Raw genomic sequence first — 57,671 nt, forward strand, 5'->3', positions numbered from 1 at the left:
ATGGCTCCTGCTCCTGCTCCGGCGATGGCAAAGGCTAAGGGAAGGGCGAAGGCGATAGCGAAGGCGAAGGTGATGGCGAAGGTTTCTGAACCATCTGTTAATCCTTTACGAATTGTGATGAAGTAGAAGGCAATCAAGACGATTAAACTAACCCAACCTTGAATCTTGTTTTCTATACCAGAACCGCTAAACATCAGCGACATCATGACACCATTAAAAGCCCAGAAAAATCCTGATAGTGCTGACAATAATAATGAGATAAGAACTAAACCAATTACCCAACGGCATTGCAGTCCAGCTTTGGCGTGACTGAAGTTTGCCCCTGTCAAGTTAGCACCGCTAAAATTTGCGCCTCGAATATCGGCATAGCTAAAGTTTGCACCTGCAAGGTTTTGTCCTTTGAAGTTGCGTCCTCGGAGATTTTGACCGGAGAAGTCTAAAGCCATTATGTAGTTTTACGCACTTAGGCAAATTTTACTACACGCTTAAGCCTATAAACTTAAGAGTGCTGAGTGTACACAAATCTTGGTTGAGCGTATCTGTCCCGCTTGGAAATAAATTCCGAGTCTCATAGCCGAGAGTCATTGCGATCGCGTCGTTCCAATGCGTTGCACTCGTAATGACATATCATAAGTAATCTGCCGGATATGATATGGCGCGATCGCACTTATCTTAAAATAAGGACTGGAAATTAAAGAAACATCTTTCTCATTTCCAATCCTCAAGTAACTATCGCCAATCTTCCCAGTTTTGATTAAATATTGAAGTGTCAGGGAAGGCGGTAGGATTGCCATTTTGCTCTAACAAGCGTTTCAATGCTTGCAGTTGTGGTTCTGGTTTTGGTAAGTCATCCACTATTTGGTAGGGTGCAATATTATTTTTTAAGGCGAAAGCTACTACAGTTCCCGCCGCTGCACCAGAAGACCATTCAAAGGAATGTACCCGATAAGCTGCTGAAGCAATATGACTAGTAGCGATACTTTTACCACCAACGATTAAATTATCAATTTTTTGGGGAATCATTGCCCGTAGCGCAATTTGGAATGGATAAGCTTGTCCCGCGCCGCGTCTTTCACCGGGACGTTCTTTGTTACCTGGGGTTTCTGGTGGACTTTGCACCATACAGGGATGAAAGTCTATGGCGTAATGACCAATACCTACTGCATCTGGGTAAATTGTCGAACGGCTGCGGCGTAATGCTTTATCTGGTGAGACTTGCCCAGTAATTACTGATGCGGCTTCTAAACCTGCCAGTGTCGCTTTTAACTGACGATAAGTATCCGCAGTTAAAGTTTTGCGGTAGTACTCATCGTTGTAGTTGCGGCGAGAAATATCAACTTCCCAAATAGTAAAGCCTTGGGGCTGTCCCCAACTAGGGCGACCAATTATCCGCCTAGCTTCTCGCATATAGGGATATTTTGATAAGCCGTGTACCGTTCCCATTGGTGAATTTAAGCCTGTCAGCAATCGATTTCGCGTTTGCGGTTCTTTTACACCCTTACCTAATTGAGAATCTGTAGTTCCGGCGACTAGCCAGTAATAATATGCCAGGGCGTTTTCTTCACCTTTGCGGAGGGTTTCTGTCCTGAGTCCACCCATCCAACCGCCTGGTTTTAACTGTCCAGCCGCTTGCAATTGTTGGCGAGTATAAACTAAGTTATCTTTAGCAGTACCTGGACGGTAGTCGTTCCCCCAAGTCCAGTTTTGCATAGAGATATCTCCTGGCTTGGGTGCAGTAAATTTCACGCCGTTAAATTGTGTGGGTTGTCCGGGTGTGGGGTTCCAGATGCGGCGGTAGGTAAAAACTAAACCAAAGTTAGCTAATCTTTTTAATTCATAGCTGAAATATGGTGAATACTGTAAATAAAATGGGGGCATTGTTTGGGGTTGTGGTTCCCTGGTAGCCTCCATTGCAAAGGTATAGGTAAAACCTTGAGTACAGTAAGGATCATTACTAGCGCTGGAAGCAGAGGGTTCGAGGAAAGAACGCCCATCAATACCCAAACGATAGGGAACATCTGCTAGGGCAATAATTTCGCCAGTTTCGCTTGCGTCAACAACATACCACTGAGGAGAATTGCTGGTGGTGGATTTTTTACCAACCTTGGGAACAAAGCGGATAATACTTTTGCTTAACCGTGATGAGTTTTGGTAGGTATAAGCATCTTTAATTGTTTGCGCTAGGGTAAACGTGTTGAGGGGTGGTGCGCCTTTAGCTGCTTGATGTTGAATAGCGATCGCACCATCAATGATTTTCCCACTAGAATTAATATTTACTTCCTTAATTACAGTATTAGGAAACCATTCCAATTTCCCTTTGCCCTTTTTTTCTGCATCCTTGAGCATCTGTATCAGAATTGTGTGGGCATCGCGGGGTAAAAAACAAGAGTCACTTACCCAACACTCACCAGGGTTAAGTTTGCCGTAATAGCGTTGAATCCGGTTGCGTAATTCAGTATACCCACGAGAATAGAATTGGCGATCGCGTTGGGTTGGTCGTTCATCTAACGCAGATGTCCCCTGAGAAGAAATTTGTCCCCCCAACCAATCAGTAATTTCTGTTAAACACACTGTTCGGCCTGCTAGTAATCCCTCGTAAGCTGTGGCTACCCCAGAAAGTCCACCACCGACTACTAACATCTCGCAATTTACTGTTTTATCTGGGGTTCTCGGCGGTGCAGCAACAATAGTAGAGTTAGGTAAAAAATATGTTGAGACTAAGCTAAGACTGAAGAGTGTTGCTTGAAAACCAGCTACTATGCGTCTGCGCTTCATGATTTGAGAACTCTTTCAACTCCTGTGCCAACTTGTAGACGGTACCATTTCCGAAATGTTCACCACAAGTCACTGTAGATAGTTGTGCAGAGGTTGGGCAAAAATTTGCTCACCCTACAGCATCAACAACCGATAACGAAATTCTGTTATAGATTGGAAAAAGGCACAAACTCATCGAGATGGTTGTGATGTACAGCAAGAATCAATTTGTTTTAGCATTAGTCTTGAAAAGCGCGATCGCATTTTCACCCTTGCTGCTGTCTGCTGGTTTGGCTAGTGGACAAACTCTACCACCCATCGCCAAAGCACAAACTGTAGCGCAGGTACTCTCAACTCCAGAACGGGAAGAATTAAACCAACTGCGGAAGCAAGTTCCATCTAATTTGAATCAGACAAATATTTTGCTCAATGTCTGGTTAGTTATACTCAGTCTATTTCCTGTCGCTGTAATTGCTTTATTTTGGTTGTTACGACGAGTCGCAATTCGGGAAATTGTTGACAGAGCAATGGGACAGCTACAAGGCATAGAAAATTTACAAAATCAGATAACTATTGTTAAGCAAGAAGCCGAAAATTTGATTCAAGAAGTCAAAAAAATCAATCGAGAATTAGAAAATGAATCGGCAAATTTGCAGCAGAATATACAACAAGAACAAGATAATTTATCTACTTTTTCTGCTGATTTAATGCAATCAAAAAATAGTATTTTATCCACCTTAGACACAGAAATCAAGCACCTGCAAAAGTATATAGAAAATATAGAATCTGAATTTAGTACTCAATTACAAGATTTGCAGTTAGCTGCTGCACAAAAACGCGATACAAGTTTAGAGAATATAGGGAATTTAGAATCTGATTTTGCTTCGCACATTTCCGAAATCAAATTAGGCACTGAAAAACATAAGCATTTAATATCGGACTATTTAGAAAAATCTAAAAATGATTTGAGCGCTAAAATTACAAATTTACAATCGGATATTCAACAGCAAAAAGATGCCTTAATGGAAGGTTTGTTAAAATCTCAAGCAGAATTTATCTCAGAGTTGGCAGGAATTAGGGTAGATGCTGAACAACAAAGAGATAAAACTAAAAACAATATTTCCGAATTAGAACAAAGCTTTAATTTACATATATCAGGATTACGTTCTCAAAGTCAGCAGCGCCAAGATAACTTAATTGAAGAATTGGTCAAAACTCAAACAGAGTTTATTTCCGAGTTGGCGGGAATTAGGGTAGATGCTGAACAACAAAAAGATAAAACTCTGAATAATATTAGAGAATTAGCAAATAGTCTGAAATCTCAACTTTCTATTTTGCCATCGGAGTATGAGCAACAAAAACAGGGTTTATGGGAAAATCTAGAAAAATTACAAGCAGAAGCACAATTAGATATCCAAAACCGTAAAGATTTAATTATCGAAAATTTAGAAAAATCCGGTTTAGAGTTTGCTGAACAATTTTCTGAATTACAGGTAAATGCTCAAAAACAAAAGTTATTTATCCTGGAAAAACTAGAAAAATTAGAAACAGAATTTGTAGCTCAACTTTCGGAGTTACAGTTAGATGCTCAACAACGTAAAGAGTTAATTCTGCAAGAAATTACAGAATCAAAAACAGCACAAATTCAGGAAACCCAGCCACAACCGCAAGTATCCGTAGAGGCTGATTTGCAACAGGGTGATGATTTATTTGCCCAAAAGCAATATGAAGAAGCGATCGCCTGCTACAATCAAGCAGTCAAAATCCAGCCGGAGAATGCAACTGCTTGGTTTAAACGTGGTCTAACTTTCGCCAGATTAAAGCGCTACAAAGATGCGATCGCCTCTTATGATCAAGCTATCAAGCTGCAACCAGATTACCATCAAGCGTGGTGCGATCGCGGCGTAGCTTTCGGTAATCTCCGCCAGCACAAGCAAGCCTTTGCTTGTTTTAATAAAGCAACCAAAATTAAACCCGATGATGCAACTGCTTGGTTAAATCGCGGTCTATCCCTCATAGAATTGGATGAATATGAAGAAGCATTAGCTTCATTTGAGCAAGCATTAACATTTCAACCAGAATCTCCGAAACTGTGGGATAAACGCGGTTATACCCTGGTAAGATTAGGGCTGGATGATGATGCGATCGCGGCATTTAATCAAGCCATAGAGATTAAACCAGATTATGCGATCGCTTATTACAACAAAGCAGCTTGTTATGCACTGCAAAAACAAGCCGAATTAGCAATTGAATGTCTGCAACAAGCAATTGAAATTAATCCCAGATGTAAAGAAGATGCAGCCGATGATATTGATTTTGATGAAATTGCCAATAATGAAAGATTTCAGCAGTTAATCACTAGCTAGTTAGAATAAATTTGTTGCCGCAACCAATTACAAAAACTAACATGATAAAGACTGTAATAAATTTCTCTAGCTATTGATTTTAAATGTAGAAACTCGCGCCACTGATCTAAAATCACCTTAATTTCATATTCATCTGCATCTAATCTTGCTGATATAATTTCTGTTGGTATTGATTGCTCTTGAACTAAGATATTTAACACCTGTAAAGCCATTGTTTGTTGGTTACGAGTTGCTAAATTCATCTTTTCTAAATGATTTTGATAATAGAGGTGCAAGTTTGGGGGATAAACATCTTTATTAGTTGCTACTAAGATTTCGCTAACATACATAAAATTTGTTTCATCATTGTTAAGTAAAATATCTTCAAAATTCTTATCTGCACTCAGACTATGATCAGAATGGCACAATTCATTTAAATAAGTTTTAATATATTCTTGGATATCAGCACGATTTTTTTCTAAGTACACTGATAAATCTAAAGATTGGGATGGGGTTTCAATTAATAAACCTGATTTATCTGTGAGAAAAGGACGACGAGTGAGGATAAAATAAACTTTTTCTGGTAAGTAGCGGGGTAAATAGAAAATATTTGAGCCGCGTGGTTGATTGTTGATATCAATTCTATCGCAGCCATCAATTGTAATAATTAATCTTTGTTGAAAATTTAATTTGTCGCTGATTTTTTGCAGTAACAACGATAAAAAACTACTATCTTTTGTGGTAGATTCAATCAAATCAGCAGGTATATTTTTAATCCCTTGATTTTGAGCAATTTCTATTAATTGATTGCAAACCATCGCCAGGAATTCTTCAGCGCGACTTTTACCCAAAATTTCGACATTATAATAGACAGTTCCGGGATTTTGGCTGACATAACGGGCAAGAATCGCACTCTTACCAATTCCCGGTTCACCAATAATAGTAAAATAGCCCCGGTCATATTGGTTGATAAAGTTGTTAATAGCAGTAAAGACAAATTCACGTCCGACAAAGTTGTGATTTTTGGTGTTAATAATTTGTTGAAATTCTGGGGGATATCTGGGAATATTACTTGTATTTTGGGTGATATTATTCATTTTTTAATCACCTTCTAACACCAGAAAATGAACACGTCCTGATTGTTCTCCTGCTACAATTGTCAAGCCATCTGGGGAAACAGCACAACACACAATAGATGTGTCACCAATAAAAGTAGAAATTTCTTTTCCTATCTCTAAATTCCACAATTTTATCGTCTTATCATCAGAACTTGAAATGGCTTTTTTGCTATCGGTGATGATAGCTACTGATCTGACCCAGTTTTGATGACCAGTCAAAGTAGAAATTTCCTTTCCTGTCTCTAAATCCCATAATTTTATTGTCTTGTCATCAGAACCAGAAAGGGCTTTTTTGCCATCTGGAGTAATTGCTACTGTTTTGACTCGGTAAGTATGACCAGTGAGAGTAAAAATTTCCTGACTTGTTTCTAAATTCCACAATTTCAGGGTGTTATCCCAAGAACCAGAGATAGCTTTGTTTCCATCAGGAGTAATAGCTACCGACCAGATTGCACCTCTATGACCTCTAAGGGTAGAGAGTTCTTTTCCTGTCTCTAAATCCCACAATTTTAAGGTATTATCTTCTGAACCAGAAAGGGCTTTTTTACCGTTTGCAGTAATAGCTACTGCCCATATTGAACCTTGATGACCAGTGAGGGTGAAAATTTCCTGACCTGTTTCTAAATTCCACAATTTTAAGGTGTTATCAGATGCACTAGAAAGGGCTTTTTTGCTATCTGGGGTAATCGCTACTGCTGTTACCCACCCTTTATGACCTGTATTTGCATAAGCTTCTAAAGGAAGAGTAAAGATTTCCTTTCCTGTTGGTAAATCCCAGAGTTTCAAAGTTTTATCATCAGAACCAGAAACAGCTTTTTTACCGTTTGGAGTAATAGCTACTGCATTTACCCAGTCGTTATGGCCTGTTTGGGTAGAGATTTCCTGGTCTGTTTCTAAATCCCACAGTTTCAGAGTTTTATCATCTAAACCAGAAAGGGCTTTTTTGCCATCTGGGGTAATGGCTACTGCATTTACCCATTCGTTATAACCAGTGAGGATAGAGATGGACTTTCCTATTGCTAAATCCCAAATTTTTACAGCTTTTTTGCCATCTGGGGTAATGTCTAATATATTTGTAGCCTCGTTATTATAACGTTTGCCAGGAAGAGTAGAAATTTCTTTTCCTATTTCTAAATCCCAGATTTTGAGGGTTTTATCATAAGAACCAGAAACGGCTTTTTTACCATCTGGGGTAATTGCTACTGTTCTTACCCAGTTGTGATGACCAGTTAAAGTAAATATTTCTTGACTTGTGTCTAAATCCCAGATTTTGAGGGTTTTATCATCAGAACCAGAAACGGCTTTTTTGCCATCTGGGGTAATTGCTACTGTTTTTACCCAATTGTTATGGCCTCTCAGAGTAAAGATTTCTAAGCCAGTTTCCAAATCCCAGAGTTTCAGGTTGTGGTCATCAGAACCGGAAACGGCTGTTTGTCCATCTGGTGTAATTGCTACTGCATTTACCCAATTGTCATGACCAATGAGAGTCAAAATTTCCTGACCAGTTTCCAAATCCCAGAGTTTCAGGGTATGGTCATCGGAACCAGAAACGGCTGTTTGACTATCTGGTGTAATTGCTACTGCATTGACGCAGCCATAATGACCAGTCAGGGTGGAGATTTCTTTTCCTGTCTCTAAATTCCAGAGTTTTAGGGTATGGTCATCGGAACCAGAAATGGCGGTTTTGCCATCTGGTGTAATTGCTACTGTATTTACATAGCTGTAATGACCAGTGAAAGTAAAAATTTCTTTTCCTGTCTCTAAATCCCACAGTTTTAGGGTACTGTCATCAGATGCAGAAATGGCTTTTTGACCATCTGGTGTAATTGCTACTGCACTTACCGAGTGATTATGTCCTGTGAGGGTACGCAGTAGTTTTCCGTCTGGAGTCGTTAAGCTGGCTGTAAGTGGACGGAATCGCGGAATTTGACTTTTACTTCGGACTGCATCTGCTAGTATTGTCTGGATTTCTGGCTGTGGGAAAGCTTGTAATCTTCCCCATAATTGTCCTACTAGTTGAGTTTGATCTTGATTCAAAATATGGGCGGATAACTGCAAAGCACGTTTAATTAACTTCAGAGTTTTGATTTTATCTGGATCTAGTTTTTCGTCTGCTGTTAAGTTGTCTAATATCTCTGGATCATCAATCAAATCATAATCCCTAATCAGGGCTTCTACTCCAAAGTTCGGATCTTGAATTTTGAGAGCAATAAAATCAAAATCTGTGAGAGTTTGATAATATATTTCCGAGTTTCCTGCTTTTAATTGTTTTTCAGGAAATTGACCCATAAACAAGTTTTTAAATTCTGGTGATTTTGCGGCTAATTTAGTAGAAATGTTACCCATTTATGCCATCTCTTTGAGCATATACTCAGCCATACTTTTATTAACTTCTCTAAACAGTTTTCGACCTTTACCTAATTTATCTTGTCCTTTGAGAAACTCTAGGAAACTCCGATGATAAATACTATAGTAAGTTTTTCCTTCTTCTACGTTGACTGTCGGTGTTACATATTCAACCCAATCATTTAACACCGATTTCACATTATATTCATCTTCATCAAGAATTTCTGCAATCATGCTGAGAGATATTGCTTCACCTCTTTCTACTAAGATATAAAGTATTTTCACTTTTTGTTCATTAGATTCATTATCCATCCCTATCCGCTGCCAATGAGTTGTATAATAATCTTGCAGACCTTGGGGTAATCCTTTTAAAGTTAAATCGTTATATTTACCTTCAGAAATTCCGGGTAATAGATAGCGTAAATATATGAAATTATTTTCACTCTTAACAGCTATTTCCTGAATAAAAGTCTCTTCTAAAATATGGCGATCGCTAATCCAAGTTTTTAGTTGAGGATCATTCTGTAAAAAAAGTTGAATATACTCTTTGATATCTTCTTGACTCGCAGCTATATAATCACTTTTTGTTAAATCTAATTCATCCACAGGTGTATCAGGAGATAACGTTAAACGTTTAGTTTCTTGATTATAAGGTCGTCTAGTCAGTAAAAAATAAACCCCATCAGGTAGATTTTGAGGTAAATCTAAAAGATTACTATTTCCTGCTTGTTCTACTTCATCTAGTGCATCAACAACAATCACAAGTTTTTGTCCTTTGAGTTCTTCACTAGCTTTTTGCAGTAAGGTTCTTAAATCAGCATTTTCTGCATTTTGCAAAGCATACCGCTTAATCAATTGTTGACGGATATTAGCTAAAAACTGTTCTGGTTTATTGCGTCCTTCTGCGAATACATTAAAATAACAAGGACATTTGATCATCGAAATATATTTAGCCGCGATCGCACTTTTTCCCATCCCTGCATCCCCAATCACAGTAAAATAACCTTTGGGTTGAGTGGCGAAAAATTTATTAATAGCTTTGAAGACAAAATCACGCCCACAGAATAGGCGCGTTTTTTCAAAAATTAAAGCTTTAAACTCTTTGGGATAAACATCTAAATTCCAATCTGGATAAGGCTGATATTTAGAGGATTTAGTTTGTTTGGCAACTGCAATAAAAGTTTCGCCAAATTCCTCTAATTCCGCCGAAAAATTAACTTTACTATGAATAATCTGTGTTTTGAGTTCGCTATTTTGATTCAGAAATTTTTTGGTATTTTCCACAAACCCAAAACCAGCATTATTACTATAAGCATCCCAAAAAAAATCTTTAATTACTTTCTCTCTCAACAAGTTTAAAATTGCTTCTGGTTTAAATACTCCATACTTTACCAGTGTGTAAGCATAAACAGTATCAACGTCATCAATAATTTGGGTAGGATTGAGTTTTAATTCTTGTAAAACTTTAATAACAGCTTCGTTTTTTTGAGCTTGTTTAATAATTATTTGACTAGCTTGAGGCGCATATTTCTTAATTACTGAAGTAATGACAGCAAACTCTATCATAGTTTATACTTAAAGACTACTGATAAAAATAAACTAAACTATACAATAACCCTTCTTGAACTAGAATTATACTTGTATAAGTTTTTTGTATATAATTTAACACAACTAATGTATATTTTCTTCTCTGGAAGTCCCTTAATTAGATAGTTGCTTTGTATGAGTGTCAAGTATGGGTCGAGGAACTGGTCGGTTTCAGTCGCACGCTTATACAGTAAGCTCTTTAACTCCCTTATCGTCCCTTGAACTCTTTAAGAATCCCACGGCTAAAAGCCGTGGGGAGTATCAAGTTAGGGCTACAGCTTCGTCTGTAGATAAAACGGTATTGGCAATACCCCCACAATTGATCAATGCTTAATTTCTAATGCTTTAAAACAATTCGATAACGAGCCTTGCCTGCTTCTAAATGAGCGATCGCTTCATTTACTTGGCTAAAATCAAAAGTTTCTGTCACAGGTTCAATGCCATGACGCGCAGCAAAGTCGAGCATTTTTGCGATTGTTATCGGGCTACCTGTAGGGCTACCCGATATGGATTTTTGACCAGCAATTAAAGGAAACGCATAAGCTTGAATTGGGTTTGGTACGACTCCCACAAAATGTAACCGTCCTTTGGGACGCAGTGCATTAATGTACGTTGCCCAATCTAAATCTGCATTTACTGTTGAGAGAATCAAATCAAACGAGTTGGTAACAGACTCGATCGCTTTGCCATCACGAGAGTTAACAAAATGATTAGCGCCTAACTCACGGGCTTCAGATTCTTTATTTGGATTGGTTGAAAATGCCGTGACATCACATCCCCAAGCTTTTAGAAATCGTAGCGCCATGTGTCCAAGCCCCCCAATCCCAATTACACCAACTCTATCGGTTGGCTTGACATCGAATTGAACAATGGGGTTGAACACGGTAACACCTCCACAGAACAGCGGCCCTACCTTAGCAGGATCAACTGCTTCTGGCAGAGGAATCACCCATTCTTCATGGGCGCGTACCTTATCAGCAAATCCGCCATAACGACCGATAATCGTTTGCTCTAGGGTTAGGCATAAGTTGTGATCGCCGGACATACAATATTCGCAGTGCATACAAGAATGGGAAGACCACCCCAATCCGACACGCTGACCGACTTTGAGCGTGGTAACGCGATCGCCAACAGCTGCGATCGTTCCCACAACTTCATGGCCAGGCACAAAGGGATATCGACTGATGCCCCAGTCATTTTTGAGCATACTTAGGTCGCTATGGCAAAGTCCGCAATATTCAACATTAATTTCCACTTCTTGGTCTTTCAGCACACCTGGATCGTATTCAAATTGTTCTAGTGCTGCACCTATTGTTTTGGCTGCATAAGCATGAATCATGTTTAATTTTTCCTGTTTAAATATCAATTGTTGCAAGAACTAATCTGTATTATTGTGCAAATCCGGTTCAAACTAACTTATCTATGCGTTCCGACAGATATCTGCCTTTAATTTCTTCATTGAAAAACTCACCAACAGAGTCAGCCTCATGTAAATCTTCCCAAGTTTCTGGCTCTACCTCAGCATACTGGTATACTGCGCCACTTTGAAACTCTACTTGTAAAATGCGATCGCTCTCACTATATCCCACCGCGATCGCCATTGATGAGCTAACTGGTAGCATCGCAATTGGTTCTTCCACAATCGGAAACGTTGCGGTTTCTGCCACAATCTCATTCAAGTGTTGCAAACCTTCGTAAGCTTCTATCGGTGCAGGAATTTCTAAAAATTCCAGTTCATCACCTCTATCAAGCAATAACTGCAAGTATCCTTCAGAATGAGCGATCGCTACTAAACTACTCAAGTCTACCTTCGATAGCTTCATTAACTTGGCTCTCCTGCTGTTTAGTGGTGGAGTGTAATGTATTTACACAATCAGCAAATTAAATTAGTGTATTTGTACTATAAAAAATATTTAGTCGTCAAGTTCTTTTACCGTGTCTTCATGAATATGAGGAAGCAGTGGTAACACCACGGTAAAGCAAATCTCTCTGGTGCGTGATTCAACAAAAATAGAGCCACTTAAAAGTGCTACTAGTTTTTTCACCAAAGCCAACCCCAAACCAGTACCTCCAGCAGTTAAATGTCCCATATTGGGGATGCGGTAGAATTTGTCAAAAATGCGAGATAGTTCAATTTCAGGAATTTCTACACCAGAATTAACCACGCAAAGATGCAGCTGCTCATCTTGTTGATGAGCAGTGACTGTAATATTTTCGCCTGGAGGCGTGTACTTACAGGCATTTTTGACTAACTCACGCACAATGCGGCTCAAGCTAGATATATCGGTAGTTAGTAATGGTAAATCAGGAGCCAGTTGAATTTGCAAATTTTTGTGCTGTTGTTGAGATTGAATTATAAATACTTCGATTGTGTAGGGAATCCAATCAGCCAAATTGATAGTTGTTAATTGTAAGGGATAAAACTCAGCATTTAAATATTGCAAATCCAGTAAATCTTGAATTAGCTGAAGTTCGCCTTCGGATTCTTCGTATAAAATTGTCAAGTATTGGGATACCTTGTGATTATGTTGTTTTATACTCGTTAATTCTGTTTCTAATAACTGGATAAATGATTGAATATTAGCGATGGGGTTGCGTAATTCATGAGAGATAGAACAGAGAAAATCATCTTTGAGTTGATTTAGTCTTTGTAACTCTTCAACTTGTGCTTGAGCAGCCTGATAAAGTCGAGCTTGGCGCAGTGCGATCGCACATTGATTTGCTAACTGTTTGACTAGCCTTACTTCCAGTTCATCAAAGGCTTTTGTTACTGATTTAAACAACCATAAACTACCTAAAATTTTTTGATCATCAAAAATTTGGCATAATAAAATAGCATATTTTCGCTCATATATATTATCACTATTGAGGAAGTACCAGCAAAATTGAGTGCAGTGTTCTGTCCGCAATTTTGTGGGAAATCCCACCCAGTTTTTTACTTGTTTAATACAATTAATACCCCAACCAATATCACTATTATTGCTATATTCATGAGCAACAACACAAGTTTTTAAATCATTATTACAAATAGTTGCATAGCAACAATCTAGTTCCAAGCCAACTACCAACTCTGCCACTGCTGCCTGCCAAATTTGTCCTTCATCCAAACTGTCACGAACTGTATCTGTAATTCGTTTTAATCTTGCCTCAAATTCTAGAGATTTTTGTAATTCTTCAGTACGTTCGATAATTTGTTTCTCAAAACTTTTATTGAGTGCTTGCAAAGCTGCTTGTGCTTGTTGACGCTCTTGAATTTCTTGCTGTAAATGTTGAGTTTGCGCTATTAGTAATTGCCGCTGCTGATAAATAATTAATTGATTTTGCACCCGCGCCAACACTTCCAACTCTTGAAAAGGTTTAGTAATATAGTCTACTCCTCCTAACTCAAAGGCTTTAATTTTATCTATAGTTTGATCTAATGCACTAATAAAAATTATCGGAATGTTAGCGGTTTTTTCTTGTAATTTTAATTGTTGACAAACTTCATACCCATTGAGTTCGGGCATATTAATATCTAGTAAAATCAAATCAGGTGGTTCTATTTGTGCAGCCTGAATTGCCATTTTACCGCTAACAGTTTTTTTTACTTTAAATCCCTTAGACTCAAGTATCTTGGCTAACAGACGTAGATTATCTGGGGTATCATCAATCAGCAAAATTAAAGCAGAATGTGTAGAAGATGAGTTAGATAAGTCCATATTTAAAAAATCAGATGTAACTGCATGATGAAGGGGAGCATCCACTTTTGGAAGAAACACCAGGCGATTGGAAATCGCGGCTACACAAACTAAGTCCGCCTACTCGGACTATCTCAAAACCCGCCCGCGCGGGTTTAGTTTGTATAGCCGTAGCGTGCGCCTTAGCGTAGTGCTATTTGCCGAAAGTGGATGCACCCTGATGAAGAGAAGAGTATCAGAAATTAATCTAAGATTGTTTTAGTCAAGTTAATAACAGTTTCTAAATGAAAGTTATCTACTAAATCTTTCAATGCAGCCGCAAGTTGAGCCTTGTTTGCCGGAATTTCTTGGAAAAGTTGATAAAGTTTTTCATCATCTATCATCAGTGCCGCTTCATGAACTTGAGCAATCCAATTTGCTGGCATATCTGCTAAATCAGATACAGTTAATTTTGGAGATTGGTGTTTTAATTCTGGTGGATTTTGTTGCTGATTTTCGGCATAAATGTAACGCACACCAAGATATTGCGCCATTTTGTCAAATAGAACCGTTTCTTCAAAAGGTTTGGCAACAAAATCATCACAGCCTACTTGCAAAATTTCTTGTCTGTCTTCTTCAAAAGCACTCGCCGTTAAAGCGATAATTGCTAAAACTTTACTTTGAGTATAAGCGCGAATTTGCTTAGTTGCTTCGTAACCATTCATCACAGGCATTTGTATATCCATCCAAATGAGATGCGGTTGCCAAGCTTTGCAGATATCAACAGCTGTTAAACCATTCTCTGCTGCACACACATCAAAGCCAACAAACTTCAGCAGTTTTACCATCAACTGACGATTTTCTAAAACATCCTCAACAATTAAAATACGGTATTTAGGTTGACCAGGTTCTAAACCAATGACTCGCCTGGTTAATTGTGTTGAAGGCAAAACATCCACTTTATCTACAACAGTCATTTGCACGCTGCAAGTAAAGGTTGAGCCTTGACCTAAAACACTGTGAGTGCGAATATCACCCCCCATTAATCTGGCAAACTGACGACTAATGGCTAATCCTAAGCCAGTACCCTGCATAAACTGTCGTCCACCTTTAGCCTTTGCAAATGCTTCAAAGATTAACTCTAAATCCTCATTGGCAATTCCTGGGCCAGTATCTTCAACAGCAAATTCTACAGTTATCTTGTCTGATTCTTCGGGAAATGAAGCATGATCAGCATAAGATACTCGCAGTGCCACATGACCAACAATTGTAAATTTGATAGCATTGCCTAGCAGGTTAATCAGTATTTGCCTGAGCTTACCTTCATCACCACAAACATATTGATTTACTTCTGAACTTAACTCAGTAATGATATTTAATCCCTTATCTGAGGCTTTCAGGGCAAACATTTCTTGAATTGAGTAAATCAAACGATACAAATCAAAACAACTTTCATTTAGGGTTATTTGACCAGCTTCAATTTTCGACATTTCTAAAACATCATTAATTAAAGCTAATAAATGCTCACCACTACGGCTAATAATATCTAAATGCTCTTTATCATCTTGAGATAAAGAACTATTCCGGGTCATAATTTGGGTGAAACCTAAAATAGCATTGAGTGGAGTACGCAATTCATGACTCATCTTCGCTAAAAATTGACTTTTAGCACGGTTAGCAATTTCTGCTTGTTCAGCTGCTTGTTGAAGCGCTACATGGGAAAATTCCAGTGCTGCCAACATCAGGTTATTTTTCATTTCCTGTGCAACTTCAATTTCAAAGTTTTGCCAGGGATAGGATTTATCTTGAACTGTTTGTTTCCATCGTTCAAATGACTTACGTGGAGTTAGACGTAAAGTCTGATCTGAAGTAACAGAAATTGATGTATGAGGATTACCAGCCCAATTAACTGTTTGCACTTGCTCAGGTCGTAACCAAATAATATGGTAAGACCTTTGATTAAGGAAAATTGAAATTGCGAGAATGCCACTAACTTTATCTTTGAATTTTTTAGCTGGTGGATAGAGTTGTGGTAAAGAATCAGTAGAAAAAATTTCTGGGGGTTTTTGCTCAGAAAGCCAATTTATTAGCTTTCTCATTTCGGGTTCGGCAGGAGTTTGACCAATTAGTGTTAGTTGTTCTTCTAATAATATGGCAACCCCTTGAGCTTGGACTAAATTTAATAAATTGGACTCGTTGCGTTGGAAAACATTGCCAATATATTCCAATTTATTAGATAATGCTTGCCTAAGTTGTTCTTGAATTACTTTAACTTGTTGGCGATAGGAATTCAATGCTCGTTCTTTCTGATTGAGTAATTCAACTGAGGCAAACTGTCCGATAAATTCACAAATTTTGCGTGTTTCATAATCAACTTTTTTAGGTGTGTAATTATGACAAGCAATTAAACCCCAAAGCCTGTTTTGATTGATTAGAGAGATACACATAGTTGCTGTAACCCCCATATTCTGCAAGTATTCTATATGCCAGGGTGAGACGCTTCTTAGTGTCGCTCCACTCAGATCTAAGGATATGTGGGGCGGAATTAATTGCACTGGTTGATAATTTATATCGGGAATTAGCCGCAACCATTTCTCGTAGTAAAGTTGTCTAGCTTGGGCTGGAATATCAGATGCTGGATAGTGTAGTTCTAAATAACTTTCTAGATGGCTTTGTTTATCTTCAGCAATCACAACTCCGCTGTAGTCTGCTTCTAATCTGTAAAGCATGACTCGATCAAATTGAGTAATTCTTCTAACTTCTTTGACAATAATTTGAAATAGTTCTGAAGAATTTTTAGCCCTAACTATCTGAGAAACTGTTGTTTCTAAAAGATGATAATATCCCAGGAATGGACTACTTTTTGGATAAGAATGTGGTTCTAATTCTAACATTAAAACATTGTGCGATCGCTGCATAGTTCCGAGAAACACTTTCGGAAAATTTTCTCCACCAATGTTATGCAGTTGAGATTTTAATTCAAACAGATGGACAAATGTTAAAATTTCTTGTTGGAGATAATCATTAATTAACTGGATCTGTTCTAATGCAAACAGGTAACTTAAATCTTGACCAATTAAATCTGCTGCGGGTATACCAAAAAATTGAGCAGTATTTTCACTAACTTGAATAATTTTTAGCTGTGTTTTTTCTAAAGCTAAAAGTAAACCATGTGGCTGAATATAACCAGGGATATGAATTGGCTCATGGGTACAGTCAATGATATCAATTGTGTCTGAATTCAACATTTTGAAATTTATTTTTTTGATATACTGCGATTATAAAAAAGTTGATAGCGTTTCTAACTCTGGTGCGGTACAAAATTACCCATCTCTAAACCTCCCCTTGCTAAGGGTAGCCACGGTGTTACTTTGATTCCCAAAGTTGTAGCAAGTGGCGTGAAGGTGCGCGACAAAGCGGGTGGCGTATTTGATGTGCTTGAAAACTGCTATGTTTGAGGCCTGTGATCTAAGCCTGTAGTTACCTAGAAAATGAAGTCAGCACTCTTACTTTGCTCACCGCCTAGGTTAGGAATTATATATATTTTCATATTGATGTAGGATTAATTTTTGTATTCAAATTTGATATTTTTGCATAGAATATTTCCTGGATAAAGATTTTAGTGACAAAAATTTGAACACTGCGATCGCTCCATCAATACCAATAAAAAAAGAGCGCATATACATATATGCGCTCTCAGAGGAAATAAATTCGAGTAATTAACAGAAATTTATGCGTAAATTACCAACCCAGCGGCGGGAACAGCAATTTTCACGGCTTTACCATTCCTAGCTTCAATTTTCACCTTTTGTCCTACTTGTTGTTTATCGGTGGAGTAAATGCAAGTGAAGAAATCACCTTCATTGTGTAATTCGTTATCAATAGTTACCCAAGCTTCACGAGCTTGGTTATAGTCGGTGTTAATAGCCGCAACTATTTCTTGATCACTGAGAATACGAGACCAAGGTACAACAGAACGAATTTCATTACCAATTATCTGCGGTAAACCGAAGTTTACACCATCACCAGAAATTGCGCGGAGATATTGGCGACCACGACTTAAAGCTTTTTTCTCTCTTCTGATTTTGAGAATTTTGGAGATTTCTTGATAGACGTAATTTTCTTCATTGAAGAAGTGAACACCTTTAGTCCCAAATGCGCCGAACTCCCCACCGAACATAGCCTCACGTAAATAGCGATCGCTATCTCCATGACCATCAAAGGCTTGTTCTGTCCCATAATAAATACAAGGGATTCCCAGGGTTAAAGCATTCAGCGCTAAAGCATTTAGGACTACTTTTGCAGCATCTTTATCTGCACAAAATCTGGCTTTGTTTTGTCCCTTACGCACTTGGTCATGATCGTCAAACATCGTCACGACCTTATCTCTAAACCAAATGTGAGATTCTTTCTGCACCAGCAAAGAATTGCGGAATAAACTAAAGTAATCTTTAGGGTTGCGATATCCTTTCACTAAATATTCGAGTTTGTCAGGAATGTCATCTACACCTAAAGCCGCATCTAAACCTGTTTCTTCTAAAGTTTCAAATGCTCTTTGTCTTCCGCCAGTAATCTCACCAACTAAAAAGAATTTCTCCTTACCAATACTTTGAGCAAACTCATGAATCATCGAAGCAAAAATTCGAGTTGCACCTTTATCCATGTGTTTGACAGTATCAATGCGGAAACCATCAATATCGGCGTAGGCTATCCAATATTTATACGCCTGAGCCAGATATTTCAAAGCCGGAGATGGCACATAATCATCTAGTCCGCCAAAACCATGACGAATATCTTTTAAATCCTCAAAATCGCCTTCTAAAAATTCGGGATAGCCATCCCAATTTCTAATGCGTCCTTTTTGGGTATATATAGATGGATCTTGAAATTCTACTGGCCAAATTGCGTCATTTTCTTGAGGCCAAGTTGCAGGATTATTGGGGTCGGTTTTGCGAAATGGAATACTAGGTTGACCTTTTTCGTCATTAAAACCCTTGACTGGATAAGGTGTGCCACGGTAATTTACATTACCTTCTTCGTAGCTAAAGATATTACCAGAATGGTTGAGAATAATATCAAGAATTACATAAATACCATTGGCATGAGCAGTTTGCACTAACTCTTGCAAGTCCTCACCGCTACCGAACTTAGGGTTAACTTCTAAGAAATCTTGAATACCGTAACCATGATATGTATCTTGAAAAGATACCTGTTTGAAAATCGGACTAATCCAAATGGCGGTAACACCTAAACGCTTTAAATAACCGACTTTACTAGTTAGTCCTTTAAGATTCCCACCAACGTATTTTACGCCTGCTTCTCGCCAACGCTCTGCACCTTCTGGTGTGCGTGTGGCATTATTTTGATCACCTGCGAATAAGGGAGTTACACCATTGGAAACAACATTTCCTGCATTATCTTTATATCCATTCTCCTTACCATCAGAAAATCGGTCGAGCATCATAAAATAAAACACCTGATCTTCCCAAGCATTAGGGGATGGATAAAATGTTTTGTTGGAGGTATAAGAAGCTAAATTTAGTTGTGATAGTTGCTTTACTGCCATTTCCGTATTTTCAGATTAATGACTGAAATAATTGCTGTGTGGATACGGAAAGCTACAAAGCTCAATTTTTCAATTCCGGATAAATGAGGAATTTTTTATGGTGGGGCGAACAGCGATTTACCCCTACTAAATCTTGAAAAACCAATGCCGACGATACATTCCATAAAGAATTGTCCACCAAAATAAAACCATAACTATGGCAAATATTAGCGAACCATTAAACGCCCCAGCCCACGGGCGAAATAAGTGTTCATAAATCCAGGTATAAGTTGTGCTGCTGCCAATCTTCGTTTTAAGTAAGATTCTGGTAAATATGCCAGAAGCAACAAACAAAAAGATGGCATTTAGTCCCATCACTTCTAATGGTAGTCCCCAGCGTCTAAAATGACGGACTTCTATGAGTTCATAACACAAAGCTAAAGTTAGTAATGCCCAACCCGCAGTAAATAAAACGTAAGAACTTGTCCATAGTTGTTTATTAATGGGAAATAAAAATCCCCATAATAATCCAATCACAAGAGCAATTAAACCAAAAATTACTAAATTGATACTAGTGCGGCTTTTAATTGGCTGAGTTCGCAACCAATCACCTGTAAAATAGCCTAAAAAGACTGTAACAACTGCTGGCAAAGTACTAAATAAACCTTCAGGGTCAAAAGAACCACTACGATAAATATGTTTGCCAAGAATTATCCGGTCGATGTAACCGCCAAGATTACCTTCAGGAGTGAGATTCCCTGCGCCAAAACCGGGAACAGGGATAAATTGCATTGCTAACCAGTACCCAATGAGGACAACGGCTGCTAGTATCCACAACCAACGGCGGGAAAGGTTGAGAACTGCTATTGCTGCGAATACATAAGCGAGGCTGATGCGCTGTAAGACTCCCATAATTCGCAGGGTGCTGAAATTGGGAGGTATACCTTTAATTAACCAATCAAGGGTTAAAGAAAACAACGCCAGGAACAAGCCAAGGGCAAATAATATCAGTCCCCGGCGGAGAATGCGCTGATAGACAGTAGCTGTCGGGCGATTTTCTGGGGTGTACTTGGCGAAAGAAAACGGCATTGCGACACCGACAATAAATAAAAAGAACGGGAAAACCAAGTCTGTCGGTGTGCAACCGTGCCATTCGGCATGGTCGAGAGGCGGATAAACATAATCCCAACTACCGGGATTATTCACTAAAATCATAGAGGCGATCGCCATTCCCCGAAACACATCGAGGGAAGCAAGGCGCGTAGAGGGTGTAGAGGAATTTTCCATAAGGTTATAGTTTAATCTGTTAAACGCTCCTCCAAAATTTTTGTGAACATCAAAGACATTTTTCTTAGTGGATTTTTACATCTAGCGCAGCATCGGAAAAATCATCCTAAATTGAGAAAGATCAAGTTTCTTGCCTACTTTCTCCTACCTGTTGCGTTATGTCTTCTCCCAGTCCAAATGGCTAACTCTTCCACTCAGCCAGTCGCTATTGTCCCCCCATCACCCAGCAGAGAATTTCGGGGTGTTTGGGTTGCTAGTGTCGCCAATATTGACTGGCCTTCTCAACCGAGTTTAACCACCAGCCAACAACAAGCAGAGCTAATTACAATACTCGATCGCGCGGCCAAATTAAAACTCAATGCCGTCATTTTACAAGTCCGTCCTGGTTGTGATGCCTTATACCAATCTGCATTAGAGCCTTGGTCGGAATTTTTAACTGGACAGATGGGTAAACCACCCGCCCCTTATTATGATCCATTAGCTTTCGCAGTAACAGAAGCCCATAAACGTGGACTAGAATTACACGCTTGGTTTAATCCTTATCGCGCTCGTCATCCCCAAGGAAAATCGATTGTTGCAGCAAATCATATCAGCAAAACCCATCCAGAATTAGTCAAACATTACGGCAAATATCTCTGGTTAGACCCAGGAGAACAAGCTGTGCAAGACTACACAGTTCAAGTAATTATGGATGTTGTGAATCGATATGATATCGATGGCGTTCACATTGATGATTACTTTTATCCCTATCCTGAAAAAGATAGGAGAAATAAAACTATTGATTTTCCTGATGAAATCAGTTGGCAAAAATATCAAAAATCAGGAGGTACAGAAAACCACAATGATTGGCGGCGAGAAAATGTCAACACATTAATTCAACGGCTTTACCAGAGCATTAAAAGTACTAAACCTTGGGTCAAATTTGGTATTAGTCCTTTTGGTATTTGGCAACCAGGATTTCCCAAACAAATAGGTAATGATAAAGCCTTTAATGCTTATCAAGAACTATATGCAGATTCTCGCAAATGGTTAATGAATGGCTGGTTAGATTATCTCTCACCCCAACTTTATTGGAAAATTGAACAGACACAACAAAGTTATCCTGTATTGTTGAACTGGTGGATAGAACAAAACACTCAATCTCGGCATATTTGGCCAGGAATTTTTACTAGCCGTATCGGTCAAAATAGTAGTACAGCTTGGCCAGCTAAAGAAATTGTCTATCAAATTAAAACCACTCAAGGACGTACTGGTTCAGATGGCAATATTCACTTTAGTATGAAACCTCTGCTGCAAAATCGCGGCGGAATAGCCGATTTATTACCACAAGATGTTTATCATCATTCGGCCTTAGTCCCTTCATCACCTTGGTTAGATAATACACCCCCAGAAAAACCCCAGGTGAGTTTAGAAAAAGATGTCACTGGCACTAAAACAGTTCTGCGATGGCAACCCACAGGTAAACAGCCTGTTTGGTTATGGGTTGTGCAAACCAAAACAGGCAATGAATGGAATACCAATATTTTACCGACTGGGCAGAATTCAACTTTGTTAAATAATAACCAAGTTGAAGATGTCGCTATTTCTGCGGTGACTCGTTATGGTATTCAAGGAACAAGCGCCGTTGTGGAAATGCCACAATATTAGGTAAGAAAATCGCAGAGGTTGTTTTAAGCGCAGTTGGCTGTGATTATTAGCACTTAATAGATAAATATTAACTAGCCATTAGCCATACTCACTCATAACAAACTCTCTGCGTTTAAACTTACGCTGTCCGAAAACGTGCCAACTCCTCGCCTGTCTTCGCATCGTGGGCGTGGACTGTACACACCAAACATGAATCAAAAGCACGCGCGACGTGTCCAACTTCCACAGGGTCGGTCGGATCTTTAATAGGTGTCCCTACTAAAGCTTCTTCAATTGGGCCGCGTTTACCTTCACCGTCACGGGGGCCGATGTTCCAAGTACCAGGGGCAATTACTTGGTAGTTCTTGATTTTACCGCCCTCTATTTCTACCCAGTGGCACAAAGCACCCCGTGCTGCTTCGGTTCCACCCCAGCCTTTACCGTCTTTTTCTGTGGGTTTGATATACCAAGGGTCGTTTAATACAAATTCACGTAGACAATGTTCGGCTTGGCGATATAGTTTAACTTGTTCGTGAAGCCTCGCTAACTGACGGACGTGAATGTTAGCACCGCCCATTTTCTTGAATACATCTAAGATAAACCCGTCATGATGTTGCCAAGATTCGCCGTGATTACCACCTGCTACTAACTGACGCGCTAAGGGGCCTGCTTCTAAGCGTCCGAAGTCTTTATGTAAGACTGCACTTGCCCAAGAATAGGCGTTGTCGAAGTCTTTTGTATTATTGGCAGTAGGTTTTGTAGTGCGATCGCCTGGATAAACATCTGCTGTCCCTTCATCGTACCAAGAATGGGTTAAATTCTCACGGGCGAAGGATTGATCCATCAAGGTGTGCGTGTCGGTAAAGCTATCATACACGCCACTCTTCATAATCATCGCCGCATTGCGCCCTTCAATGGTGGGCTTTTGGTATTTATCCTCGTGGGCTAAATATCCCCAAGTGACGTATTTACCAACACCTGCGCCATATCTATCTAAACCAATATCTAAACCCATGCGCCAATAAAAGCCTAAGTCTGACTCACGATGTTTGATGTCTTCATCTAACCAATTCATGAAGTCATCGTAAGTTTGAATTTCTTCGTAGCGTTCTAAAGAACAGCCTAACCATACTGGTTCTAACCAGTTGGTACGGAAATATTCTAAAATTGCCCAGGCGCGGGTAATATCGGTGAGGGTAGGGGCGCACATCACACCACCAGGAACCATGTAACTAGAGTGAGGCCACTGTCCACCCAAGAGGGCGTAAATCTCCACAGGTTTAGCGGAAATGGTTACACCGAGTTCGTAAGATTTTCCGGTGAACGCAGAAAAGCGGCGGACTGCTTCATCATAGAAGCGACTACTACGGTAGTTTTTATTTGTTAGGTCAATGGCGAACAATCCATAAAAGTAACGCGGAATACTTTGGATAGTTTCGACAATTTGACCGAGGTTTCTGGCTAAGATGGCGTTGCGTGGCACTTCTGTACCCCAGGCTGTATCCAACGCCCAAGATGCAGAGGTGAGGTGAGAACCACCGCAAATACCGCAAATCCGAGGTGTGACAATTAATCCGGCTTGGGGGTCTTTGCCACGGAGGATAATTTCAAAGCCGCGAAATAGTTCGGCGTGAGTCCAGGCGTTGACTACATAGCCGTCGGCAATTTCCACGCGGACATCTAAATCACCCTCGACTCTCCCGACGGGTGATATGTCTAATGTTTGTTTTCCCATTCTCCTCTCCTGTTTTCATTGATATGTAGTTAGTGATGCGGTAATGACAGTTGAGGCAGTTGCGGTAGATATTAATTCAGATGTCGTTGATGCTTAAAGTTGCAAATGCTTATATCCAAGTACACCCACTACATCACCTGGATAGTTAGAAAAGATTGGTTCTGTACTCCATGTTTGAGATAGTCGGATAACTTCTGGCATTCGTGGGAAGAGTTCTGCATCTGTCCAGTCGATGAAACTTTCTGTTTCTGTCACTTCTCCAAAATTACGAAATAGATCGGTTTCACTGGCTTTTGCAAATGATCTAATCAGAATGCCATTTCGTGCGAGTATCCAATGGGTGTAGAAGATGACATCTTCGTAAGCTGCAAAAGACTGCGCCTCACCAAAATCCTGGCTTAATTCAGTTACTATTTGCTGCATTGCATTCAGATATTCTGCGGAACTTCCCCTTGGTTCCCACTGATGAATAATAATTATCCAATCATTGTGAGTAGGAAACATGAAAGTATTAGCTGTATCCCCGAAATTACCAAAGCTTCCTTGTTGAATATTCTCTAACTCTAAAGCATTCACAACAGCATTAACATCTGAACTTTTGATTGTCATCCAGTCAAGATCCGCATGAGGGTATAAATCTTCGTCATCGTTAAGATTTTCTACACCCATATATTTACTCCTTTGTGGCTTCACTACAGTTGCAACTAATACGTAGTGTGTCCACAAAATATCACACCTTAATTGAATCTTGCAGTGAAATCAACAGTTTCAATATACCGCCTCAACTCATCAACCAAAGCACTGTAATTAATTACTAAACTGTGAAAAAATCCTCCTCTGCCCAAGGTGGTGCTGCATCTTTGGCGACCATTGTGAGGAGGGCGTAGTCTTTTTTGTTGACTCCTGGTGGTAGTTCTTTGGGAACTCCCATAACGGTTTGGGTTTTAAATACGGTTCCGGGTTTGAGGTCAAAGAAGGGAAATTCTGGTTCTGTACAACCTAAACACGGCATTCCGGCGCGGGTTTTGGAGGAGACGCGGTTCCACAAGATGCGGTTGCAGGATGAATGAGTCATGGGGCCACGACAGCCTAAGTCGTAGAACAGACAGCCTTTGCGTTGACCAAATTCGGCGGTTGAGGCTTTGTAGGCAAAGTGGACGTTACGGGTACAACCTGTTTGGGTGTAGGTGTTGAAGAAGGTTTGGGGGCGATTGAGTTCATCTAAAGCAATATCCGCGATGCGTCCGGTAGCGATCGCCACTAATATCTGCGTTATCCAATCAGGGTGTGCAGGACATCCGGGAATATTGATTACAGGTAAACCAGATTTGGCGCGGAAGTCTTTACCTAAAAAGCCACCTTCTTGCCGTTTGAGAAATTGTAAGCCTTGGGATTCGCTAGGGTTGGGAGACATTGCGGGAATTCCGCCCCATGTAGCACAATCTCCGACAGCAACTATGAAGCTGGCAGCTTGGGCTAGGTCGATTAGCCAATCTTTCATCGGGCGATCGGCGAAGCGATTCCATTCACCTGTGCCGTTGGGGGCGTTTACTACACTGCCTTCAAATACCAAAATATCTAAAGGGATTTTGCCGGAAATGCAGTCCCATAATAGGGTTTGTAAGTTGTTGCCTAGTTCCAATCCTAAGGAAGGATGCCAAAGCACTTTTATGCCAAAGTCAGCAATGAGGTCACAGACTGTCGGTTCTTCGGCATTCAGAAACGACATGGTGTTGCCTGAACAGGCACCACCTTGCAGCCAGAGTACGTTAGTCATTGGCTATGTGTTGGTTTATTTTTTCTCAGATATGATGCAGGCGATGTCTGGCGACAAGCCGCTTTGCGTCTACGGCGCTTGTAGAGTCTCACCTGTTTTTGATGTTTATCTTTTACAATAATGTATTTTTATATTATTTTTATTTTCTTAAATAAAAAATAATTATTTGCGGATATTCGGAAGATATCATGCAGATAAGCGGAGGTATATATAAGGCATTAAAATAGGTATTTTTATCTGTTAAATATATATTTTGTTTGCTAATGATACAAAAAATAATTATTATGAACTTTGTGTTGTAATTTGATAATAATATTGTTAATTACCCTCTAGAATTTTGGAAATAGAGTGTTTTATAGTAAGGAAACTGGGGAATAAAGTCTGAAGTCTGTAGACGCTTTTAGCGGCTTGCCGCAGGCTAGTCTGAAGTATAAAATTTGTACTTTGATGTGTCACTGCAAACCACAGCATCAATAAGTTACCCATAATTAGTTGCTGTCTAACTAATTATATGGATGTATTTATTTCACACTTCATACTTCACACTTTAATAGCCTTTGGTAGTGAGGAAATTTTTGTGTATTTCGAGGGCATGAATCGAGTAATTTTTTTAATAGCTAGAGTAGGGTAATTATGACACCTAGCATTACAGATTCGGCGGTGAAAGCAGCTGTGGCAGCGATCGCTTCGGAGTCAGCAACGACAGCAGAAAAAATCCAGATGCTAATCGAAATGGCACAAGGTTTTCAAAAGAAGCCAAAAACTGCCCAAGATTTGCGGAATGCTGTTGGGCTATATTATCGGGCTTATGAAATGTCTGGTGAGGAGTATCCTTTGCTGAAGGCTAAAGCCCAGGTGGGGATGGCTGGGACTTTACAGATAATTCCCCACGCGGATACGGAATTGCTGCTGCAAGCTAAGGCTGGTTATGAAGAGGCATTACCAATCTTACAAGAGTTAGCCACGCCGGAAGAGGTGGCGGAGGCGCAGATGAATTTTGGCTTGGTGTTGCAATCTCTAGCGCCGTATAACTTAGCCAGAATTAGTGATAGTATCCAGGCTTATCATGAAGCTTTGCGGGTGTTTACTTGGGAAGATTATCCGCAGGATTACGCGATTTTATACAACAATATTGCGATCGCCTACCTGTCGATGCCGATGGCTTCAGAACGGGAATATTTACGTCAGGGGTTAGCAGTGCAATCATTTGAAGTTGCCTTAAAGCATATTAATTTGATTGACCATCCCAGAGAATATGCCATGCTGCAAAATAATTTAGGTAATGCTTTGCAGTATTTAGTTAGTTCTCATCCTGTCGATAATAATTTAAAGGCGATCGCCGCATACAACGAGGCGTTAAAGGTGCGTAATTCTAGAGATACACCTCTAGAATATGCTAACACAATTTCTAACAAAGCTAATGCTTTATTCAACTTACCTGATTATCCTGAAAAACCAGAATTAGGTAATTCTAAAAATCTTTTACAAGCCCGTAGTTACTATCAAGAAGCTTGGTCAATCTTCACCGAGCATCAACAGTTGGAACAAGCTGAATTAGTGGTGCAGGCATTAAAAGATGTAGAAGTAGAAATTAGGACTATTAGCTAGGCTTACCAGATTTATTAACGAACCGTAAAGGACACAAAGAGCGCGTTCGCGCAGCGTCTCGCAGAGAAGGAAGAAAAATGAGTGAATTATTGAGCAATTTTAGTGTGAGTGATTTTCTCACGAGTATGGTATCTAGTGACCTGAATATAGTTACTGCATTAGTGTGGTTAATCATAGCAACAATCATCTCGATGATTGGCGGTGCAATTGGTGGAATGATATTAGCTGGTAAAGATATTGGTTATTCTTTCTCGGCTATGTTGGGAGCAATGTTTGCCCCGGCTGGTGCTATTCCAGCTATTCTTTTAGGATTTGCTTTATTAACTTTGTTGAAAACTTTCTAGGAGAGAAAATGTTTGAATTAGGTTGGTATTCTGCCAAGTTATTCTTCAAAGGCAAGCTAATCCGCGAACCTCTGCATTTTGTGCAACAAACATCAATTGGAATTGGCGTTGGTTTGCTATCACTAATAGCACTTGCTCAAGCAGATATTCCCTTGTGTATTCCCATAACTGTGTCTAGCTTAATTACGGGTATTTTAATGCCCTTTCTACTTAAAGATTTCAAAATGAAATAATTAAGTAGCTAACAGCCACAATAATTTCATATTTCATACTTCATACTTCACACTTTTGTTAATGACCAACCTCGAAGAATTCGTTGAAGAAATTAACCGCTTTGAGGCAATTATATCTGAGTGGGATGAAAGTCAAAGGTGTGTAGCTGTCGGTCTGAAACGAGCGATTGAAGCTTTGCATAAAGAAGCATTGACACGGTTGATTAAAAGCCTCAAACAAGAATCTATTTCAGCTTTACGTCATGCTGCGGATGATGAAGTTGTGTATGCAGTTTTGCTGTATCATGACTTAGTTAAACCACCACTCCCACCAATATTACAACGCATTCAAGCTGCCCTAGAAGAAGTACGTCCAGGGCTAAAAAGTCACAATGGCGATATAGAATTAGTCGCTTTTAAACCACCGGATACTGTAGAAGTTAGGTTAATAGGAACTTGCAGTAGTTGTCCAGCTTCTAATTTGACGTTATCTCAGGGAGTAGAACAGGCAATTAAAAATTATTGTCCAGAAATTAAGCAAGTAGTTGCAGTTAGCGATCGCCCTGCGGTAGATAATACTAATACTGGTTTAATTAGTCCCTTTGCTCCCAGCATTACAACTGCTTGGGTACGGGTAGCAACTGTGGAGCAAATTCCAGATTTAGGTATATTTGCCACAAAAGTTGCGGGACATACACTAATTTTATATCGGCAAGGCGATCGCATTACCTGTTACCGCAACGCTTGTTCTCATCTCGCATTACCCTTGGACACTGGTACGGTGGAAAATGGCATTATCACCTGTCCAGCACATGGGTTTCAATATCAGCTAGAGACTGGGGAATGTTTGACGGCTGATGTCCCTTTACAGTCATATCCAGTTCAGATGAAGGGTGAGAAGGTGTTTGTGAAATTGTCTCGATGATAAAGGGAATGAGTTCGACGGATGTTAAAAACCCCTCTCCAAACCTCTCCGCGAAACGGGGAGAGGCTTTGAAATGTGGAATACTTCTGCCCCTTTCCGCGTCGGAGAGGGATTGGGGAGAGGTTTATCGAACTCACGATATATTACATTTCAGCGTCAATAGAACACTATAAATTGCTGTGTAGGGGCTAACATCTGTAAGCTTCTACATATTTTTGCATTGATATAAATAAACAATGTTGTAGATTGACTGGTATATTTGGGAACTCTAGATTATAGAAGCATACGGGAGAATAGTTTCTATGTCTAGAAGCTCAATTAGTGCAACTTTAGCCCAAAAAGATAGAGATGCTTTGTTGCAAGCCATTACTACCATCAAAGAAAAGCTACCATTTTTAATTGATTTGAGTAACGAGGAGCGAAAAGCTTTACCCAAGATGGGTGATAAAAGCCGTGCCTTTGTTAGTAAAGCATTAGAGGTGGCGACACAAAACCCAGAGTTTTTACCACGTTCTTTTGATTTAGACGAGATGTGAAAGGATGTGCAATTGTTTGAAGCGTTGTATCCATTATTGCTGGCGCTGACTCAGTTGCAAGAATTGGTCGATGATACTTCTTTGGCGGTGGGTAGTGAAGCTTATGCTGCCGCGTTGCAAGTTTATAATTATGCAAAAGCTAGTGGACAAACCGCAGGATTAGATACTGTAGTTGAGGAAATGGGGCAAAGATTCGCCCGTAAATCTCGGAAGACCAAGCCCCAAGCAGCAGCATTGTAGAAAATAACTCGACAGTTGCACTTTTGAGGTGCAATGTTGAAGCTCAGAACTCGGATGTTGGAGTAATTTGCTCGGCGTTCCGTGTTCGGAGCTTGATTTTTGGAGTGAAAAGCTCGACGTTTCGTGTTCTGAGCTTGATTTTTGGAGTAAATTGCTCGACGTTTCGTGTTCTGAAGTTGAAGTTCCGAGTAAAAAGCTCGACGTTTCGTGTTCGGATGTTGAAAGGCGAAGTTAAAAAGGCGATGCTTACGGCGGGCTACGCCTACGCACCAGTATTTTATCTAAAAAAAGCTCATCACTATGCTTTACGGAATAAAAACTCGACCAACTCCCAGATAGTTTTCTATATCAAACACAATCTCAATCAGGCGAGTGGCACACTTTTGCCGATAGTTACTTTCATCAAGTCTATCAGGGTTTCCGATTGTCAAAATTGGTAGAGAAGTTGGTGTATTTTCCTCACGTATTGTCTGTTCCAGAGAATCATCTCCCTTCATATTTCGATTCGCTGTAATCAAAATCATCTGGTTGGTTTGAGCAAATTGCCAAACAACTCGGTCACTACTATCCATCGGCAAACCAACTTCCTGAAACGTAAAGAAGCGGATGGGTAACAAATCAAGCCATCCTTCAGCCGAGAGTGTTCCCCAGAATAAAACAGCATCGCCAGTTAAGTTGTAGTCAATCAGAAAGTTCATGACTGGGCTTTAATGCGTGCTTTCCAGGCTTGCAGTTTTGCACGCAGGGCTTCTTGACCAGATTTAGGGGGCATTGCTGCAATTTTTGCAAAGTGTTCTCGATTTCGCTCTTCCCAATATTGGCGAATTTCCTCTGCTGTTTGCAGACATTCTTGGTATTCTGCCTCAACTTCTATATGATGAGTTTCAATGTATGCTAATGCTGAATTAATCTGCTCATCATTAAGACCAAGCTTCTCACGAATCAGTTTTGGTGGATACTGAGCCTTTAAGTAATCAATCACATCGTAAAGTGTGATGCGTGTGCCTGCGATCGTTAATCCACGTTCTGTCCGAATGATAGCCGCTTTTCCATTAGATGTTGGAGCCATATCCACGGCCTCTTAGAATCTGCTTTTACTAGGGATTTTATCAAAAATCCGCCTTATGTGAATTAAGGCAGAGGATGCTGTTCAATATATAAATAGTCGAAAGCTAAATATATACTGAACACAGATGCTTGAAGAATTTGTGAGCTTAGGGAAGTGGTGGCTTCCTCATAACCCAGAAGTAATAGTTCCTGGAAAACTAAGTTTTTTACCTGAAAGTGGCGCAAAATTAGAATTAATTGGTTCATTTTATAGTTCACCGTTTGAAAAGACAGATCAGGTAAAAGACATTTCTTTGCCAATTAATATTTTTAATGTTGAAGATGAAGATGATTCAAATCTAGTATCAGGTATAGAACTTAAATTTATTAAGCCCGAAGAAATCATTATCCTTGGCTTACTTGATAACAATGAGGAAATTAGCCTATATCGATGTTCTGGACAGATTACAAAGTTTGAATTTGGAAAAAATAGAGAAAATCTCTCATTTAATGTTGAATATGTTTTCAGGAAAATCCATTTTGAAAAGGAACAAGACATAAAATTTAAATCTATTTCTGTTCAATATTCTCATTTAGAGAAATGGGTTGGTAAATCTGGAATAGAGGTTGCCACGTCACAAGAAGAAAATAAAATATGTGTGAGTTATCAGCCTCCATCAAATATTCATTTAACAAAGATTGGTAGCTTGGATATAAATATTACATTTTCCCAAATGTATATTAACCCATTTGACTTATATTTTGGTACAACCTATTACAAGGCAAATATTGAACAAAAAACTTATTTGACTATACAAAATCCTTGTAATCAACCATTAGATGAGTGTATCAATCTATTGATAAGCTTTCGTGATTTACTGAGCTTTGCAATCACAAAACCAACTTCAGTAATAGAGATTACTGGAATAGTAAATGTAATTTATCAAAAGCCTGTAAAGCAAAAGAATCTAAGTATCACCATAGAAGAAGAGTTACGGGAAACTCAAGTCATTATAATGTTTGGCTTATGGGGTTCTGCAAAAAATTCTGAGATAGAGCTATCTCCCCATGAGATGCTATTTACTTTTAGTGATGTAGAAAAAAATTTGGGGGCAGTATTTGAAACATGGATTAATAAAAAGGAAACGTATGAATTTGTTTTTGACTTGTTAATGACTACTATATATACTCCCAGCCTTTACTTACATTATAAGTTTATAAATATAATTCAAGCATTGGAAGCTTATCATACAAGCAAATATGAAGGCATATACCAAGATCAAAAGATTTATGAGAAGGGTCTTTACACGCTATTTCGAGAAATTTTAAACAATTTTCCAAGTGAAATTACTGATAAAGAAAAGGGAATTAGCGATGAATTTAGGAATGCTTTAAAGGGAAAACTTAAATTTCAAACGCGGTTTACTTTAGAAACAAGACTAAAAGAAATACTCAATAATATTTCATACTTGCTGCCGAATAATTTTATAGGAAGTATGGAAGATAGAGAATTGTTTGCTCGTAGAGCTTCTGAAACTCGGAATGCGCTGACGCATCATGATAAAGAAAAACGAAAACAGGCGGCAGAAGGTCTGGAGTTATTCCAGCTTTTTCATACCCTAACTGTACTTCTACAAATTTGTTTACTTACAGAACTTAACCTCACTGATGACTCTATTAAAACTCTTGTGCAGCGAAATAGATTGTACCTGAATACGTGGCGACCACGATGAAGAATGCAAAAACTACCAACTGACTTGGCTAGGAGATTTGATTACTACCAACAATCGCTTTCTGAACACCACTATTCACCCTCAAAACACAAACTTCCGACCTCAGAACACAAACATCCAAGCAAAAAGCTCAAAATTTCCCCTTCCGAACTCTAAGGTTCACCTTCAGAACACCAACGTTACACTTCTGAACTCGAAATTCCGACTTCAGAACTTGAAACTTTACCTTCCGAACTCGAAGTTTTGCTTTGCGATGTCAAACTACCGAGCAAAAAACTCGAAATGTGAGTTACAAGAGATATAGCTTACTGGCATAAGGGTGAGACATGAGTGAAACTCAAACTCAGTTACCGACAGATACATGGATTCCTGCTTCTTGGCAAGAATATTTGCAGGTACTCACTAAACTAGAAATTGATAAAGCGAAAAGTTATTACTACAAAGGATATATGAGGCTGGAAATGGCTCCAGTGAGTTTTGATCATGGTCAAGACCATGTGATAATTATATTTACGGTGACTTTATTTACGACACTGAAAGAGATTTTGGCAAGAGGTTTAGACACCACGACTTTTCGTAAGACTGGTGTACGGGAATGTCAGCCTGATGTAGCTTATTATCTCAGGGAACGCGCTCAAAGTATCCCAAGTGGTACCGGAATTGTCAATCTTGAACGCTATCCCGCACCAGATTTAGTGATTGAGATTGCGAAAACTTCTCTGCTGGATGATTTGGGAACAAAGCGAAGTCTCTACGAAGAATTAGGTGTTGCTGAATATTGGGTGGTAGATGTGCAGAATGCTCAAATCATTGCTTATACTATGGCAGATCAGGGAAGCAAACGTATTCAAGAATCGCAAGTTTTGCCTGGGTTGGTAATTGCAATTTTAGAAGAAGCCTTACGCCGTAGCCGTGAAACCAGTCAATCTGAAGTTTGTGCTTGGTTAATGTGCCAGTTTCAGAAACAGGAGGGTTGAATACTTGCAGTTTGGTGCTGGCTAGAAAAAACCCCTCTCCAAACCTCTCCCCCACAGGGAGAGAGGCTTTGAAGCTTTAAATTTTTTCTTTGAAAACGCGTAATACTTCTGCCCCTTTCTGCGTCGGAGACTCTTTGGGGAGAGGTTCATCCAACTCACCTTAAAACATTCTGGCGATCGCTCTACTAACTGGCACAAGTTGAGCCAAGATATACTTTACCCAAACCACGATTTAAGTATATACCTACACGGCTGCTGCTTATGTCATCATCTCCAGAGCGCCCGTTAAAAATTAATATTACGCTACCATCCTCCCATCCGCAGCTATTGGAGGGATTGGATTTATGGCTGCGCTTAGGTTTGATTTCTGATGCCCAAGTTAAGCAGCTGTGTCGAGATTATCTCTCCTGTACAGTGGTGTTACAGCCGCAAGTCGAACCTAAACCATTGGTAGCAGGTGTAACTGCAAGACAAGAAAAACCATTAATCGCCTATTCGCCACAACAGCCAGTCAAGGCGACTCAACCCAATTTTTTCACTCAGATGTTGCAATCTCTGGGGGAAGAATTGAGTGTTCGCTGGCTGCTATTTTTAGGTGTATTTTTAGTCGTACTATCTTCTGGCGTATTAGCTGCGAGTCAGTGGGAAAGGTTTCCGGCTGCGGGACAGTATGGGGTGTTATTTGCCTATACTTTAACGTTTTGGGGTTTAAGCTTTTGGACTGGTAGACAAGAAAATCTGAGATTAACAACTCAGACATTGTTGATTGTCACCTTATTTCTCGTGCCTGTAAATTTTTGGGCAATGGATAGCTTCGGGTTGTGGCACAATCCTCTTAATTGGTTGACAGTTGCGATCGCTGCGCCTACCCTAACTTTCATTACAGTTTTACTCTGCAAAAATCGTACAGTTTTTCCCAACTCCCCCATCAGCAAATTACCACTCATCAATATTCTGGCGCTGAGTTATTTACATTGGGGTTGGAAAATCAACGTTTTTCCTTTAATTGCTGTATATACAGCGATGATTGGCACAACTCTACTGACTGTCTATCACATTCGTCGCCAACAACGCATCAACACCGAAAATCAACTGGGTTTATTTGCTACTGTTATTGTTTATGCGTTGATAGTACTGCTGTCACGAGCAGTTTTTGTTGCTGGGGTAAATGTCACCCAACTGGGTTTAGCCATTGGTGTCTGCGGTTGGTTGATTACTTGGTTGGTGCAGGAGGCAGGAGGCAGAAGGCAGGAGGCAGAAGGCAGGAGGCAGGAGGCAGGGGGCAGGGGGCAGGGGGCTGAGGAAGTACCTCATACTCAGCACTCAGTACTCAATACTTTTTGGGAACTCTTGGGTGGTAGTTTACTATTCTTCGGTTGGGCTGTCGCCGTAGCAGATTATCCAGGGCAAGCTTTGGCTGTGAGTGGTTTGGCTTTGTGGTATGTCAGTCAGCGTTTGCAAAGATATAGTCTTCAGGTTGATTTAGCGGCACTTTTCTTTATCGGCTTACAGTCAATTTGGCTGGGTTGGCGATTAGTACCGCCAGGAACGCGACAATGGACGATCGCAATTGCCACAAATCTCACGCAAGCGCAAAATGAACCTTGGGCGTTGCTGAGTGTGGCATTATTTCCTTATTTAATCTTTATGGTATGGTTGGGCGATCGCTTGCGTCACGCCGAGAAACGAGATTTGGCGAATTTTGGCGAAGCACTCGCACTATTATTTGGCACTAGTTTAACGACCATCGCCACAATTAATCCTACTTTGCGATCGCTAAATCTAGTTTTTTCTACCATTACCTTAATTGTTGTTACCAAACGCCGTTCGCCATCTTCCACGCCTTTAATCTACCTAACTCACTTCATCGGGTTACTGGCACTTTTCTCGGTAATAGACTGGTTTTTCCCCACTCTCCCCCATTATCTCTGGGCAACTGTTATATCCATTGTGATGGTAGCAGAATGGGGATTTAGTCTCGGCAATGGTGGCTGGCAAAGTAGTGCATGGCATTTCGGGTTAGTATTATCCATCGTCAGTTTTAGTTTATTTTTTGATGCCACTGTTAATAAACAATATTGGGGCGTGATTTGGTTAATTACACCCTTATCTTTGACTTTTTTAGCGAGTCGCACCACAGGCAAACCCCGCACCATCAGGGCTTTATTGAGTGGGTTGGCTGTGTTTGCAGTGCAGTTTTTAACTATACTTCTACCAGAAACTAGATTTATTGGTTTGGCGGTGGGTACGGGTGTAATGTATCTCAATACCCGCTATTTAAGAAATGAAGGATCTGCCGCCTTTACCATCGGTTTAGGACTGAGTTTTGTGGCGGCGCTGTTGTGGGAAGGTATACCAGGCTTACCCCGTCTCGCTGTTGCAGGTTGGTTAGTCGTTGGTGCGATCGCCACTTTGAGTTTATGGTTAATGCGGAAAGTATTGCAACAACGCAACCATGAATTAGCAGGTATATATGCAGAAGCTAGTGATAAATGGGCGATCGCTTTATGTTGTACTGTACTATCAACCCTGACACTACACTCAGTCTTAGTTTATCAAGCAACCGTCATCCCAGGAGTTTGGTATTTAGTAGCCAGTGCAATTACTTTAGTCGCCATTGCTGATCGTAGTTGGCGAGAACCAACAAATTGGGCATTTTACGCTATTGGTTGGTGTGTGGAATTATTCATCGCCGAAGTATTAGCCTTTGGGGAACGTTCGACAATTAGAGTGGCGATCGCTAATATCGTTTTAGGTTTATTCACCCAACTTTTTGGCGAATGGTGGCGACGAAAATATCACCCAGAAAAACTTCCCAGCAGTTTACATATTTTGCCTTTAGTCTATGGCGCATTTAGTGTTTTACTGCGTTTAACTACTTTTACTGAGTGGACAGGTTTATTTACCTTGGGTGTCGCATTAATTGTCATTGGTGTAGGTAGACGACACCCAGATTTCAAACCTCTGCTGTACTTCGGCATTATTGGCGTATCAATTTCTGCTTATGAACTATTGTTCTATCAAATGTCCCAAGCTAGAGGGGGTGCATTAGGTGATGGCTTAATTGCCATGTCAACATTAGGTACAAGCATCATGCTTGTTTACAGCCGACTATCACCTTGGTTGAGCCAATACTTACGCCTCAGCCGCCAAGAAATCCAAGGTATCGCCCATCTCCACTGGGCTTGGAGTAGTGTATTATTAACCCTTGCCATTCCCCAGCCAATTCACAGTAACCGCCTTGTAGGCTTGGGTACAGGAGCATTATTAATTATGTATGCCATCTTCCAAGGACGAGGTACGACCAATTCGCCGCGTGTTTTCGGCAGAATTACTACACAAGAGATGTGGGTTTACCTCGGCTTATTACAAGTATTGGGTATGCGGGTTTATTGGCGAGAAACCGCCGTGGGACAGTGGATAGCTGGGCCGTTAGTACCTTGGAATGGGGCGATCGCTTGTTTAATAGCTTACTTCTTATACAGCTTACCCTGGGAGAATTGGGGTTGGTCAAAAAGACCTTGGCAACTTGCTGCATACATTCTGCCACTGATCATTTTATGGGAAACCAGACTACCAATTTACCCAATTACGCTGCTCATAGTAGCTGCTTTTTACATCATCTTAGCCAAGGTGAGTGAGAATATCCGGGTAACATATATCAGCGTCGCCTTAATTGATTGGGCATTATTTAAATGGTTATACCAATTAAATCTCACTGATGCTTTATGGTATTTCACCGCCAGTGGATTATCACTGTTGTACATTGCCCAAATTGATCCACAGCTAAAACTACCTGAATATAAATCATCTCGGCACATTTTACGGCTTATAGGTATGAGTGTCATTTGTGGATGGGCGCTGTTCTTTCATCAAAATAGAGTTTTTATCCCCGGAATTTTCAGCCTCATTGCTATTTTTGCCGGATTAGCTTTGCGAATTCGTGCTTTTCTCTATGTTGGGACAGCTACTTTTTTAATTACCAGCATTTATCAATTAGTAATTTTTAGCTTAAATTACCCGTTTTTAAAATGGGTCATTGGGCTACTACTGGGTATTTTACTCATTTATATCGCCGCCAACTTTGAAACTCACCGCACCCAAATTAATAGCTTACTTCGCAACACCAGCAATGAATTTCAAGAATGGGAGTAATTAGTTTTCTGCCATATACGATAAGTGCAAGATGTGTGGGTATTTCTGGGGTTACTCAAAATTTGCGATCGCACAAACAATTATCCATGATGCGAATCATTCTGATACCTGTGAATGAGTATTAGAACTTCATTAATGAGTCTTTGATATTCGTGAATGAGTCTTGGAACTCCATTAATGAGCTTTTGATATTTGTGAATGAGTCTTGAAACTCCATTAATGAGCCTTTGATATTCGTGAATGAGTCTTGGAACTTCATTAATGAGCCTTTGATACTCGTGAATGAGTCTTGAAACTCCATTAATGAGTCTTTGATACTCGTGAATGAGTCTTAGAGGGTGTTTGAAAAATGGTTGGTTGTGATTATTAGCACTTCTTGATCCCCCCTAACCCCCCTTTTTAAGGGGGGAAATGCTTCAAAGTCCACGCCACTTGCTTCAAGTCGGGAAACCCGCCCAACGCAGTGGCTCCCCTTTTTAAGGGGGATTTAGGGGGATCTAAAATGTTTGGCTACCAACAATAGGACTTTTAAAACATCCTTTTAAAGACTCACTCAGCACTTTGCCATATCCCGGATTTAGGAAATAGAATTTTAATCTCAGGCTAATTTTGGCAATCTGTAATGGTATTAAAATAAACATTAACCTTGGCCACGACTCACCGCGATGCACATCAAACTCTGCAAATATGCCCTCATCGCCTTGCTGACTACAACTCTCAGCATCAACTTAGATTTACCCAAGCTAAATTTTCTTCTCAACTTCAATTCAGTCGCTTCAGCACAAACCCCAGACCCACGCAAAGCCCAAGCAGATGAACTGTTACAGCAAGGTCGCCAGCAATTTCAAATCAGTCAAATTGAAGCAGCATTAAAATCTTGGAAACAAGCACTAGTTATTTACCGAGAGATAAAAGACCTTAAGGGTGAGGGTAAAGCTCTGGGGAATCTCGGTGTTGCTTACCAGACTTTGGGAGACTACCCCAAAGCCATTGAATACCAACAGCAACACTTAGTGATCGCCCGTGAAATTAAAGACCGTAAAGGTGAGGGTGCAGCACTGGGGAATCTCGGTAATGTTTACTATTCTTTAGGAGAATACGCCAAAGCCATTGACTACCAGCAGCAGAGTTTAGCGATCATCCGTGAAATTAAAGACCGTTTGGGTGAAGAACAATTACTGGGGAATCTCGGTCTTGCTTACTGGGCTTTGGGAGAATACGCCAAAGCCATTGACTACCAGCAGCAGAGTTTAGAGATCGCCCGTGAAATCAAAGACCGTTTGGGTGAGGGACAATCACTGGGGAATCTCGGTCTTGCTTACGATTCTTTAGGAGATTACCCCAAAGCCATTGACTACCAGCGGCAGAGTTTAAAGATCAAACAAGAAATCCAAGACCGTTTGGGTGAGAGTCATGCACTGGGGAATCTAGGCAATGCTTACCAGTCTTTGGGAGATTACCCCAAAGCCATTGAATACCAGCAGCAGAGATTAGAGATCGCTCGTGAAATCAAAGACAGTGAAGGCGAGGGTGCAGCACTGGGGAATCTTGGCAATGCTTACTATTCACGAGGAAACTACGCCACAGCCATATACTACCAGCAGCAGAGTTTAAAGATCGCCCGTAAAATCCAAGACCGTTTGGGTGAGGGTAATGCACTAGGAAATCTCGGTCTTGCTTACCAGTCTTTAGGAGACTACCCAAAAGCAATTGAATCCCAACAGCAACACTTAGCGATCGCCCGTGAAATCAAAGACCGTCTTGGTGAGGGTCTAGGTTTAAACAATCTAGGACTTACTCTCTACAAATCTGGTAATCTCGCCGCCGCAGAGAAAACGCTGTATAGGGGAATTCAGGTTTATGAATCTCTGCGAGATATAAAATTAAATGACACCAATAAAGTCTCAATTTTTGAAACGCAAAGAAATATCTACAATACTTTACAACAAGTTCTCATCGCTCAAAAGAAAACCGATACAGCTTTAGAAATATCCGAACGCGGTCGTGCTAGGGCGTTTGTTGAATTACTCTCATCTCGCTTGAATAAAGACAACAGCCAGATGAAATCGCTCTCCGCACCAACAATAGCCGAGATGAAACAAATTGCCAAACAGCACAACTCTACCTTAGTGCAGTACTCAATTATTTATGATGACTTCAAGGTAGAAGGTAAACAACAACATAAAGAATCAGAACTCTTAATTTGGGTGATCAAACCCAATGGCGAAGTCACATTTCATCGCCAAGACCTTAAACCATTGTGGCAAAAACAAAATACTAGTCTGGCAAATTTAGTTGACAGCATTCTTGGCACAGGCACTAGTTTTTGGAAAAAACCTCTACAGCAAATCCATGAAATCCTAATCCAACCAATCGCCCAAGAACTACCCAAAGACCCTAATGCTCATGTTATTTTTATCCCTCAAGAATCCTTATTTTTTGTGCCTTTCCCAGCCTTAAAAGATGCAGACAATAAATACCTCATTGAAAAACACACCATCCTCACTGCACCGTCAATTCAAGTATTAGATTTAACTCATAAACAAAGGCTCCAAACACGAAACGCATCTAATCAAAATGCCGTAGTTGTTGGTAATCCCATCATGCCCCGTGTCGCTTACAAACCTGACGACAAACCAGAACAATTAGAAGCTTTACCTCATACAGAAATTGAAGCAAAAGAAATTGCGCGGCTATTAAATACCAAAGCCATCATCGGTAAAGATGCAACCAAAAACCAAATTTTAAAACTGCTGCCAAAAGCCCTAATTATTCATTTAGCAACTCACGGATGGGCTGATGATACTCGCGGTTTAGGAAGTTGGATTGCATTAGCACCAAACCCAAAAAATCAACAAGAAACAGGTAATGGCTTACTCACTGCTGAAGAAATATTAGATTTAAAACTGCAAGCCGAATTATTTGTGATCAGTGCTTGCCAAACTGGACGGGGACGCATCACGGGTGATGGTGTGATTGGTTTATCGCGTTCGATAATTTCTGCTGGTGTTTCCAGTGTGTTAGTTTCCCTTTGGGTAATTCCCGATGAAGATTCCCAGTTACTTATGAGGGAGTTTTATCAACATCTGCAAAAAAATCCAGATAAAGCCCAAGCATTACGCCAAGCTATGCTAACTAGAATTAAAGAAAATTCTCTACCAGTCAACTGGGCAGCTTTTACACTAATTGGCGAAGCGTAACCCAATAAAATCCTGAAAATGTTGGGTTTCGCAAAGCCTCAACCCAACCTACGCCTGACCTAAGAATAATGCTTCTAAGATACAGTGATCGCATATCTCCAAAAAAGCGATCGCTGGAGTTTTCAGAAATTTGTGACTTTTACCCCTAAAATGCGATCGCATTACATCCAAATCTTGCTCATTTAATATAATCCCTTCACCCACTGCCATTCTTGCGCTAATCCCTCCCTCAGAGAAACTTGCGGCTGATATCCCAAAATTTTCTGGGCTTGGGATATATCGGCCGCAGTGTGGCGTGCATCTCCCATTGCTTTTTCAATGTAGTTTTTCTTAATAGGCTGACCAACAATTTCTGCCATTGTGTCCAAAACTTCTGTTAACACAACTCGGCTACCACCACCAATGTTTAAAATTTTACCAACTGCTGCCTCTTCACTCGCCGCAGCCAAATTTGCCGCAACAACATCACTCACAAATGTAAAGTCCCGCGTTTGCTGTCCATCCCCATAAATCGGAATTGCTTCATCCTGCAAAATAGCTTTGAAAAATTTATGAAATGCCATATCTGGGCGCTGTCTCGGCCCGTAAACTGTAAAATAGCGTAATGCCACAATCGGCACAGCAAAGTTTTTCTGATACAGTCCACACAACCGTTCTGCGGCTAACTTAGTAATGCCATAGGGTGAAACAGGATGAGGGCAAATACTTTCATGAGTGGGTAAAGTTTCTGCATCACCATAAACACTAGATGTCGAAGCAAATACTAACCTTTTAAGTTTTTTCGCATCCTTGGCTGCTTCTAACAAAACTTGTGTAGAGTTGATATTACGTTCAGTATAAGCACGGAAACCTTCACCCCAACTAGCCCTAACTCCTGCTTGTGCTGCCTGATGGTAAATAATTTCTACATCTTTGAGTAAGGTTTGCCAATCTAAAAACTGAATATTTCCTTCAATTAATTTAAAGTTAGACCAGCAACTTAAGTAAGCAATGTTCTTACGTTTTAATATTGGATCGTAGTAATCATTAAATTCATCGATACCGATTACTTCTTCTCCTTGTTGTAACAGCACTTCTGTAATGTGAGAACCAATAAAGCCTGCTGCTCCTGTAACAATAATTTTAGTCATGTTCTCTATTTACCTGTTTTTTGATATTTCCCTGACTGCAATATTCACAGGTTAATACTTATCTTGTAGAAACGTCACCATTTAGCAGTAATGTTTAAATTAATCATGAAAATATAGCAAAATTACTTACGTATACTGTTGGATATTTCCTAAGATTAATTTAATTTCAAACATAATAATTACAGTAGAATTCCGAAGTCGGAATCATCATAGTCTCTCTACCTAGTACAACAAGGCAAAAGTAAAAAGTAAAAAGTCAAAAGGAAAAAGAAAGAATAGTGATACCACGAGCCTCTTAGCAATTCCAGATGGTCTGTTTATTTACGCCAACCTGTACTAGTTTTATTACCTAAATAATGTACTTTTATTAACGAGAAATATGCTGTCAGTAAGTTTATTTATACCTTTGCCTGATCAAGGACTTGCATCAGTACCTAAATTAGTGAAAAATTGATCCGCGAGTAGTTCTAGTACATAGCTGTCATTGGCAATAGCGCAAAGGTTGCGAAGATGAAGTCTTTTGACTTTTGACTTTTGACTTTTGACTTCCTAGAGTATTCTCATGTCACAAGGGACGCAAGAGGAAATCAGTGAAAGTTTTAGTTGTCGGTAACGGAGGGCGTGAACACGCTCTAGCATGGAAGTTATTGCAATCGGAGCAAGTTGAACAAGTGGTCTGTTTACCGGGGAATGGTGGTACAGCCAATATGGCAAGGTGTGAGAATTTGCCCTTGGCAGTCGATGATTTTACCGGTATCAGCCAATACGCCCTAGCAAATGACATTTCTTTGGTAGTAGTCGGGCCAGAAGTCCCACTGGCGAAGGGAATTACTGACTACTTACAAGCGCAAGGACTGATGGTATTTGGCCCTGTCAGAGCGGGAGCGCAAATTGAGGCCAGCAAGGCTTGGGCAAAGGCTCTGATGCAGGAAGCTGGTATTCCGACAGCTAAGGCTGCGGTATTTACGGAGGCGGCGGCAGCTAAATCATATATTAAAGCTCAAGGTGTGCCGATAGTGGTGAAAGCTGATGGCTTGGCAGCAGGGAAGGGCGTAACAGTTGCTACCACAATAGAACAAGCAGAGACCGCCATTGATGCCATTTTTCAAGGGCAGTTTGGCAGTGCGGGCGAGTTTGTCGTAATTGAAGAGTGTTTAATTGGCCAAGAGGTATCAGTTTTAGCCTTGACTGATGGGTTAACAATTCGCCCCTTGTTGCCGGCGCAAGACCATAAACGAGTCGGTGAGGGTGATACGGGCGATAATACTGGGGGGATGGGAGCATACTCCCCAGCGCCCATTGCCACACCCGAATTAATGGCACGGGTGCAAACAGAAGTTTTAGAGAAAGCGATCGCCACTCTCCGCACCAAAGGCATAGACTATCGTGGTGTGCTTTACGCTGGGTTGATGATTACACCGGAAGGTGACTTTCAGGTGTTGGAATTTAACTGTCGTTTCGGTGATCCCGAAACCCAGGTGATTTTGCCGTTGTTAGCCACACCCTTATTAGATTTAATCCTGGCTTGTGTACAGCAGCGTTTAGGAGAAATGCCCCCTATTGCTTGGCATAGTGGCGCAGCGGCTACTGTAGTGGCGGCCTCTGGCGGTTATCCGGGAGATTATCAAAAAGGCAAGGTAATTACTGGTATTGAAGCAGCCGCAGGAGTCACCGTATTTCATGCGGGGACAAAATTGAACGACCAACAGCAAGTTGTCACCGATGGGGGACGAGTGTTAAATGTGACTGGCACAGGGGAAAACTTTCAGCAAGCGATCGCCCAAGCATATACAGGGTTGAAATCTATTCAGTTTGAAGGAATATATTATAGGAGAGACATTGGCTATAGAGTGCTGAGTGCCGAGTGCTGAGTGCTGAGTCAATGATATTCTCTCTAGCTTCTAGCCCCTACCATGTTAGACAAATTAACTGTTAATTTTTTAGTTGTTGGGGTTTATCACAAAAACTACTAACAACTTTATTGAAAATGTTAGCTCTGTTAAAAACAATCCGAGAAGCGATCGCCAATTGGTGGTCAGATTTCACCCTCCAAACTAAGCTTCTAGCTGTTGCCACTTTAGTGGTTTCTTTGGTGATGAGTGGTCTGACCTTTTGGGCTGTAAATACAATTCAGCAAGATGCCCGTCTGAATGACACCCGATTCGGCCGCGACTTGGGGCTGCTACTTGCTGCTAATGTTACCCCTCTCATTGCGGAAAATAATCTCACTGAGGTTGCTCAATTTTCCCAAAGATTTTATAGCAGTACTTCCAGTGTGAGGTATATGCTCTACGCTGACGAAAGCGGCAAAATCTTTTTTGGCATTCCCTTTTGGGAACGAGAGGTGGAAAACTCTTTGTTGACAATTGAGCGACGCATACAATTGCCAGACGATTACCCTGGTGATGACGATAAGCCAATGGTGCGGCAACATAACACCCCAGATGGCATTGTCACCGATGTATTTGTCCCCCTCATCGTTAATAAAAAATACCTGGGTGTTTTGGCGATTGGCATCAATCCCAACCAAACCGCTGTTATATCTACGAATTTCACCCGTGATGTCACCATTGCTGTGTTTATCACGATTTGGGTGATGGTAATTTTGGCTGGTGTCATTAATGCTTTAACTATTACCAAGCCAATAAAAGAACTGTTAGTTGGTGTGAAACAAATCGCCACGGGGAATTTCAAGCAGCGCATCGATTTACCCCTAGGCGGTGAACTGGGAGAGTTAATTCTCAGTTTCAATGATATGGCAGAGCGTCTAGAACGCTATGAAGAACAAAATATTGAAGAACTAACAGCAGAAAAAGCCAAACTAGAAACGTTAGTTTCCACGATTGCTGATGGTGCGGTGTTGATTGACAACAATATGCAGGTGATTTTAGTCAACCCCACAGCACGCCGAATTTTTTGCTGGGAAGGCAATGATGTAGTAGGTAGTAATGTTTTACATCAATTACCCCCAGCTATTCAGATGGAAATCACTCGTCCCCTTTACGAAATGGCGGCGGGAGAATGCGACAGCGCCGAGTTCCGCATTCATCTCAATCAACCAACCAAGCGCACCATTCGGATTTTATTAACTACAGTACTCAATCTCCAACGGGAAAGTATTAAAGGGATTGCGATTACTGTACAAGATATTACGCGGGAAGTAGAACTCAACGAAGCTAAGAGCCAATTTATCAGCAACGTTTCCCATGAACTCCGCACACCGTTATTCAATATCAAATCTTTTATTGAAACGCTGCACGACTATGGCGAAGACTTGAGTATAGAACAGCGTCAGGATTTTCTTCAAACTGTTAACCATGAAACCGATCGCCTGACTCGTTTGGTTAACGATGTTTTAGACTTATCTAAGTTAGAATCTGGTCGGAGTTACAACTTTGATGGTGTAGATCTCGCCCAAGCTATTGAACAAACACTGCGAACTTATCAACTCAATGCTAAAGATAAAGGTATTGAACTAATTCAAGAAGTTGCTCCTAATTTACCGCTGGTTCTGGGTAATTATGATTTATTACTCCAAGTCTTAGCTAATTTAGTCGGAAATGCCTTGAAATTTACCAAAGCAGGGGGGAAAGTAGCTATTCGCACCTATCAATTAGATCCCAAACCCCATGCTCCCAATCAATCTCCGCGTGTGCGCGTGGAAGTATCTGATACTGGTATTGGTATCGGCTCAGAAGACCAACAGGCAATTTTTGACCGCTTCTTCCGCGTCGAAAATCGAGTTCATACTTTAGAAGGTACTGGTTTGGGTTTATCAATTGTCAGAAATATTGTGGAAAGGCATGGTAGTAAAGTTCACTTGGTAAGTGAAATTGGCATCGGGACAACTTTCTGGTTTGATTTAGCTTTATGTGATTAGACTTCTTGCGCGAATGTTAAAACTCAAGAATTTTATATCTCACGCAAAGGCGCAGAGGCGCAAAGAATGAAACAGGCAAAGTCTGATTGATGCAAGAGATATATTAGAAATAAAGAGGTTCAAAGGCTTTTGCGTCGTAACTCCTATCCCACAGAAAATACGACTCGGAAACCGCAAATCCTTAAACCGCCGTCTGATTCATTCCAGCTGCGACTGGCGCTGCGACACAGTTCTGCACCGAAGTTCCAGGAACCACCTCGTAGCACCCGACGGTTACTATCACCGCCATCTTCCCAAACTCGTCCATCTGAGGGTGCGCCTTGGTAATTGTTGTGCCAAGGGTCAGCGCACCATTCCCAAACTAACCCGTGCATATCGTACAATCCAAAGGCGTTGGCGACTTGAAAATTTCCTACATCGGTGGTTTCTTTGCGATATCTGGTTTTTCCTTCCATCAAATAGGTATCGCTATCGCTGTAATTGACTAGTTCTGTAGTGATTTTTTCGCCAAAGTGAAAGGATGTGGTGGTTCCGGCGCGACAAGCATATTCCCATTCGGCTTCGCTGGGGAGGCGATATTCCCTTCCGGTTTGTTGGGAGAGTCTGATGCAAAATTCTACCGCTTCGTGCCAAGAAACGTTTTCTACTGGGCGGTTAAGTCCTTTAAATTTGGAAGGGTAGGGATTTAAGGTTTGTTTGACTTTGGGTAAGGCGGTGACTGCACGCCACTGTGCTTGAGTTATAGGATATTTACCCATAAAAAAGGGTGCGATCGCTACTCGATGTTGGGGACGTTCATCTGCATCGCCTTCAAAGGTGGGTGAACCCATTAAATAAGTACCACCGGGAATCGCTACCATTTCTAAGGTTACGCCTTTGCTCAATTCTTCCACAAAAAATTCGGCTGTGGTGCGATCGCGGCTAACTTCTCTACCGCCTGTATCTACTGTGACTACTGCAAATTCACAGGTTTCTAAGGGTGGTAAGGGTTTAATTATTTTTGGTTCTGTTGGTAATTTTAGTAATGTCGGTTGTGTTATTTGTGGTTCAATAATAACTGTTTTAGCCGATTTCAAATCATTCAAAACTTCTGTTGCTGATTGATAGCGATCGCTTGCTAAATGTTCCAGTAATTTATCTAAAATTTTTCTTAGGTCTTCGCTAATATAAATACCTTGTGCATCTAAATATTCCTGCCATAACCACTGACCGTTCATGGCATCATAAATGGGGTCTTTAATTTGTCCGTAAGCATCTTGGATGGGTAAACATTGCGTTAGCAACCTCACACAAGTGACCCCCAAAGCATATAAATCACTCGCCGGGCAAGCAAAACCCGCCATCTGCTCACTAGGAGCATAACCCATTGTATAAATTACTGTAGCTTGTCTAGCTATGCTAGTTTGGGTTACTTGTTTTGCACCGCCAAAGTCAATTAATACTAATTTGCCATCGCTATCACGTCGGATAATGTTCTCTGGTTTGATATCTCGATGAACAAAGTTACAAGTATGAATAAATTCTAATACTGGTAATAAATCTGTTAATATTTTGCGAATTTTTTCTTCGTTAAAAGATTGCTCTTTAACTTCTTCTAAGAGGGTTCTACCTTGGATAAATTCTTGAACTAAATATAAACTCGAACCTTGGGCAAAGTAAGCTAATAATCTGGGAATTTGGCTATGATTTTCTCCGAGTTCATACAGTCGAAATGCCTCTTCTTTGAAGAATTCTGCGGCTTTAGTACGTTGTCCGGTTCCTTGAATTTGCGGAAAGAATTGTTTAATGACGCAAGGTGCATCTAGTCTATCTGCATCTTCGGCTGCGTAAGTTTTGCTAAATCCACCTTCGCCTAATAGTTTTAATACGCGGTAACGGTTTCTTAGCAGTTTGCCAAAACTGCTGTGTCCGCAACTTATGCAAAATCTATTGCCGTCAGCATTAAAGGGATTTGAACAATTGGGATTTTGGCAGATTTGCATAACGAGGAGGATGTAGCAACTTGTCCAAAGTTAGCCCCAATATTATCGAATTGAAAACCGATTTCTAGACAAATAAATATCAACTAAATTTCATCTGCATATATACCAGCATGAAAACATACAGATGAGCGTAATTTATTTATTTGTCCCTCTGTGTTGGGTACTGTTTAATTTTGAGAATGAATGATAGCACTAATTTCCATTCCACCAGGAATCATAAGATAGGTATCTTGCCATTGTCAAGGGTATTTGATGATGGATGTAAGTACTAATTAACGCTGAATAGATTTTGTCATAATTGAGCTATTGTGATTTATTTATAAAGTTAAATTTATATCTATTTTTTTACATCACCGACTTACTTAATAACTCAGTGATCTAGTTGTAGATTAACTATTTTCTCTCTCCTAAAATCCGCATAAATTCAGCTATAAAAGCAACAATTGCTGATACTGTAATTAGCAACATACTGAGAGCATTGATATCAGGCTTCACACCTGTTCTAATCCGACTAAAAATCTCCATTGGCAAGGTGTTATAACCGCTACCAGCGGTAAAACTAGCAATGAGAAAATCATCTAAACTGAGAACAAAAGCCAGCAGACAACCAGCTACAATTCCTGGCATTAATTGTGGTAGTAATACTTTAATAAATGCTTGTAATGGTGTAGCGCCTAAATCTAGTGCGGCTTCTTCTAAGTGGGGATCTAAGTTATTGAGTCTTGAACCCACTACTAGCCCTACGTAGGCTAAACAAAATACGATGTGCGCCGCGACAATTGTCCATAAACTCAAAGGAACAGCAAAGGCGGCGAGAAATACCAAAGTGGCAACGGCGATCGCAATATCAGGAATAATTAAGGGTAAGTAAGCTACACCCCGATACAAACTCTTACCCGGAAATGTATACCGCGCTAATCCCACCGCCATTAAGGTTCCTAACACGGCGGAAATTCCCACGGCGCAAAAGGCCACTATCAAACTATTGTTCAAAGCCGATAAAATGCGATCGTCACTGAAGAGTTTGCTATACCAATCGAGGGTAAATCCTTGCCAAGTTGCACTGTAAGGAGACTGGTTAAAACTATAAAATCCTAATACCAGTATAGGTAAATACATAAAAATAAACATAATTACTGACAAAACCGCCTGCCATGCGACACGCGGTTTTTTTTGTGTAGGCGAAATATTCATGTTTAGAGTTGAGTGATTTTCTATATTTTCCTAGTGTATCTGTTTTAACTCAAAAGTCAAAAAATCGGGGTTGAAGGAGATAAGGTTATTGCGTTTAGGGACTAATTCTTCCTCTTATATCCTTTCTACCGTCTCAAAGAAGCTTGCTCAATGCACTAACTTTACCTCTTGTGGAGAGGTAAAGTTCTCTACAAAGGTAGACAACTTCTAAAGTAATAAAAGCTTAATATTTTAATGCAGTTATTTATAAAAATGGTTTTTAAACTGAATTGATAGTGCTAGGAAAAATTGCTGAGTTAAAACACCATTGGGTTATTTTCACCTAAAACTCATTGCTATTAAAAAACAGACACTATTAATTCCCAATCAATCCTTTAGGAGGTTTGTAATGAAAATAGCGCAAGTTGCCCCATTATGGGAGAGAGTACCACCTCCAGCTTACGGAGGTATCGAGTTAGTTGTGGGGTTACTGACCGATGAATTAGTGCGACGCGGACATGAAGTTACTTTATTCGCATCGGGTGATTCTATTAGTTTAGCCAAGCTAGAATCAGTACATCCTCGTGCTTTACGACTCGATAAGGATATCAAGGAATATAACATTTATGAAATGTTACAGTTAGCTTCTGTATATGATCAGGCGGATGAATTTGATATTATCCACTCTCACATGGGCTGTGCGGCATTGCCTTATGCAAATCTTGTGAGTACCCCGACAGTTCATACTTTACACGGGATTTTTACCCCTGATAATCAAAAGATGTTTCAATATGCGAAACGTCAACCTTTTATCAGCATTTCTCATACCCAACGGGAAAATTCCCTAGGTTTGAATTATACAGCCACAGTTTACAACGGTATAGATGTAAGTAGTTACAAGTTTCATCCTGAACCGGAAGAACAGCCTTATTTAGCATTTTTAGGTCGAATATCTCCAGAGAAGGGAACACATTTAGCAATAGCTATTGCTAAACAATCTGGTTGGCGTTTAAAAATAGCTGGTAAGGTAGATGTTGTTGATGTAGATTACTTTGAACGAGAAATTAAACCTTTAATTGATGGCGAACAAATTGAGTATTTAGGTGAAGCGAATCATCAGCAAAAAAATGCTCTTATGGGTGGTGCAGTAGCTACTTTATTTCCCATTACTTGGCGAGAACCCTTTGGTTTGGTGATGGTGGAATCAATGGCAGCAGGTACACCAGTAATTGCGATGAAATTAGGTTCGACATCTGAGGTAATTGCCGACGGAAAAACAGGTTTTCTCTGTAATAATGTGGCGGAATGTGTGAGTGCCATTAACAAAGTCGCAGAGTTAGACAGATATACTTGCCGTCAGTATGTCGAAAACAATTTTAGCTTTCAGCGGATGACTGATGGTTATGAAGAAGTTTATCGACAAATTTTGCAAAATAAATTTGCCAAAAATGGTTATGTTCGCAGTACTGTGACTTCAGGAATTGCCAGAAGATAAATCAATGCTTTTGTAGGGGTGCGAGATATAAAAAAATCGCATCCTCTTGTTTGAGAATGCGTTGCCCATACCTGTCTATTTTTAAATTAAATAGCTTATTATCTGGCTTGTTTAATTAAAACAACTTGACAATCTTCACCACCGTATTTCTGACAGGTTTCTACAGCATATTTTTTGGCAAGAGATTGGTTAGTACCCCAGCCTGTACCATAACTACCATCAGAACCCACAGCTAAGGCTCCCCAAGCATTTTTAAACCACAATGGTGTTGTACAATCTCCAGCCGCACTTTCACGGCGACATTTATTTAAAGATACGTTGATTGCTGCTTGCTTTGTTTTAGCAATTCCTGTTGAATAAACTTTAGTAGAAGGAGAATAAGAAATGGCTCCAAATACATTGTTAGCAGCGCCAGCTTGAGCAGTCTGGGTAATTGCAGGTAATATAGAGATAACTGCGATCGCGGTCAATAAGCTTTTTTTAAAACCTACTTTTAACATATTTATTTCCTAATAATATTAGGTGGTGACTACAACACGTTTTGGTGTGTTGCAACTATTATTTGCTACGTTAATTAATTTCAGGATTCGCGTTTATACTCATCTTTTTATGAAGATATGCTTCATAAAAAATTCCCCACTTCTTTAAGAAGTGGGGAATCTGATCATGTGTTAGCCCCAAGACGATACAAGGGTGATGCGATCGCTCTATGATCCGGTAAGTACTGTCTAGACAGCAACAAATTATGTCGCCAACAATCTCGATTAACGATAGTCAGCACTTACAACTCAAACCTCTAGAAATCCCTTCCAAGTTACTGTTAGGGCCAGGCCCCTCCAATGCCCATCCTACAGTTCTCCAGGCAATGAATACCTCTCCTCTGGGACATCTTGACCCAGATTTCTTAGGGCTGATGGATGAAATTCAGTCGTTACTGCGTTACGTTTGGCAAACCGAAAATCCCTTAACTATCGCTGTCAGCGGTACGGGTTCTGCTGCAATGGAAGCAACTATCGCCAATGCGGTAGAACCCGGTGATGTGGTTTTAATCGGTGTGGCGGGATACTTTGGTAATCGCCTTGTTGATATGGCTGGGCGATATGGTGCAGATGTGCGTAGCATTACCAAACCTTGGGGGCAAGTTTTCTCGTTAGAGGAACTCCGCACCGCAATGGAAACCCATCGCCCAACCATTTTGGCTTTGGTTCACGCTGAAACTTCTACAGGTGCGCGTCAACCATTGGAAGGTGTGGGTGAATTGTGTCGAGAATTTGGCACGTTGTTATTAGTGGATACTGTAACTAGCCTTGGTGGCGTACCAATATTTTTAGATGAGTGGGGAGTAGATTTAGCTTATAGCTGTAGTCAAAAAGGCTTGGGTTGCCCACCTGGGGCTTCACCTTTTACCATGAGTCCCCGTGCTTGGGAGAAATTGCAGCGCCGTAGCACAAAGGTGGCAAACTGGTATTTAGATATGACTTTACTCAGTAAGTATTGGGGTAGTGAACGCGTTTATCATCATACAGCCCCAATCAACTTGTATTATGCTCTGCGGGAAGCCCTGCGCTTAGTTGCCGAGGAAGGATTAGCCAATTGCTGGCAACGTCATCAAAAGAATGTGGAATATTTCTGGGACAGGCTAGAAGACGTAGGACTGAGTTTGCACGTTGAACGGGAATATCGTTTGCCGACTCTCACTACAGTCCGCATTCCTGAAGGGGTGGATGGTAAAGCGATCGCCCGACAGCTGTTAACAGAACACGGAATTGAAGTTGGCGGTGGACTAGGAGAACTGGCTGGTAAAGTGTGGCGTGTTGGGTTGATGGGCTTTAATAGCCGTAAAGAAAATGTTGACCGACTGATAGAAGCACTGGGGGAAGTGTTGCCTAAATAGTTTGCATCTGGAGGAGGGATGAGGGACAATGATTTTTCACTATTCCTTATTCCCAACTCCTCATTCCCTATACTCATACAGATTTAATATTGGTGCGTTAATAAGGATGTAACGCACCTCAATAATAATGGTGAGCGCACCCTTAATCCTTCAAATTTGAACTTAAATAACAAATCGACACTTTAAGCTACAACTTCTTCGCGTTGACAATCAAATACAACCATAAAAGAAGCATCTGGCATCATTTGACGTAGGCGCTGCATGTAACCATCGGCATCGGAACGACTGCGAAAGCGAGCGACAATTTCTCTTTGGGCATCTGGCTGTAAACGGGCAATTGCCCAAGAATTGAGGCGTTCTTTATAGGCGATCGCCTGATTTTCGGTTTGATTAGCTTTGTATTCCGTATTTTGTGGCATGATTTAAAATATCCGTGTGTAATTTTCAGTGAAGGCGTTACTGACTTCTCTTGGCGGGGATGCACTAACGCCTTTTTTCAAGCTGCTGCCACCTTGTTATTCGATTATTTTTGGATTGTCAAGATTTCGCGGAGCGTTTTACAATAACTTATCTTGTAAATTTAACTGGCGATCGGTCTAAAACCCTTCATTAGCAACTAAAGAAGGCAAAAACAAATCCAAAATTTAAATTATTAACAAGTGTGGCATCTCCACTCAGCTTACTTACTTCTACATGCACATTTAATACCAACCGGAAAAAAATATTCAGGTCTCAATATATACTTTTTAAGTGTTACGTATAAAAAAATACTAGTAACTAAACATTTTTTATCCAGAAAATAATATTAATTTTTATAAATTATTTTTAAATAAATTTTGCTGAGAATAAAGTCCTAAAAATTGCTTGATTTTTATTATATTATTGACCAATACTTACCAATTCGTTAAAATTTCTGCGAATTATACTTTTGGATAAAGCAAATGCCATTAGTAACATCCATAATTCAAAAAATTGCTCCGCAAATAGGTGCAATAGTTGTCGTAGATCCTGAATATGCTTTTGTCGGACATATTACATTTAAAAATGGCAATAAAGCTTGTTTTAGTCATAGTAAATTAAATATTAATGGTTTTGGTTCTGCGGAAATTGCTAAAGATAAAGCATATTCTAATTTTTTTCTCAACCACTTTGGATATAAAGTTACTGAAGGGCAAACTTTTTTTAGCAAGAAATTATGTGAAAAAATAGGCAGTGAGAGAAATATTGATGCCGGATTTGATTACGCTAAAGAATTAGGTTTTCCGGTGATTGTGAAGCCCATTAACCTGAGCCAAGGCAGATTTGTTACTAAAGTCTACAATAAAACAGAATATTATCAAGTTGCGAAAAAAATATTACGAATTACGCCAGGGTTAATTGTCGAAAGATTTTATGTTGGCAATGATTACAGAATTGTTGTTATGGATGATGAAGTGCTGGCGGTATATCAAAGAATTCCTTTATGTGTAGTCGGTGATGGTAAGTCTACTATTTTAGAACTGACACAGCAAAAATCAAAAGATTTTACGACTAATGGTAGAAAAAACAATATAGATGTTCATGATTTCCGCATCAAGCGAAAATTAAAGCGACAAAAGCTGAAGTTAGATAGTGTTATTCCCGAAAATCATGTTGTTTATTTGTTAGATAATGCCAATTTATCGAGTGGTGGGGATGGGGTAGATCTGACTGAAAGTATCCATCCTGATTTTCAAAAGTTAGCGATAAATGTCACTAAAGATATGGGATTAAGACTGTCTGGGTTAGACATTATTACTGAAGATATAACTATGCCAATGAATAATTATGTGATTATCGAAGTTAATGGTTCTCCTGGTTTAACTCATTATGCTGCTATTGGTGAGGCTCAAGTACAAAGAGTTGAGAATTTATATTTCAAAATTCTCAAAGCGTTGGAAAATGAGCAAATGGGTATTCAGCATAATTGAATTAAGTTTGATAAAAATTGATTGTTTTATATACCCGCATTCTTGGCGAAGTCGAGGATATTGCTATTAACAAATGATTGTTGGAAAAGTCTAATTGCATACTCGCTTTAGCGATTAAAGTCGCAGCTAGACAGACAAATACTTGTAAAACATCCTCTAACAAAAGAGAGAGGTTTTTTCCTAAATTCCATCTTTTGTAAGGTGCGAAGACTGTTCAAAACGCACTAAGCTACTTCTTATTGAAGATGCTGCATTATAAAATATTAAGATGGATTTTAGCCAAACTCTGACTAATAAAAGTGATGCAATTGTTGAGCAATGGGTAAAAGCAGTTTATCAAGATGAAGAAATTGAAGCCACAAAGGAACTAACTTTTAAAGCTGTACGTAATAGTTTACCTCGTGTTTTAAAAGCTTTAGCAACAGTACTTTCGGAGTCAGAAAAGAGCGATTTACAAACGGTGGTCGATGCAAGTTTAGAACATGGCTTGCTGCGTGCTGAACAAGGATTTGAACCAGCAGAAATTGCACGAGAGTATCGTTTACTGCGGTTTGTAATTTTTGCTTTTCTAGAAGAAGATTTATTAAAAGCATCTCCTGTGGAACTGTTACGGGCTGTGCGTCTGATTGATACGGTAATTGATGAAGCGATCGCCCGTTGCTTTAACAGCTATACTCACGGAAGGCTACAAGAGTTAGAACAACTCCAAGGTCAGTTACGTTTGACTAACCAAGAACTCACTCGCTTGGTTCGCGCTAGTCAAGATAGTCTGTCACAGTTGGCGCATGAATTAAAAACACCGTTAACTTCAATTATTGGTTACGCAGACTTATTTCTCCGACAGCAGCGCCAAAATCCCCAACTCAAGGATTCCGCTTCTAATCTCCAAAGTATTGAGCGCGTGATGAAAAGCGGGCGGCTGATTCTGCGGTTAATTAACGATACTCTGGAAATCTCTCGTTATGATGCTGGCAGAATGATCTTACAGCCAACTGCGACTGATGTGCGTGAGTTGATCAACTCTGTTGTCGAAATAATTGAACCCCTAGCACTGAATAAAGAATTATCTTTAATTATTGATTGCGATCGCGCTCCCAATCAAGTTACTACAGATCCGCTGCGAGTTCAGCAAATTCTCACTAATTTACTGAGTAACGCCATTCGCTATACAGACTCTGGAACGGTGCATTTGCAATGTTATCAGGAATCTGAACAAAATTGGGCTATATCTATTACTGATACTGGATTAGGCATTTCATCGGATGCTCAAACAAAAATTTTCCAGCCTTATTTTCGTGCAGTCAATCAACAACCGCAAGATTCTCACGGGACAGGTTTAGGATTAGCGATTGTGTCTCGTCTAGTTCAATTATTGCATGGTGAAATCAAGGTAGTTTCACAACTAGGAAAAGGCTCTACATTTACGGTAATTTTGCCGTTATAAAGAACAGGTTACAGGAAAGACGCGAGTTATCGCGTCTCTAATATTAGTTAACTGCTACTTTCACAGATTCTAAGGTGGCAACTAACCTAACACCAAACTCTGCTTCAAACACACCTTTTTTATAATCTAAGCTCCACATTTCTAGGGAGCAATCATCATCAGGATGAGAGGGGAAAATTGATAGATAAACTTCTTGTACATCAGGATAATACTTAAATTTAACCTGAGATATTGCGCCAATTTGTCGTCTATCGAGGGCGACTGCCAATCGTAAAATTGCACTTAATTGACAGACAATTTGTCGATGATTTTTACTCAACAAATTGCGGAAATTTTCGTGTTTTTTCTTGGGTGGAGATTTGCGATGATAACGGGCTAAGTTGGCAATGATTTCGATTTCGGTTTCGGTATAGCCTAGTAATTCGCCGTTGCGAATTAAATAGTAGGAGTGTTTGTGATGAGCAGAATGGCTGATATGATGACCGCAATTGTGTAAGATTGCTGCTGCCCATAAAAGTTGACGTTCATCATCTCCCCAGTTGTGGAGAATGCCTTGAGTCTGGTCAAATAAACTCAGAGCAAAGACAGCTACGCGATCGCTGTGTTCAATATTAATTTGGTATTTGCTTAACTGCTTCAGCACACTCCGCTGGCGGATGGAACTTTGGTAACGTAAGCGGTCTTCGATTAAACCGTGAGTCAGCATCCAATCAACAATTACGCCTTCGCGCAGCGCCCGCCCGCACAGTGTGAGTGAATCTACACCCAATAAGGTCATGGCTTCTTGCAGGACGATCGCACCTGCTAAAATCACTTCTGAACGCTTTTCTGGCATACCTGGGATGGCTGTTCTTTCGACATTGGTCATTTTTGCCAAGCGATTCACCCAGCCCTGCAAGTCCTGGAGACTCAATTGATAACCATTGAGAGTAGAAGGCATCATTGCCAATTTTTCCCTAGCATCAATTAAGGCGAGAGTTTCAATTGTGCCGGATGTTCCTACTAACCGGGGAAATTCGCCAAACTGAATATTTGTTAACACATCCTCTACAGAACGTTCTAACATCCCCCGCACATAAGCTTGTAGATATTGCAACTCAGAATTGCTGATGGGGTCGGTGGTGATGAATTCTCCTGTGAGTCGCACTGCACCTACTTTGGTACTGGTGAGTGTCCGCGGTTCTTGGCTGTCTCCCAAAATAATTTCTGTAGAACCACCGCCAATATCGATAATGATGTGGGGCTGGTTGTTAAATTCCATCCCCGACAGCACTCCTAAATAGATGCGGCGTGCTTCTTCTTGACCAGAAATTAAGTCAACGCTTAAACCTAATTCGCTATCTATTCGGTGGAGAAAATCTTTGCCATTGGGGGCTTCTCGCACTGCACTGGTAGCTACAGCAATGATGGTTTCAGCATTAAAAGTTTTGGCAACTGCTTGGAAGCGTTTTAAAGTGGCGATCGCCCTATCCATGACTTCTGGTTTTAAATCGCCAGTAACTAAATCGCGATCGCCCAGTCTCACAGTTTCTTTTTCTCTGGTAAAAATGCTAAAAGCTGGTAGGGTTGGGTCAATTTTTACCACTACCATGTGCAGAGAATTGGTTCCCAAATCAATGGCAGCAATAATCCGGTGTTGCTGAACTGGTTGAGTTTTGACACTCTCCCAGCCAGCGGAAACTAAATTTAGCATCTAGTTTTCTCTCTCTATTTAGGAAGGACGATAGAAGATGGCGTGTTGAGATGGTAGACCCTGAAACGAATGAAACTCTTGTTGGGGCTGGGTGTAGGGGTTGATTTATCAGTATTATTTACTTGTTAATTCTTTCCCTTACACCCCTATTTTTTCACAATGAATATGTGTCCATCGTTGCAAATTTAGGTTGTGTTTTTACAAATAACAAATAAAGTTATTCTATAGATGTGAAGAAGTGTTAACTTATCAAAATTTAGTAATTTTGCTTGATTTGT

General features: G+C 40.2%; 40 protein-coding genes and 1 pseudogene. 17 read left to right on the forward strand and 24 right to left on the reverse strand.

The window, feature by feature from the left end; genetic code table 11:
- The 3 genes from NCWK1_RS11850 to NCWK1_RS11855 form a co-directional block, all read right to left on the reverse strand.
- Positions 1-446: pentapeptide repeat-containing protein (locus NCWK1_RS11850; protein WP_146033984.1), on the reverse strand; the 446-nt coding region annotated here is incomplete at its 3' end.
- Between the two features lie 135 nt (positions 447-581).
- A complete protein-coding gene (locus NCWK1_RS29110; RefSeq protein ID WP_187308127.1) occupies positions 582-725 on the reverse strand; it encodes a hypothetical protein in 144 nt (47 codons plus the stop codon).
- Between the two features lie 4 nt (positions 726-729).
- Positions 730-2,775 (reverse strand): FAD-dependent oxidoreductase, encoded by a 2,046-nt coding sequence (locus tag NCWK1_RS11855; RefSeq protein WP_103124853.1) that lies wholly within the window; start codon positions 2,773-2,775, stop codon positions 730-732.
- Positions 2,776-2,963: 188 nt separating this feature from the next.
- Here NCWK1_RS11855 and NCWK1_RS11860 point away from each other — a divergent pair, with 188 nt between their 5' ends.
- Positions 2,964-5,120 carry a tetratricopeptide repeat protein gene (locus tag NCWK1_RS11860; protein ID WP_103124854.1) on the forward strand — a complete coding sequence of 719 codons (2,157 nt, stop codon included), beginning with the start codon at positions 2,964-2,966 and terminating at the stop codon, positions 5,118-5,120.
- Here the strand turns inward: NCWK1_RS11860 and NCWK1_RS11865 are convergent.
- The 9 genes from NCWK1_RS11865 to NCWK1_RS11905 all read right to left on the reverse strand — a co-directional run bounded on the left by NCWK1_RS11865 (position 5,117) and on the right by NCWK1_RS11905 (position 20,638).
- Positions 5,117-6,196 (reverse strand): ATP-binding protein, encoded by a 1,080-nt coding sequence (locus NCWK1_RS11865; protein ID WP_103124855.1) that lies wholly within the window; start codon positions 6,194-6,196, stop codon positions 5,117-5,119. The genes NCWK1_RS11860 and NCWK1_RS11865 overlap by 4 nt on opposite strands.
- 3 nt (positions 6,197-6,199) lie before the next feature.
- A complete protein-coding gene (locus NCWK1_RS11870; RefSeq protein WP_103124856.1) occupies positions 6,200-8,563 on the reverse strand; it encodes a WD40 repeat domain-containing protein in 2,364 nt (787 codons plus the stop codon).
- Positions 8,564-10,129 (reverse strand): AAA family ATPase, encoded by a 1,566-nt coding sequence (locus NCWK1_RS11875; RefSeq protein ID WP_103124857.1) that lies wholly within the window; start codon positions 10,127-10,129, stop codon positions 8,564-8,566. It abuts the gene before it with no gap.
- A gap of 358 nt (positions 10,130-10,487) precedes the next feature.
- Positions 10,488-11,489, reverse strand: a complete 1,002-nt coding sequence (gene ahr / locus NCWK1_RS11880) for an NADPH-dependent aldehyde reductase Ahr (RefSeq protein WP_103124858.1) — start codon at positions 11,487-11,489, stop codon at positions 10,488-10,490.
- 67 nt (positions 11,490-11,556) lie between these two features.
- Positions 11,557-11,973, reverse strand: coding sequence for a KTSC domain-containing protein (locus NCWK1_RS11885; protein WP_103124859.1), 417 nt, complete (start codon positions 11,971-11,973; stop codon positions 11,557-11,559).
- 90 nt (positions 11,974-12,063) lie between these two features.
- Positions 12,064-13,848, reverse strand: coding sequence for a hybrid sensor histidine kinase/response regulator (locus NCWK1_RS11890; RefSeq protein ID WP_103124860.1), 1,785 nt, complete (start codon positions 13,846-13,848; stop codon positions 12,064-12,066).
- Positions 13,849-14,069: 221 nt separating this feature from the next.
- Positions 14,070-17,054, reverse strand: a complete 2,985-nt coding sequence (locus NCWK1_RS11895; protein WP_103124861.1) for an ATP-binding protein — start codon at positions 17,052-17,054, stop codon at positions 14,070-14,072.
- Positions 17,055-17,536: 482 nt separating this feature from the next.
- Positions 17,537-19,372, reverse strand: coding sequence for an alpha-amylase family glycosyl hydrolase (locus tag NCWK1_RS11900; protein ID WP_103124862.1), 1,836 nt, complete (start codon positions 19,370-19,372; stop codon positions 17,537-17,539).
- A 126-nt stretch (positions 19,373-19,498) separates the two neighbouring features.
- Positions 19,499-20,638, reverse strand: a complete 1,140-nt coding sequence (locus NCWK1_RS11905; RefSeq protein WP_103124863.1) for an acyltransferase family protein — start codon at positions 20,636-20,638, stop codon at positions 19,499-19,501.
- Positions 20,639-20,815: 177 nt separating this feature from the next.
- Here NCWK1_RS11905 and NCWK1_RS11910 point away from each other — a divergent pair, with 177 nt between their 5' ends.
- Positions 20,816-22,285 (forward strand): glycoside hydrolase family 10-like protein, encoded by a 1,470-nt coding sequence (locus NCWK1_RS11910; protein ID WP_103124864.1) that lies wholly within the window; start codon positions 20,816-20,818, stop codon positions 22,283-22,285.
- Between the two features lie 118 nt (positions 22,286-22,403).
- Here NCWK1_RS11910 and NCWK1_RS11915 read toward each other — a convergent pair whose 3' ends face one another.
- The 3 genes from NCWK1_RS11915 to NCWK1_RS11925 form a co-directional block, all read right to left on the reverse strand.
- A complete protein-coding gene (locus NCWK1_RS11915) occupies positions 22,404-23,999 on the reverse strand; it encodes a nickel-dependent hydrogenase large subunit (RefSeq protein WP_103124865.1) in 1,596 nt (531 codons plus the stop codon).
- Between the two features lie 93 nt (positions 24,000-24,092).
- Positions 24,093-24,668 (reverse strand): hypothetical protein, encoded by a 576-nt coding sequence (locus tag NCWK1_RS11920; RefSeq protein ID WP_103124866.1) that lies wholly within the window; start codon positions 24,666-24,668, stop codon positions 24,093-24,095.
- A gap of 145 nt (positions 24,669-24,813) precedes the next feature.
- Entirely contained in the window at positions 24,814-25,776 is a 963-nt protein-coding gene (locus NCWK1_RS11925) for a hydrogenase small subunit (protein ID WP_096578182.1), read from the reverse strand.
- Between the two features lie 633 nt (positions 25,777-26,409).
- Between NCWK1_RS11925 and NCWK1_RS11930 the strand changes: the two genes are divergently transcribed.
- From NCWK1_RS11930 to NCWK1_RS11950, 5 genes and pseudogenes are all read left to right on the forward strand, one after another.
- Positions 26,410-27,384, forward strand: coding sequence for a hypothetical protein (locus NCWK1_RS11930; protein WP_103124867.1), 975 nt, complete (start codon positions 26,410-26,412; stop codon positions 27,382-27,384).
- Positions 27,385-27,461: 77 nt separating this feature from the next.
- Positions 27,462-27,728: an asr0689 family protein gene (locus NCWK1_RS11935; RefSeq protein ID WP_096578186.1), complete on the forward strand. Its 267-nt coding sequence runs from the start codon at positions 27,462-27,464 to the stop codon at positions 27,726-27,728.
- A gap of 8 nt (positions 27,729-27,736) precedes the next feature.
- Positions 27,737-27,961 carry a hypothetical protein gene (locus NCWK1_RS11940; protein WP_096578188.1) on the forward strand — a complete coding sequence of 75 codons (225 nt, stop codon included), beginning with the start codon at positions 27,737-27,739 and terminating at the stop codon, positions 27,959-27,961.
- 61 nt (positions 27,962-28,022) lie between these two features.
- Complete coding sequence (locus tag NCWK1_RS11945) at positions 28,023-28,865, forward strand: NifU family protein (protein ID WP_103124868.1); 843 nt, start codon at positions 28,023-28,025, stop codon at positions 28,863-28,865.
- A gap of 302 nt (positions 28,866-29,167) precedes the next feature.
- Positions 29,168-29,641, forward strand: a pseudogene (locus NCWK1_RS11950) (hypothetical protein).
- Positions 29,642-29,946: 305 nt separating this feature from the next.
- On the opposite strand, the gene NCWK1_RS11955 reads toward NCWK1_RS11950, so the two are convergent.
- The gene (locus tag NCWK1_RS11955; RefSeq protein WP_103124869.1) at positions 29,947-30,339 is read right to left on the reverse strand and encodes a DUF5615 family PIN-like protein; all 393 of its coding nucleotides are present in this window, start codon (positions 30,337-30,339) and stop codon (positions 29,947-29,949) included.
- Positions 30,336-30,710 (reverse strand): DUF433 domain-containing protein, encoded by a 375-nt coding sequence (locus NCWK1_RS11960; protein ID WP_103124870.1) that lies wholly within the window; start codon positions 30,708-30,710, stop codon positions 30,336-30,338. The genes NCWK1_RS11955 and NCWK1_RS11960 overlap by 4 nt, the downstream gene beginning before the upstream one ends.
- Before the next feature lie 124 nt (positions 30,711-30,834).
- Here NCWK1_RS11960 and NCWK1_RS11965 point away from each other — a divergent pair, with 124 nt between their 5' ends.
- From NCWK1_RS11965 to NCWK1_RS11985, 4 genes are all read left to right on the forward strand, one after another.
- On the forward strand, positions 30,835-32,421 hold the full coding sequence (locus tag NCWK1_RS11965) for an ApeA N-terminal domain 1-containing protein (RefSeq protein WP_103124871.1): 1,587 nt from the start codon (positions 30,835-30,837) through the stop codon (positions 32,419-32,421).
- A gap of 326 nt (positions 32,422-32,747) precedes the next feature.
- Positions 32,748-33,398 (forward strand): Uma2 family endonuclease, encoded by a 651-nt coding sequence (locus NCWK1_RS11970; RefSeq protein ID WP_103124872.1) that lies wholly within the window; start codon positions 32,748-32,750, stop codon positions 33,396-33,398.
- Positions 33,399-33,659: 261 nt separating this feature from the next.
- Complete coding sequence (locus NCWK1_RS11975) at positions 33,660-37,553, forward strand: DUF2157 domain-containing protein (protein ID WP_103124873.1); 3,894 nt, start codon at positions 33,660-33,662, stop codon at positions 37,551-37,553.
- Positions 37,554-38,218: 665 nt separating this feature from the next.
- Positions 38,219-40,753 carry a CHAT domain-containing protein gene (locus NCWK1_RS11985; protein ID WP_103124875.1) on the forward strand — a complete coding sequence of 845 codons (2,535 nt, stop codon included), beginning with the start codon at positions 38,219-38,221 and terminating at the stop codon, positions 40,751-40,753.
- Between the two features lie 48 nt (positions 40,754-40,801).
- Here the strand turns inward: NCWK1_RS11985 and NCWK1_RS29530 are convergent, their stop codons facing one another.
- Both NCWK1_RS29530 and NCWK1_RS11990 read right to left on the reverse strand, forming a co-directional pair.
- Positions 40,802-40,963 (reverse strand): hypothetical protein, encoded by a 162-nt coding sequence (locus NCWK1_RS29530; RefSeq protein ID WP_187308128.1) that lies wholly within the window; start codon positions 40,961-40,963, stop codon positions 40,802-40,804.
- Entirely contained in the window at positions 40,936-41,883 is a 948-nt protein-coding gene (locus NCWK1_RS11990; RefSeq protein ID WP_103124876.1) for an NAD-dependent epimerase/dehydratase family protein, read from the reverse strand. The genes NCWK1_RS29530 and NCWK1_RS11990 overlap by 28 nt, the downstream gene beginning before the upstream one ends.
- A gap of 590 nt (positions 41,884-42,473) precedes the next feature.
- On the opposite strand from NCWK1_RS11990, the gene purD reads away from it, so the two are divergent.
- The gene (gene purD, locus NCWK1_RS11995) at positions 42,474-43,754 is read left to right on the forward strand and encodes a phosphoribosylamine--glycine ligase (protein WP_103124877.1); all 1,281 of its coding nucleotides are present in this window, start codon (positions 42,474-42,476) and stop codon (positions 43,752-43,754) included.
- 116 nt (positions 43,755-43,870) lie between these two features.
- Positions 43,871-45,763, forward strand: a complete 1,893-nt coding sequence (gene nblS, locus NCWK1_RS12000; protein ID WP_103124878.1) for a two-component system sensor histidine kinase NblS — start codon at positions 43,871-43,873, stop codon at positions 45,761-45,763.
- A gap of 143 nt (positions 45,764-45,906) precedes the next feature.
- Here the strand turns inward: nblS and NCWK1_RS12005 are convergent, their stop codons facing one another.
- On the reverse strand, positions 45,907-47,745 hold the full coding sequence (locus NCWK1_RS12005) for a bifunctional serine/threonine-protein kinase/formylglycine-generating enzyme family protein (RefSeq protein WP_187308129.1): 1,839 nt from the start codon (positions 47,743-47,745) through the stop codon (positions 45,907-45,909).
- Between the two features lie 393 nt (positions 47,746-48,138).
- Complete coding sequence (locus NCWK1_RS12010) at positions 48,139-48,939, reverse strand: ABC transporter permease (RefSeq protein WP_103124879.1); 801 nt, start codon at positions 48,937-48,939, stop codon at positions 48,139-48,141.
- A 388-nt stretch (positions 48,940-49,327) separates the two neighbouring features.
- Between NCWK1_RS12010 and NCWK1_RS12015 the strand changes: the two genes are divergently transcribed.
- Entirely contained in the window at positions 49,328-50,413 is a 1,086-nt protein-coding gene (locus tag NCWK1_RS12015; protein ID WP_103124880.1) for a glycosyltransferase family 4 protein, read from the forward strand.
- A 98-nt stretch (positions 50,414-50,511) separates the two neighbouring features.
- Here the strand turns inward: NCWK1_RS12015 and NCWK1_RS12020 are convergent, their stop codons facing one another.
- Positions 50,512-50,913, reverse strand: a complete 402-nt coding sequence (locus NCWK1_RS12020) for a DUF4189 domain-containing protein (RefSeq protein ID WP_103124881.1) — start codon at positions 50,911-50,913, stop codon at positions 50,512-50,514.
- Between the two features lie 245 nt (positions 50,914-51,158).
- Between NCWK1_RS12020 and NCWK1_RS12025 the strand changes: the two genes are divergently transcribed.
- Entirely contained in the window at positions 51,159-52,307 is a 1,149-nt protein-coding gene (locus tag NCWK1_RS12025; RefSeq protein ID WP_103124882.1) for an alanine--glyoxylate aminotransferase family protein, read from the forward strand.
- A gap of 182 nt (positions 52,308-52,489) precedes the next feature.
- On the opposite strand, the gene NCWK1_RS12030 is transcribed toward NCWK1_RS12025, so the two are convergent.
- On the reverse strand, positions 52,490-52,726 hold the full coding sequence (locus tag NCWK1_RS12030; RefSeq protein ID WP_096578216.1) for a hypothetical protein: 237 nt from the start codon (positions 52,724-52,726) through the stop codon (positions 52,490-52,492).
- 522 nt (positions 52,727-53,248) lie between these two features.
- Between NCWK1_RS12030 and NCWK1_RS12035 the strand changes: the two genes are divergently transcribed.
- Positions 53,249-54,256, forward strand: a complete 1,008-nt coding sequence (locus tag NCWK1_RS12035) for a cyanophycin synthetase (RefSeq protein WP_103124883.1) — start codon at positions 53,249-53,251, stop codon at positions 54,254-54,256.
- A 268-nt stretch (positions 54,257-54,524) separates the two neighbouring features.
- On the forward strand, positions 54,525-55,700 hold the full coding sequence (locus NCWK1_RS12040) for a sensor histidine kinase (protein WP_103124884.1): 1,176 nt from the start codon (positions 54,525-54,527) through the stop codon (positions 55,698-55,700).
- 43 nt (positions 55,701-55,743) lie between these two features.
- Here the strand turns inward: NCWK1_RS12040 and NCWK1_RS12045 are convergent, their stop codons facing one another.
- Positions 55,744-57,393, reverse strand: a complete 1,650-nt coding sequence (locus NCWK1_RS12045; RefSeq protein WP_103124885.1) for a Ppx/GppA phosphatase family protein — start codon at positions 57,391-57,393, stop codon at positions 55,744-55,746.
- Positions 57,394-57,671 lie beyond the last annotated feature (278 nt).

Origin of the sequence: Nostoc cycadae WK-1, assembly GCF_002897135.1 — a bacterium.
GTDB lineage: Bacteria > Cyanobacteriota > Cyanobacteriia > Cyanobacteriales > Nostocaceae > Nostoc_B.

What these genes read in the sequence shown, in the direction of transcription:
- NCWK1_RS11855 (WP_103124853.1), bottom strand. Translation starts at nt 2,775, where the DNA reads ATGAAGCGCAGACGCATAGTAGCTGGTTTTCAAGCAACACTCTTCAGT.
- NCWK1_RS11860 (WP_103124854.1), top strand. Translation starts at nt 2,964, where the DNA reads ATGTACAGCAAGAATCAATTTGTTTTAGCATTAGTCTTGAAAAGCGCG.
- NCWK1_RS11865 (WP_103124855.1), bottom strand. Translation starts at nt 6,196, where the DNA reads ATGAATAATATCACCCAAAATACAAGTAATATTCCCAGATATCCCCCA.
- NCWK1_RS11870 (WP_103124856.1), bottom strand. Translation starts at nt 8,563, where the DNA reads ATGGGTAACATTTCTACTAAATTAGCCGCAAAATCACCAGAATTTAAA.
- NCWK1_RS11875 (WP_103124857.1), bottom strand. Translation starts at nt 10,129, where the DNA reads ATGATAGAGTTTGCTGTCATTACTTCAGTAATTAAGAAATATGCGCCT.
- ahr (WP_103124858.1), bottom strand. Translation starts at nt 11,489, where the DNA reads ATGATTCATGCTTATGCAGCCAAAACAATAGGTGCAGCACTAGAACAA.
- NCWK1_RS11885 (WP_103124859.1), bottom strand. Translation starts at nt 11,973, where the DNA reads ATGAAGCTATCGAAGGTAGACTTGAGTAGTTTAGTAGCGATCGCTCAT.
- NCWK1_RS11890 (WP_103124860.1), bottom strand. Translation starts at nt 13,848, where the DNA reads ATGGACTTATCTAACTCATCTTCTACACATTCTGCTTTAATTTTGCTG.
- NCWK1_RS11895 (WP_103124861.1), bottom strand. Translation starts at nt 17,054, where the DNA reads ATGTTGAATTCAGACACAATTGATATCATTGACTGTACCCATGAGCCA.
- NCWK1_RS11900 (WP_103124862.1), bottom strand. Translation starts at nt 19,372, where the DNA reads ATGGCAGTAAAGCAACTATCACAACTAAATTTAGCTTCTTATACCTCC.
- NCWK1_RS11905 (WP_103124863.1), bottom strand. Translation starts at nt 20,638, where the DNA reads ATGGAAAATTCCTCTACACCCTCTACGCGCCTTGCTTCCCTCGATGTG.
- NCWK1_RS11910 (WP_103124864.1), top strand. Translation starts at nt 20,816, where the DNA reads ATGGCTAACTCTTCCACTCAGCCAGTCGCTATTGTCCCCCCATCACCC.
- NCWK1_RS11915 (WP_103124865.1), bottom strand. Translation starts at nt 23,999, where the DNA reads ATGGGAAAACAAACATTAGACATATCACCCGTCGGGAGAGTCGAGGGT.
- NCWK1_RS11920 (WP_103124866.1), bottom strand. Translation starts at nt 24,668, where the DNA reads ATGGGTGTAGAAAATCTTAACGATGACGAAGATTTATACCCTCATGCG.
- NCWK1_RS11925 (WP_096578182.1), bottom strand. Translation starts at nt 25,776, where the DNA reads ATGACTAACGTACTCTGGCTGCAAGGTGGTGCCTGTTCAGGCAACACC.
- NCWK1_RS11930 (WP_103124867.1), top strand. Translation starts at nt 26,410, where the DNA reads ATGACACCTAGCATTACAGATTCGGCGGTGAAAGCAGCTGTGGCAGCG.
- NCWK1_RS11935 (WP_096578186.1), top strand. Translation starts at nt 27,462, where the DNA reads ATGAGTGAATTATTGAGCAATTTTAGTGTGAGTGATTTTCTCACGAGT.
- NCWK1_RS11940 (WP_096578188.1), top strand. Translation starts at nt 27,737, where the DNA reads ATGTTTGAATTAGGTTGGTATTCTGCCAAGTTATTCTTCAAAGGCAAG.
- NCWK1_RS11945 (WP_103124868.1), top strand. Translation starts at nt 28,023, where the DNA reads ATGACCAACCTCGAAGAATTCGTTGAAGAAATTAACCGCTTTGAGGCA.
- NCWK1_RS11955 (WP_103124869.1), bottom strand. Translation starts at nt 30,339, where the DNA reads ATGAACTTTCTGATTGACTACAACTTAACTGGCGATGCTGTTTTATTC.
- NCWK1_RS11960 (WP_103124870.1), bottom strand. Translation starts at nt 30,710, where the DNA reads ATGGCTCCAACATCTAATGGAAAAGCGGCTATCATTCGGACAGAACGT.
- NCWK1_RS11965 (WP_103124871.1), top strand. Translation starts at nt 30,835, where the DNA reads ATGCTTGAAGAATTTGTGAGCTTAGGGAAGTGGTGGCTTCCTCATAAC.
- NCWK1_RS11970 (WP_103124872.1), top strand. Translation starts at nt 32,748, where the DNA reads ATGAGTGAAACTCAAACTCAGTTACCGACAGATACATGGATTCCTGCT.
- NCWK1_RS11975 (WP_103124873.1), top strand. Translation starts at nt 33,660, where the DNA reads ATGTCATCATCTCCAGAGCGCCCGTTAAAAATTAATATTACGCTACCA.
- NCWK1_RS11985 (WP_103124875.1), top strand. Translation starts at nt 38,219, where the DNA reads ATGCACATCAAACTCTGCAAATATGCCCTCATCGCCTTGCTGACTACA.
- NCWK1_RS29530 (WP_187308128.1), bottom strand. Translation starts at nt 40,963, where the DNA reads ATGGCAGTGGGTGAAGGGATTATATTAAATGAGCAAGATTTGGATGTA.
- NCWK1_RS11990 (WP_103124876.1), bottom strand. Translation starts at nt 41,883, where the DNA reads ATGACTAAAATTATTGTTACAGGAGCAGCAGGCTTTATTGGTTCTCAC.
- nblS (WP_103124878.1), top strand. Translation starts at nt 43,871, where the DNA reads ATGTTAGCTCTGTTAAAAACAATCCGAGAAGCGATCGCCAATTGGTGG.
- NCWK1_RS12005 (WP_187308129.1), bottom strand. Translation starts at nt 47,745, where the DNA reads ATGCAAATCTGCCAAAATCCCAATTGTTCAAATCCCTTTAATGCTGAC.
- NCWK1_RS12010 (WP_103124879.1), bottom strand. Translation starts at nt 48,939, where the DNA reads ATGAATATTTCGCCTACACAAAAAAAACCGCGTGTCGCATGGCAGGCG.
- NCWK1_RS12015 (WP_103124880.1), top strand. Translation starts at nt 49,328, where the DNA reads ATGAAAATAGCGCAAGTTGCCCCATTATGGGAGAGAGTACCACCTCCA.
- NCWK1_RS12020 (WP_103124881.1), bottom strand. Translation starts at nt 50,913, where the DNA reads ATGTTAAAAGTAGGTTTTAAAAAAAGCTTATTGACCGCGATCGCAGTT.
- NCWK1_RS12025 (WP_103124882.1), top strand. Translation starts at nt 51,159, where the DNA reads ATGTCGCCAACAATCTCGATTAACGATAGTCAGCACTTACAACTCAAA.
- NCWK1_RS12030 (WP_096578216.1), bottom strand. Translation starts at nt 52,726, where the DNA reads ATGCCACAAAATACGGAATACAAAGCTAATCAAACCGAAAATCAGGCG.
- NCWK1_RS12035 (WP_103124883.1), top strand. Translation starts at nt 53,249, where the DNA reads ATGCCATTAGTAACATCCATAATTCAAAAAATTGCTCCGCAAATAGGT.
- NCWK1_RS12040 (WP_103124884.1), top strand. Translation starts at nt 54,525, where the DNA reads ATGGATTTTAGCCAAACTCTGACTAATAAAAGTGATGCAATTGTTGAG.
- NCWK1_RS12045 (WP_103124885.1), bottom strand. Translation starts at nt 57,393, where the DNA reads ATGCTAAATTTAGTTTCCGCTGGCTGGGAGAGTGTCAAAACTCAACCA.